This is a genomic window from Sulfitobacter sp. 1A13679 (assembly GCF_043557115.1).
GTDB lineage: Bacteria > Pseudomonadota > Alphaproteobacteria > Rhodobacterales > Rhodobacteraceae > Sulfitobacter > Sulfitobacter faviae.
Genome location: NZ_JBIFFO010000009.1, coordinates 1 through 57,671, shown reverse-complemented (window position 1 = coordinate 57,671; position 57,671 = coordinate 1). Strand labels below are relative to the sequence as shown.

Annotated in this window: 50 protein-coding genes (1 of these 50 running past the window's edge); 39 read left to right on the top strand and 11 right to left on the bottom strand. The window is 63.2% G+C overall.

The features are described 5' to 3' along the window. Positions 1-1,376, top strand: the 3' portion of a protein-coding gene (locus ACGYLA_RS08940) for a sodium:alanine symporter family protein (RefSeq protein WP_067266940.1). 79 nt of this gene lie to the left of the window's left edge; 1,376 of the gene's 1,455 nt are visible here — the last part of the coding sequence; its start codon lies off the left edge, out of view; it ends in the stop codon at positions 1,374-1,376. A 58-nt stretch (positions 1,377-1,434) separates the two neighbouring features. On the opposite strand, the gene ACGYLA_RS08935 is transcribed toward ACGYLA_RS08940, so the two are convergent. Continuing rightward, a complete protein-coding gene (locus ACGYLA_RS08935; protein ID WP_394431963.1) occupies positions 1,435-2,817 on the bottom strand; it encodes an amidohydrolase family protein in 1,383 nt (460 codons plus the stop codon). After that, positions 2,817-3,512, bottom strand: a complete 696-nt coding sequence (locus tag ACGYLA_RS08930; RefSeq protein ID WP_168613037.1) for a GntR family transcriptional regulator — start codon at positions 3,510-3,512, stop codon at positions 2,817-2,819. Before ACGYLA_RS08930 ends, ACGYLA_RS08935 begins: the two co-directional genes overlap by 1 nt. A 200-nt stretch (positions 3,513-3,712) precedes the next feature. Here ACGYLA_RS08930 and ACGYLA_RS08925 point away from each other — a divergent pair, with 200 nt between their 5' ends. The 9 genes from ACGYLA_RS08925 (at position 3,713) to ACGYLA_RS08885 (ending at position 13,333) form a co-directional block, all read left to right on the top strand. Further along, the gene (locus ACGYLA_RS08925; RefSeq protein WP_394431960.1) at positions 3,713-5,278 is read left to right on the top strand and encodes an ABC transporter substrate-binding protein; all 1,566 of its coding nucleotides are present in this window, start codon (positions 3,713-3,715) and stop codon (positions 5,276-5,278) included. A gap of 65 nt (positions 5,279-5,343) precedes the next feature. Continuing rightward, positions 5,344-6,330 (top strand): ABC transporter permease, encoded by a 987-nt coding sequence (locus tag ACGYLA_RS08920; RefSeq protein WP_394431958.1) that lies wholly within the window; start codon positions 5,344-5,346, stop codon positions 6,328-6,330. Positions 6,331-6,342: 12 nt separating this feature from the next. Further along, positions 6,343-7,266, top strand: coding sequence for an ABC transporter permease (locus ACGYLA_RS08915; RefSeq protein ID WP_168613040.1), 924 nt, complete (start codon positions 6,343-6,345; stop codon positions 7,264-7,266). Positions 7,267-7,275: 9 nt separating this feature from the next. Beyond that, a complete protein-coding gene (locus ACGYLA_RS08910) occupies positions 7,276-8,241 on the top strand; it encodes an ABC transporter ATP-binding protein (protein WP_209217103.1) in 966 nt (321 codons plus the stop codon). Further along, positions 8,238-9,275 (top strand): ABC transporter ATP-binding protein, encoded by a 1,038-nt coding sequence (locus ACGYLA_RS08905; RefSeq protein ID WP_271688997.1) that lies wholly within the window; start codon positions 8,238-8,240, stop codon positions 9,273-9,275. Before ACGYLA_RS08910 ends, ACGYLA_RS08905 begins: the two co-directional genes overlap by 4 nt. 4 nt (positions 9,276-9,279) lie before the next feature. Next, positions 9,280-9,912: a flavin reductase family protein gene (locus ACGYLA_RS08900; protein WP_394431955.1), complete on the top strand. Its 633-nt coding sequence runs from the start codon at positions 9,280-9,282 to the stop codon at positions 9,910-9,912. After that, positions 9,912-10,652 carry an aspartate/glutamate racemase family protein gene (locus ACGYLA_RS08895; RefSeq protein ID WP_168613627.1) on the top strand — a complete coding sequence of 247 codons (741 nt, stop codon included), beginning with the start codon at positions 9,912-9,914 and terminating at the stop codon, positions 10,650-10,652. Before ACGYLA_RS08900 ends, ACGYLA_RS08895 begins: the two co-directional genes overlap by 1 nt. A 12-nt stretch (positions 10,653-10,664) precedes the next feature. After that, complete coding sequence (locus ACGYLA_RS08890; RefSeq protein ID WP_394431953.1) at positions 10,665-11,870, top strand: amidohydrolase family protein; 1,206 nt, start codon at positions 10,665-10,667, stop codon at positions 11,868-11,870. Continuing rightward, positions 11,855-13,333, top strand: coding sequence for a chlorohydrolase family protein (locus ACGYLA_RS08885; RefSeq protein ID WP_394431951.1), 1,479 nt, complete (start codon positions 11,855-11,857; stop codon positions 13,331-13,333). Before ACGYLA_RS08890 ends, ACGYLA_RS08885 begins: the two co-directional genes overlap by 16 nt. A gap of 97 nt (positions 13,334-13,430) precedes the next feature. On the opposite strand, the gene ACGYLA_RS08880 is transcribed toward ACGYLA_RS08885, so the two are convergent. Together ACGYLA_RS08880 and ACGYLA_RS08875 are read right to left on the bottom strand one after the other, a co-directional pair. After that, on the bottom strand, positions 13,431-14,849 hold the full coding sequence (locus ACGYLA_RS08880) for an amidase (RefSeq protein ID WP_394431949.1): 1,419 nt from the start codon (positions 14,847-14,849) through the stop codon (positions 13,431-13,433). A 148-nt stretch (positions 14,850-14,997) separates the two neighbouring features. Continuing rightward, positions 14,998-15,804 (bottom strand): IclR family transcriptional regulator, encoded by an 807-nt coding sequence (locus ACGYLA_RS08875; protein WP_394431947.1) that lies wholly within the window; start codon positions 15,802-15,804, stop codon positions 14,998-15,000. Positions 15,805-15,951: 147 nt separating this feature from the next. Between ACGYLA_RS08875 and ACGYLA_RS08870 the strand changes: the two genes are divergently transcribed. From ACGYLA_RS08870 to ACGYLA_RS08840, 7 genes are all read left to right on the top strand, one after another. Continuing rightward, positions 15,952-17,508, top strand: coding sequence for a M81 family metallopeptidase (locus ACGYLA_RS08870; RefSeq protein ID WP_394431945.1), 1,557 nt, complete (start codon positions 15,952-15,954; stop codon positions 17,506-17,508). A 33-nt stretch (positions 17,509-17,541) separates the two neighbouring features. Beyond that, entirely contained in the window at positions 17,542-19,152 is a 1,611-nt protein-coding gene (locus ACGYLA_RS08865) for an ABC transporter substrate-binding protein (RefSeq protein WP_067266946.1), read from the top strand. A gap of 112 nt (positions 19,153-19,264) precedes the next feature. Continuing rightward, on the top strand, positions 19,265-20,206 hold the full coding sequence (locus ACGYLA_RS08860) for an ABC transporter permease (RefSeq protein WP_067266948.1): 942 nt from the start codon (positions 19,265-19,267) through the stop codon (positions 20,204-20,206). Between the two features lies 1 nt (position 20,207). Beyond that, positions 20,208-21,095: an ABC transporter permease gene (locus tag ACGYLA_RS08855; RefSeq protein ID WP_067266950.1), complete on the top strand. Its 888-nt coding sequence runs from the start codon at positions 20,208-20,210 to the stop codon at positions 21,093-21,095. A gap of 3 nt (positions 21,096-21,098) precedes the next feature. Beyond that, on the top strand, positions 21,099-22,784 hold the full coding sequence (locus tag ACGYLA_RS08850; RefSeq protein ID WP_394431943.1) for an ABC transporter ATP-binding protein: 1,686 nt from the start codon (positions 21,099-21,101) through the stop codon (positions 22,782-22,784). After that, on the top strand, positions 22,781-23,953 hold the full coding sequence (locus ACGYLA_RS08845; RefSeq protein ID WP_394431941.1) for a M20 aminoacylase family protein: 1,173 nt from the start codon (positions 22,781-22,783) through the stop codon (positions 23,951-23,953). The genes ACGYLA_RS08850 and ACGYLA_RS08845 overlap by 4 nt, the downstream gene beginning before the upstream one ends. Positions 23,954-24,022: 69 nt before the next feature. Next, the gene (locus ACGYLA_RS08840; protein WP_394431939.1) at positions 24,023-25,162 is read left to right on the top strand and encodes a M20/M25/M40 family metallo-hydrolase; all 1,140 of its coding nucleotides are present in this window, start codon (positions 24,023-24,025) and stop codon (positions 25,160-25,162) included. Between the two features lie 24 nt (positions 25,163-25,186). Here ACGYLA_RS08840 and ACGYLA_RS08835 read toward each other — a convergent pair whose 3' ends face one another. Continuing rightward, a complete protein-coding gene (locus tag ACGYLA_RS08835; RefSeq protein WP_394431937.1) occupies positions 25,187-26,080 on the bottom strand; it encodes an AraC family transcriptional regulator N-terminal domain-containing protein in 894 nt (297 codons plus the stop codon). A 154-nt stretch (positions 26,081-26,234) separates the two neighbouring features. Here ACGYLA_RS08835 and ACGYLA_RS08830 point away from each other — a divergent pair, with 154 nt between their 5' ends. The 7 genes from ACGYLA_RS08830 to ACGYLA_RS08800 all read left to right on the top strand — a co-directional run bounded on the left by ACGYLA_RS08830 (position 26,235) and on the right by ACGYLA_RS08800 (position 33,098). Next, a complete protein-coding gene (locus ACGYLA_RS08830; protein WP_394431935.1) occupies positions 26,235-27,182 on the top strand; it encodes an SDR family oxidoreductase in 948 nt (315 codons plus the stop codon). A gap of 230 nt (positions 27,183-27,412) precedes the next feature. Then, on the top strand, positions 27,413-28,543 hold the full coding sequence (locus ACGYLA_RS08825) for a TRAP transporter substrate-binding protein (RefSeq protein WP_067266961.1): 1,131 nt from the start codon (positions 27,413-27,415) through the stop codon (positions 28,541-28,543). 75 nt (positions 28,544-28,618) lie between these two features. Then, positions 28,619-29,203 carry a TRAP transporter small permease subunit gene (locus ACGYLA_RS08820; protein ID WP_067266971.1) on the top strand — a complete coding sequence of 195 codons (585 nt, stop codon included), beginning with the start codon at positions 28,619-28,621 and terminating at the stop codon, positions 29,201-29,203. After that, positions 29,200-30,618 carry a TRAP transporter large permease subunit gene (locus ACGYLA_RS08815; RefSeq protein WP_394431933.1) on the top strand — a complete coding sequence of 473 codons (1,419 nt, stop codon included), beginning with the start codon at positions 29,200-29,202 and terminating at the stop codon, positions 30,616-30,618. The genes ACGYLA_RS08820 and ACGYLA_RS08815 overlap by 4 nt, the downstream gene beginning before the upstream one ends. A 7-nt stretch (positions 30,619-30,625) precedes the next feature. After that, positions 30,626-31,963: an amidase gene (locus ACGYLA_RS08810; protein ID WP_394431931.1), complete on the top strand. Its 1,338-nt coding sequence runs from the start codon at positions 30,626-30,628 to the stop codon at positions 31,961-31,963. A gap of 10 nt (positions 31,964-31,973) precedes the next feature. Beyond that, positions 31,974-32,135 (top strand): hypothetical protein, encoded by a 162-nt coding sequence (locus ACGYLA_RS08805; RefSeq protein WP_209217120.1) that lies wholly within the window; start codon positions 31,974-31,976, stop codon positions 32,133-32,135. A 3-nt stretch (positions 32,136-32,138) separates the two neighbouring features. Beyond that, positions 32,139-33,098, top strand: coding sequence for a 2-hydroxyacid dehydrogenase (locus tag ACGYLA_RS08800; RefSeq protein ID WP_394431928.1), 960 nt, complete (start codon positions 32,139-32,141; stop codon positions 33,096-33,098). Between the two features lie 13 nt (positions 33,099-33,111). Here ACGYLA_RS08800 and ACGYLA_RS08795 read toward each other — a convergent pair whose 3' ends face one another. Beyond that, on the bottom strand, positions 33,112-34,044 hold the full coding sequence (locus ACGYLA_RS08795) for a DMT family transporter (protein WP_394431926.1): 933 nt from the start codon (positions 34,042-34,044) through the stop codon (positions 33,112-33,114). Between the two features lie 21 nt (positions 34,045-34,065). Continuing rightward, a complete protein-coding gene (locus tag ACGYLA_RS08790) occupies positions 34,066-34,599 on the bottom strand; it encodes a TetR/AcrR family transcriptional regulator (protein WP_394431924.1) in 534 nt (177 codons plus the stop codon). 87 nt (positions 34,600-34,686) lie between these two features. On the opposite strand from ACGYLA_RS08790, the gene ACGYLA_RS08785 reads away from it, so the two are divergent. The 12 genes from ACGYLA_RS08785 (at position 34,687) to ACGYLA_RS08730 (ending at position 49,114) form a co-directional block, all read left to right on the top strand. Beyond that, positions 34,687-35,757, top strand: coding sequence for an alcohol dehydrogenase family protein (locus tag ACGYLA_RS08785; protein WP_394431922.1), 1,071 nt, complete (start codon positions 34,687-34,689; stop codon positions 35,755-35,757). Positions 35,758-35,955: 198 nt separating this feature from the next. Continuing rightward, on the top strand, positions 35,956-37,083 hold the full coding sequence (locus tag ACGYLA_RS08780) for an ROK family protein (RefSeq protein WP_394432090.1): 1,128 nt from the start codon (positions 35,956-35,958) through the stop codon (positions 37,081-37,083). A gap of 3 nt (positions 37,084-37,086) precedes the next feature. Then, positions 37,087-38,013, top strand: a complete 927-nt coding sequence (locus tag ACGYLA_RS08775; protein ID WP_394431920.1) for a carbohydrate kinase — start codon at positions 37,087-37,089, stop codon at positions 38,011-38,013. 149 nt (positions 38,014-38,162) lie between these two features. Next, positions 38,163-39,626, top strand: a complete 1,464-nt coding sequence (gene zwf, locus ACGYLA_RS08770; protein WP_394431918.1) for a glucose-6-phosphate dehydrogenase — start codon at positions 38,163-38,165, stop codon at positions 39,624-39,626. Next, complete coding sequence (gene edd / locus ACGYLA_RS08765) at positions 39,623-41,431, top strand: phosphogluconate dehydratase (RefSeq protein ID WP_394431916.1); 1,809 nt, start codon at positions 39,623-39,625, stop codon at positions 41,429-41,431. The genes zwf and edd overlap by 4 nt, the downstream gene beginning before the upstream one ends. A gap of 3 nt (positions 41,432-41,434) precedes the next feature. Then, positions 41,435-42,088, top strand: coding sequence for a bifunctional 4-hydroxy-2-oxoglutarate aldolase/2-dehydro-3-deoxy-phosphogluconate aldolase (gene eda, locus ACGYLA_RS08760; RefSeq protein ID WP_394412395.1), 654 nt, complete (start codon positions 41,435-41,437; stop codon positions 42,086-42,088). 148 nt (positions 42,089-42,236) lie between these two features. Next, entirely contained in the window at positions 42,237-43,268 is a 1,032-nt protein-coding gene (locus ACGYLA_RS08755; RefSeq protein ID WP_394431914.1) for a LacI family DNA-binding transcriptional regulator, read from the top strand. A gap of 115 nt (positions 43,269-43,383) precedes the next feature. After that, on the top strand, positions 43,384-44,688 hold the full coding sequence (locus ACGYLA_RS08750) for a sugar ABC transporter substrate-binding protein (RefSeq protein ID WP_136720473.1): 1,305 nt from the start codon (positions 43,384-43,386) through the stop codon (positions 44,686-44,688). A 118-nt stretch (positions 44,689-44,806) separates the two neighbouring features. Then, on the top strand, positions 44,807-45,673 hold the full coding sequence (locus tag ACGYLA_RS08745; protein WP_394431912.1) for a carbohydrate ABC transporter permease: 867 nt from the start codon (positions 44,807-44,809) through the stop codon (positions 45,671-45,673). Between the two features lie 12 nt (positions 45,674-45,685). Then, positions 45,686-46,516, top strand: a complete 831-nt coding sequence (locus tag ACGYLA_RS08740) for a carbohydrate ABC transporter permease (protein ID WP_136720471.1) — start codon at positions 45,686-45,688, stop codon at positions 46,514-46,516. 15 nt (positions 46,517-46,531) lie between these two features. Beyond that, positions 46,532-47,536 (top strand): ABC transporter ATP-binding protein, encoded by a 1,005-nt coding sequence (locus tag ACGYLA_RS08735; protein WP_394431910.1) that lies wholly within the window; start codon positions 46,532-46,534, stop codon positions 47,534-47,536. A 72-nt stretch (positions 47,537-47,608) separates the two neighbouring features. Further along, on the top strand, positions 47,609-49,114 hold the full coding sequence (locus ACGYLA_RS08730; RefSeq protein WP_394431908.1) for a mannitol dehydrogenase family protein: 1,506 nt from the start codon (positions 47,609-47,611) through the stop codon (positions 49,112-49,114). Positions 49,115-49,117: 3 nt separating this feature from the next. Here the strand turns inward: ACGYLA_RS08730 and arsJ are convergent, their stop codons facing one another. Genes arsJ through ACGYLA_RS08715 form a run of 3 tightly spaced genes read right to left on the bottom strand, consistent with a single transcriptional unit; the run spans position 49,118 to position 52,214 of the window. Next, the gene (arsJ, locus tag ACGYLA_RS08725; RefSeq protein WP_394431906.1) at positions 49,118-50,380 is read right to left on the bottom strand and encodes an organoarsenical effux MFS transporter ArsJ; all 1,263 of its coding nucleotides are present in this window, start codon (positions 50,378-50,380) and stop codon (positions 49,118-49,120) included. Continuing rightward, on the bottom strand, positions 50,377-51,375 hold the full coding sequence (locus ACGYLA_RS08720; RefSeq protein WP_394431904.1) for an ArsJ-associated glyceraldehyde-3-phosphate dehydrogenase: 999 nt from the start codon (positions 51,373-51,375) through the stop codon (positions 50,377-50,379). Before ACGYLA_RS08720 ends, arsJ begins: the two co-directional genes overlap by 4 nt. Then, entirely contained in the window at positions 51,372-52,214 is an 843-nt protein-coding gene (locus ACGYLA_RS08715; protein ID WP_067264678.1) for a helix-turn-helix domain-containing protein, read from the bottom strand. The genes ACGYLA_RS08720 and ACGYLA_RS08715 overlap by 4 nt, the downstream gene beginning before the upstream one ends. Positions 52,215-52,813: 599 nt before the next feature. Here ACGYLA_RS08715 and ACGYLA_RS08710 point away from each other — a divergent pair. Continuing rightward, positions 52,814-53,554, top strand: a complete 741-nt coding sequence (locus ACGYLA_RS08710; RefSeq protein WP_394431902.1) for a LuxR family transcriptional regulator — start codon at positions 52,814-52,816, stop codon at positions 53,552-53,554. Positions 53,555-53,620: 66 nt separating this feature from the next. Further along, positions 53,621-54,328: an SDR family oxidoreductase gene (locus ACGYLA_RS08705; protein WP_394431900.1), complete on the top strand. Its 708-nt coding sequence runs from the start codon at positions 53,621-53,623 to the stop codon at positions 54,326-54,328. A 15-nt stretch (positions 54,329-54,343) separates the two neighbouring features. Here the strand turns inward: ACGYLA_RS08705 and ACGYLA_RS08700 are convergent, their stop codons facing one another. Beyond that, positions 54,344-56,149: a histidine kinase N-terminal 7TM domain-containing protein gene (locus tag ACGYLA_RS08700; protein WP_394431898.1), complete on the bottom strand. Its 1,806-nt coding sequence runs from the start codon at positions 56,147-56,149 to the stop codon at positions 54,344-54,346. A 420-nt stretch (positions 56,150-56,569) separates the two neighbouring features. On the opposite strand from ACGYLA_RS08700, the gene ACGYLA_RS08695 reads away from it, so the two are divergent. Continuing rightward, on the top strand, positions 56,570-57,671 hold a 1,102-nt coding region (locus ACGYLA_RS08695; protein WP_394431896.1), incomplete at its 3' end, for an MHYT domain-containing protein.

Genomic DNA, 57,671 nt, shown 5'->3' with positions numbered 1-57,671 from the left:
ACTTCACTTGGCGCACTGGTTTCCTGCAATTCCGGCATTTCGCCGAATTCTTTCGCGTGGTCAGATCCTCGCGTGACACTTCCGCCGCGGGCATTTCGCCATTTCAAGCGCTGACGATCTCTCTGGCCAGCCGGGTCGGTACGGGCAACCTTGCCGGGGTGGCCGTGGCGATCTATCTCGGCGGGCCGGGGGCTGTGTTCTGGATGTGGGTTGTGGCACTCGTCGGCATGGCGACGGCCTATGCGGAATCGACCTTGGCGCAGCTTTACAAGGTTCGGAACGCGGATGGGCAATACCGTGGTGGGCCGGCCTTCTACATGTCCCGGGGCATCGGGTCGAACGCCATGGGCTATGTCTTTTCGGTCTGCCTCATCATCAGCTTCGGCCTGATTTTCTCGGCAGTACAGGCAAACTCGATCTCCGTCGCGATGGAGGAAGCCTTTGCCATTCCCAAGCTCGTCACCGGCCTTGTCGTCGGCGGTTTTGCGGGCATCGTCATCTTCGGCGGGATCAAATCCATCGCGCGGGTCGCGGAAAAGATCGTTCCTGCCATGGCCGGGCTCTATATCGTCGTGGCGTTGCTCGTCGTGGTTCTGAACATCGCCGATGTGCCCGCCATGCTGGCCTTGATCGTCAAATCGGCCTTTGGTTTCGAAGCGGCGGCAGGCGGCTTTACGGGGGGCTTCATGGTGGCCCTGCTCAACGGCGTGAAGCGCGGTCTGTTCTCGAATGAGGCGGGCATGGGCTCGGCCCCGAACATCGCCGCCGTCGCGGTGCCCGATCCGCACCATCCGTCCAGTCAAGGGCTGGTGCAGGGGCTTGGCGTCTTTATAGATACGCTGGTGATCTGCACGGCCACGGCGCTGATGATCCTGCTCTCGGGCGTGGTCGACTATTCCGAAGGTGCGGCGACCGGCATGGCGCTGACCCAGATCGCTTTGGAACAGCATATCGGCGCATTCGGCCCGATCTTCATCGGGATCGCCATCCTGTTCTTCGCCTTTACCTCGATCATCGGGAATTATTCCTATGCCGAGAACGCGATGGAGTTCCTTGGGATGGGCAAGCGTATCCCGCTTCTCGTGCTGAAGGCGCTGGTGATCGCGATGGTGGTCTGGGGCTCGTTGCAGGCGGTCACGACCGTGTTCAACTTCGCCGATGCCTCCATGGCACTAATGGCGACGGTCAACCTGATCGCCATCCTGATCCTGTCCAAGACCGTCGCCAAACTCACGCGGGACTATTTCGCGCAGCGCAAGGCGGGGAAGGAGCCGATGTTCAGGATCGCCGAATATGCCGAGCTTGGCGATGGCGTCGATCACACGATCTGGAACAGCAATGTTGCCCGTGAAACGGAAGGCGCCAAGCCCGACTGAACGCGACAGAAGGCGAGGGGGTGGCCCCTCGCCTTTACTGTTCCGCGCGTGATGTTCGTTATTCTACGAGAAGATGCGACAGGTCGCAGCGGGCGAGGGCCGCATTCAGTTCTCCCGCAGCTGCGTCGAGTATGCCGCCTTCGTCCAGTGCCGTTTTGCGGTCTCTCATGCCGACTTCCCCGTTTACGATGACCGTATGCACATCCGCTGCATTGGCAAATTGCGCGACCGTGGTCAGCGGCATCATCGGCGGGTAGAGATGCGGTTTGCGGCGATCGAGCATGACGATATCCGCCTTCTTGCCCGGTTCGAGTGAGCCAAGGTCCGCCTCCATCCCAATCGCCTTGGCGGCGTCGATGGTGCACATTTCCAGCACATCACGCGGCATCATCACCTCCGGGTCGCGGAAGTGGCGGCGGTGGTAGTGCAGGCATTGGGCCATGTGGCGGAACATGTCATAGCCCCGGTCCGGCGCCGCGGCGTCCGAGCCGATCGCCACGTTCACCCCCATTTCGCGCAGTTCGGGCGCGGGGCAGCGGCCCAGAACCGACATGATGGCCGAGGGGTTGTGAACGATCGACGCGCCGCTGCGTTTGGCCGCGTCCATATCCTCGGGGGTGAGGTCGACCGAATGGGACAGATAGGCCCATGGGCCGAGAATGCCGAGGTTTTCGGCCAGCGCGATGGAGCCGGACCGGTGCCCATCCTGAGTGAACAGTAGCCCATGTTTTTCGCGCAGGTCCATCGCGGCGCGGCACATCGCGCGGATGTCATCGGGGGCCTGCGCAAAGTCCTCGGGCGAATAGACCGGCATGATGAGGCAGACCCCCGCGCCATCGTTCAAGAAATCCCCGTTGGTTTGCGCGAGTTCAGCGCAGACCTCTAACTGATCCTCGAAGGACAGGCTGACCTCCCGGGCAAGGTCCAGACTGCGGTAGGGCTTGGGGAAGGGGCGGCGGTTCAGGCCCGCGGCCAGCATCGTTCGGATGCCGACCTCGCGCGTGGCCTCAGAATGGAGATTGCCCGCTTCGACCGTATCGGTGCGGTAATGATCCGCCCCGCCGCCAAGCAGCATCGTGCAGGTGGTGATCCCCGCCTTCAGCCGCTCAAGCCCCGAAAGCCGGGCTTCGGCCTGCCAGAACGCGGGGGTGGAGCCGCGGGTGTAGATCGTCTCGCAGGCCTGAAACCACGCATCGCCATCGCCGCCGCCTAGGTTGCGCGTCAGCCCGTGGCCCGCATGGGCATGGCTGTCGATCAGCCCCGGCAGGGTGATCATATCGCGCCCGTCGATCACCTCGGCGGTCTCGGGGAGGGGCACTTCGCCCGCGGGGCCGACGGCGGTGATGCGGTCGTTTTCGAACAGCACGGTGGCATCGTCGATGACACGTCGCTCCGCGTCCATCGTGATCGCGGTGGTGTGGATGATCGCATGGCTGGTCATTACAGGTCCTCGCTCAACGCGGCCCCGAGGACATCGTCCTGCGCCGCAGCGCCGTCTTGCGAGGCTTCAAGTTTCAAAGTGCGCTCCGCTTCCAGAAGATGGGCCTCCATCTCTGTCATCGCGGTGTCGAAATCCCCGGCGGCGAGGGCCGCGACGATGGCGGCATGTTCGTCCGGGCCGCATTGCGTATCGCATTTCGGTTTGAACACAGCCGTGACCAAGGTGCTTTTTGAGACGAGGTCGCGCAGGATATCGGCCAAAAGGGGAGAGGCGGCGAGTTCGGCCAGCAGCATATGAAAGGCGCCCGAGAGCCGGATTATGCGCGCCGTATCCCCCGCCGCCAGCGCTTCGCGTTCTTCGGCGATATGGGCTTCCAAGGCGGCCAGCTTCTCTTGCGCGCCGTGTTTCTTCAGCGCTTCGATCACGCCGCGTTCCACGACGCGGCGGGTGAAAAAGACATCGCGGGCTTCGTCGACCGATGGTGTGGTGACAAAAGCGCCGCGGTTCGGGATGTGGCTGACCAGCCCGTCATGGGTCAGTTGGTCCAATGCCCGCCGAATGCGCGGACGGCTGGCGCCAAAGATTTCGCACAGCCGTTCCTCTTTCAATCGCGTGCCGGGCGGCAGGCGACGTTCGGCGATGGATTTCCAGATCCGTTCATAGATCTGCTTCTCCGTGAGCTTTGCTCCTGTCACCTACCGGCCCCCCTCAAATCTTTATTTACTAAATTTGCCTCAATAGTCGTCGAAACGCCCGATAAAGTGCAAGCAATTAATGTCAGCACAGATTGTTAACAATAATTGTAGACAGAAAAATGGAATCGTGCCAGCCTAGCTTTAGTCGCTGTGATGCAGGTCCGCTGTGCTCGCAGGGCGGCACGAACAGGGAGATAACAATGACACCGCGCAAATTTCTATTCACCTCGGCTCTGGCGCTCAGCTGTGCCAGCATGGCGCAGGGCGAGACCTTCCGCCTAGGCACCAATGGCGACCTCTACGGTCTCGACCCGCATTCGATGACCGACAGTTTCACCGTCTCTTTCTTGAATCACGTCTATGAGGCGCTGGTCCGCTATGACGCCGATCTCAAGATCGAACCGGCGCTCGCCACCAGTTGGGAGCAGATCGACGAGACCACCGTGCGCTACAAACTGCGCGAGGGGATCAAGTTCCACGACGGGCAGGATTTCTCAGCCGAAGATGTGGTGGCCTCGGTCAAACGGGCGGCGCATGAAGATTCCCCCATTCGCGGCAATATCGCCGGTCTGGTCGATGCCAAGATGGTCGATGAGATGACCGTCGATCTCATGCTCGACGGCCCGAACCCCCTTTTGAATAACTTCCTGACCAATGTGCTGATCTTCGACAGCGGCTGGCTTGAGGAACATGATGCGCTTGACCCGATCGACGCGCAGAAGGGCGAGGAAGGCTACACCACCTCCAACGCCAATGGCACCGGCCCCTTCCGCTTTGAATCCCGTACCCCGGACGCGCAGACCGTGCTGACCGTGAACGAGGATTGGTGGGACGAGCCGCAGCACAACCTGACCCGGATCGAGTTGAACCCGATCAACTCCGATGCGACCCGCGTGGCGGCGATGCTCTCGGGCGAGCTGGACATGATCGTGCCCTCGCCCTTGCAGGACGCCAAGCGGATCGAGGCGACCGAAGGCATGCATGTGCTCGAAGCGCCGGGCCTGCGCGCGATCATGATGGGCATCAACATGTCCGACACGTCGAACAACCCCAACCAAGACGACAACCCGCTGCAAAAGGTCGAGGTCCGTCAGGCGCTGGTTCATGCCATCAGCTATGACCTGCTGCGCGACAAGATCATGCGCGGCAAATCCCGCAACCTCGGCGGTCTGGTGGCCCCCCAGGTGCCGGGCTTTGACGAAGGGGTCGATGAAATCCCCGCCTATGATCCCGAAAAGGCCAAGCAGATGCTGGCCGATGCCGGATACCCCGAAGGCTTCAGCCTGAACATGAACTGCCCCAATGACCGCTACGTCAACGACGCGGCGATCTGTCAGGCGCTGGCGGCGATGTTTGCCCGCGTCGGCGTCAAGGCGGACCTCACGGCAGAGACCAAGGCGATTCATTTTGAGCGCGCCCGCGCCAATGAGACCGACATGTTCATGCTGGGCTGGGCCACGCTGCCGATGCTCGACGGGTATTCGGTGCTCTCGGCGATGCTGCACACGCCCGAAGGGCAGATGGGCACATGGAACCCCGGCGGCTACTCCAACCCCGAGGTTGACCGTCTGACCAAGGCCGTGGCGACCGAGCTGGATGCCGAAAAGCGGATGGAGATGATGGTCGAAGCCTTCCGCATCGCCGATCAAGAGGTGGCATGGTTGCCGCTGCACGCCCAGCCCCTGTCGTGGGCCGCGCGTGATGCGGTGAAGATCCCCCAGACCGCGGATGACAAACCGCGCCTCTGGCTCGCCCGGATCGAGTAACCTGCCCCCGGGCGGGCGCCCTCCCCACGCCCGCCCACCGATAACCTTGCCAGCCGGAGGCCAGCATGTTCGCCTTTCTTATCCGCCGCATCATACAGGCCGCGCTGGTGATGCTCGTCGTCGCCTCGATCGCCTTTCTGATGTTCCGCTTTCTGGGTGACCCGATTTCCAATCTTCTGCCCGAAGACGCCACCGTGCAGGACCGCGCCGAGATGCGCGAGAAACTGGGGCTCAACGACCCCGTTCTGGTGCAATACGGGCGTTTCATCGCAGATGCGGCGCAGGGTGACTTTGGTCAGTCCTATCGCAACAACCGCCCCGTCTCGGACCTTTTGGCCGAACGCTTTCCCGCCACTGCCGAGCTGGTGCTGGTCGCCGCCGGTCTGGCGCTGGCACTTGGGGTGCCCTTGGGCATCTACACCGCCCTCAACCCGCGCGGCTGGCTGAGCCAAGGGTTGCAGGTGATCTCGCTCCTAGGGATCTCGGTGCCCACCTTCGTCACCGGCATTCTGCTGATCCTCGTCTTCTCGGTCACGCTGGGATGGTTGCCAAGCTTCGGGCGCGGCAAGGTGGTCGATCTGGGCTGGTGGACCACGGGGTTCCTGACGGTATCCGGCCTTAAGGCGCTGATCCTGCCCGCGATCATGCTGGCGCTGTTCCAGATGACGCTGATCATGCGGCTGGTGCGGGCCGAGATGCTGGAGGTACTGCGCGCGGATTACATCAAGTTCGCCAAGGCCCGCGGCATCCCGAACCGCATGCTGCATTTCAAATATGCGCTGAAGAACACGCTCATCCCGGTGATGACGATCTTTGGTCTGCAACTGGGCGGGCTCATCGCCTTTGCCATCATCACCGAGACGGTCTTTCAATGGCCGGGGATGGGCTTCCTGTTCATCCAAGCGGTGAACTTCACCGATGTGCCCGTGATGGCCGCCTATCTGGTGCTGGTGTCCTTCATCTTCGTCGTCATCAACACGCTGGTCGACCTTTTGTACAACGTCGCCGACCCGCGCCTGCGGGCCGAAAGAACGCCCGCGCGCGGCGTCTGAGGAGGTTTCCCTATGTCAAACTTCATGCCCATGCTCTATGCCTTCTGGGACAGCGATATCACCTACAGCTTCCGCAAGTCGCGGGTGGCGGTGATCTCGGCGCTGGTGCTGCTGGCGATGTTCCTCACGGCGATCTTCGCCCCGAGCCTTGCGCCGCAGGACCCGTTCAACATCGCTGAACTGGACCTCTTTGACAGCGAGTTGCCCCCGGCCTGGGCCGAGGGTGGCAGCGCCGCCTACCTGCTTGGCACCGACACGCAGGCCCGCGACGTGCTCTCGTCGATCATGTACGGGATGCGGATTTCACTGCTGGTCGGTTTCGCCAGCGTGATCCTTGCCGCCGTGATGGGCGTGGCGCTTGGCCTTTTGGGCGGCTTTCTTGGCGGGATCGTCGATGCGGTGCTGATGCGGATCGCCGATGTGCTGCTAAGCTTTCCGCCGATCCTCGTGGCGCTTTTGATCAACGGTATTCTGCGCGGTGCGCTGCCAAGTTCGGCGCAGGCCGAGTCGGCGCTCATTGTGTTGATCCTGTCGATCGGGCTGACCAATTGGGTGCAATATGCCCGCACCGTGCGCGGCTCGACCATGGTGGAACGCCGCAAGGAATATATCGAGGCGGCGCGCACCCTCGGCACCGGCAAGCTGGCAATCATGATCAAACATATCCTGCCCAATGTCCTCGGCCCCGTGCTGGTCATCGCCACGATCAACCTCGGCATGGCGGTGCTGACCGAGGCGACCCTGAGCTTTCTCGGTGTCGGCATGCCGCCCACCCAGCCCTCGCTCGGCACGTTGATCCAGATCGGCAACGAATTCCTGTTCTCGGGCATCTGGTGGGTCGTCGTCTTTCCCGCCGCGGCGCTGGCGATCCTTGTGCTGGCGGTCAACTTGCTGGGCGACTGGCTGCGCGATGCGCTCAACCCCAAACTGCGCTGAGGTAATCCCATGTCACTTCTCGAACTGGACAACATCGTTGTCGAATTCCCCACCCGGCGCGGCCCGCTGGAGGCCGTCAAGGGGCTGAGCCTCGACCTCGACGAAGGCGAGATCCTCGGGCTGGTGGGTGAATCCGGCGCAGGCAAGTCGATCACGGGGGCCGCGATCACCGGGCTGATCGAACCGCCCGGCCTGATCCGCTCGGGCGAGGTGCGGCTGCGCGGCGCACGGATCGACAACCTGCCCGCCGACAAGATGCGCCGCATCCGCGGCAAGGAGATCGGCGCGATCTTTCAAGACCCGCTGACCAGCCTCAACCCGGTCTATACCGTGGGCGAGCAACTCATCGACACGATGCGTGTGCATCTCGGCCTCGACCAGAAAACCGCCCGCCAGCGGGCCATCGACTGGCTGGCCGAAGTCGGCATCCCGGCCCCTGAGGCGCGGCTTGACCAATACCCGCACCAGTTCTCAGGCGGGATGCGGCAGCGGGTGGTGATCGCGCTGGCGCTTTGTGCCGAGCCCAAGCTCATCATCGCGGATGAGCCGACCACGGCGCTTGACGTCAGCGTGCAGGCGCAGATCCTTTCCCTGCTCAAGCGGCTCTGCCGCGAGAACGGCACGGCGGTGGTGCTGGTGACCCACGACATGGGCGTGATCGCCGAGACGGCGGACCGCGTTGCGGTTATGTATGCCGGGCGGCTGGTTGAGATCGGCGATGTGAAACAGGTCATCGAAGAACCGCTGCACCCCTATACCCGCGGCCTCATGGCCTCTATCCCGCAGATCGGCATTCGCGACCGGCGCCTCACGCAGATCGAAGGCGCCATGCCCGGGTTGCGCAACCCCGCGCCCGGCTGCGCCTTTGCGCCGCGCTGCCCCCGGGCGATGGACCATTGCCACAGCATCCGCCCCGCGCCGCAGGATGCCGGCACCGGCCAAGTCGCCTGCCACCTTTACGGAGAGACGTCATGACCCCCCAGATCACCCCCGACGACATCCTCAGCGTGCAGAACATCTCGAAACGCTTCGACGTGTCCGAACCCTTCCTCAACCGGCTGCTGGAACGCCGCCCGCGCCGTATCCTGACGGCGGTGAACGACATCAGCTTTGAGGTGCCGCGCGGCAAGACCTTTGCCGTGGTGGGCGAGTCGGGCTGCGGCAAATCCACCGTGGCGCGGCTTCTGATGGGGTTGCACAGCCCGAGCGGCGGCACGATCCGCTTTGAGGGGGACGACATCACCCATATGCCCCCCGGCAAACCCGCCGCCCTGCGCCGCCGAATGCAGATGATCTTTCAAGACCCCTATGCCTCGCTCAACCCGCGCTGGCGGGTGCGCGACATCATCGGCGAGCCGCTCAAGAACTTCGGCATCTGCAAGACCCGGGCCGAGGTCACCCGCGAGGTCGAGAAACTGCTGAGCCAGGTCGGTCTGAACCCCGCCGATGCCAAGAAATTCCCGCATGAGTTCTCCGGCGGCCAACGCCAGCGCCTGTCCATCGCGCGGGCGCTTACGACACGCCCCGAACTGCTGATCTGCGACGAGCCGACCTCGGCGTTGGATGTGAGTGTGCAAAGCCAGATCCTCAACCTGATGAAGGACCTGCAGGACGAGTTCAACATGAGCTACATCTTCATCAGCCACGATCTGGCGGTGGTCTGGTACATGGCCGACGTGCTGGCGGTGATGTATTTGGGCAAGATCGTCGAGGTCGGCCCGAAGGAAGAGATCTTCGGCAACCCGCAGCACCCCTACACGCGCCTGTTGATGGAAACGGTGCCGAAGCTGACCGTGGGCGGCGCCGAACGCGCGCCCGTGGCAGGAGAGGTGCCGAATCCGATCTCACCGCCGCCCGGTTGCGCCTTTCACCCGCGCTGCCCGATGGCGAATGATACCTGCCGGAGCGTGGCCCCCGCGCTCAACCTGCGCGAGGGCGGTCAGAAGTCAGCTTGCCACGCGGCGGATGAGGGGCGGTTGAAGCCGTGGCTTCGGTTGGCGGCGGAGTAGGGGGATGGAGTTCGATTTCACCACCCTGCCAGAACGCGACCGCTACCGGCTGTTGTCGAGCTTCGTGGCGCCGCGCCCCATCGCGCTGGTCACCACGTTGAGCGCCGATGGTGTGCCCAATGCCGCGCCGATGAGCTTTTTCAACGTCTTCTCGCAGGAGCCGCCGATCGTGATCCTCGGCATCCAGTGCCGTCCCGACGGCAGTATCAAGGACACGGTCACCAACATCGACCGGCGTCAGAGCTTTTGCGTCAATATGGTCGACATGGCCTTGGCCGAGGCGATGATCACCTGCGGGATCAGCTACGCGCCCGACGTGGATGAGATCGCGACCGCCGGGCTGACCATGACCCCCGCCAGCCAGATCGACGGCGGCTGGATCGCGGAAAGCCCCTGCGCCATGGAGTGCGTGGTCGAAGAGACCATCCGCTATGCCCGGCGCGAGATCATTCTGGGCCGTGTCGTGCAGATGCATGTGCGCGACAACTGCCTTGACGAGGCGGGCCGCTATGTCCGGCCCGAAAATTATCAGCCCATCGCGCGGCTGCATGCCGACAATTACATCAGCTCCGACCGGCAGTTCGAGCTCAAGGTTCCCGAGACGCCGCCGGTTGGCGTGACACAGAAAGCCAATTGATGAAAATTCACCTGATCAATCCAAACTCGACCGCGGGCATGACCGAGGCCATCGCCCGCACCGCCCGCGCCCAAGCCGGGCCGGGGGTCGAGGTTGTTGCCGCCACCGCGCGGGCGACACCGCCCAGCATCGAAGGCTATGCCGATGAGGCCCGCGCCGTGCCCGCCATGCTCGACGCCATTCTTGAGGCCGAAGCGGCAGGGGCCGCGGCCCATGTGATCGCCTGTTTCGACGATCCCGGTCTCGACGCCGCCCGGGCCGTGGCCAAGGGGCCGGTGATTGGTCTGTGCGAAGCCGCGCTCATTGCAGCCGGGCGGATCGCCAAACGCTTTTCGGTCGTCACCACCTTGCCCCGGGCCGTGCCGATCATCGAAGACCTTGGCGACCGTTACGGCTGTGGCCGTGCGCTCTGCGCCGTACATGCCGCCGACATCCCGGTGCTCGACCTCGAATATGCGCCGGTGCAGACCCTGCCGCTGATCGCCCGCAAGATCCGCCAGACGGTCGAGGAAGACCGGGCCGAGGCCGTGGTGCTGGGCTGCGCAGGCATGAGCGCGCATCTAGAGCAATTGGGCCGCGACGCGGGCGTGCCGGTGATCGACGGTGTAGGCTTTGCCATCCGCATGGCCGCTGGCCTTGCCGCGACCGGGCTGGTGACCGCCAAGACCGGCGCCTATGCCCTGCCGCGCGTCAAGCAAGCCGCCGCCCCGCAAGCGCGCGTCGCCCCTCTGACACGATAGACAGGACAAGACATGACCAAGCCTTTGCTGCTTAAGAACCTCCGCCTCATGGGGGCGGATGCCGCCGATGTGCTAATCGAAGGCGGGCGCATCGCGCAGATCGCGCCTGAGATCACGCCGATGGGGGAGGTCACCGTTGAGGATTGCGGCGGCGCGCTGGCGCTGCCGGGCCTCGTCGATGCGCATGCACATCTCGACAAGACGCTCTGGGGCATGCCCTGGCACCCGCATCAGCAGGGCAAAAGCCTGCAACAGATGATCGACACGGAGCGCAAGCTGCGTCACGAGTTGGACATGGACGCAGAGCGGCAATCGGCACGGCAGGTGGCCCTGGCGCTGTCGAAGGGCACCACGGCGATCCGCAGCCATATCGATATCGACACGGAACATGGGTTGAGCCTGCACCGGGGCGTGGCCGCCACCCGTGCGCGCTATGCGGATGTCATGCAGATCGAGACCGTCGCCTTTCCGCAATCGGGCTTGATGATCCGCCCCGGCACGATGGAGCTGATGGACCAAGCACTGCGCGAGGGCGCCGACATCGTCGGCGGGTTGGACCCCTGCGGCATTGACCGTGACCCCAAAGGGCAGCTTGATGCGGTCTTCGGTTTAGCTGAAAGACATGGCAAAAAGATCGACCTCCACCTGCACGAGCCGGGCGAGATGGGCGCATTCAGCCTTGAGATGATCCTCGATCGGACCGAGGCGCTTGCCATGCAGGGCAAAGTGACGGTCAGCCATGCCTTTTGCCTTGGCATGAACGATCAAGCACGGGTGGCGGGATTGCTCGACCGGATCGCGGCGCTGGAGGTCTCGCTGGCTACCACCGCGCCCGCTGCGCGTCCGGTGCCCTCAGTCGCCGCGTGCCGCGAGCGCGGCATCGCGATCTGCGCCGGCAACGACGGCATCCGCGACACTTGGACCCCTTACGGCAACGCCTGCATGTTGGAGCGCGCGATGCTCGTCGGCCTGCGCAACAATTTTCGCGCGGATGTTGAGGTTGGCTGGGCGCTCGACACCTGCACCACCGAAGGCGCGAAGGTGATGGGGCTTGAGGGCTACGGCCTTGCCGAAGGCTGCCGCGCCGATCTGGTGTTGGTGGATGTCGAAGCGGTCTCGGAGGCCATCACCCTACGCCCGCCGCGCCGCTTGGTCCTGTCGGGCGGTCAGATCGTGGCCCGCAACGGCGAGACGGAGGCGACATGGCAGAGCGTTTGAAACGCAGCGCCCTGACCGCCGCTTGGGTCGTGGGGCATGAGGACGGGCAACATTGCCTTTACCGCAATGGCACTGTGGTCGTAGAAGGCGAAAAGGTGCTGCACGTCGGCCATGACTTCGCAGGCGACGTGGCCGAGACCATCGACTTTGGCGAGGCGCTGATTGGGCCGGGCTTCATCGACCTCGACGCGCTGGCCGATCTCGACACCACTGTACTTGGCTATGACAACCATCCGCCTGAGTTAAAGGGCCGGGTTTGGCCCGAGAGTTACATGGCCGCTGGCCCGCGTGAGATGTACACGCCCGAGGAACTGGCCTTTCAGAAACGCTATGCCTTCACCCGGCTGATCCGCAACGGCATCACCACGGCGCTGCCCATTGCCTCGCTCTTTTACCGAGCTTGGGGCGAGACGGCAGAGGAATTCGACGCCGCGGCAGAGGCGGCGGCGGACCTCGGGCTGCGGGTCTACCTTGGCCCCGCCTATCGCAGCGGCAATCTGGTGGTGAATGAAGATCGGCAAATCGGTTTTCACTATGATGAACCGCGCGGCTTTGCGGGGCTGGCCGAGGCCGAAGCCTTTGTCGCGCGGCACGAAAATAGCCACGGCGGGCTGATCCGCACCATGTTGGCCCCCGACCGGATTGAGACCTGCACGCCCGCGCTTCTGCGCCGCAGCGGGGCGGCTGCCCGCAATCTGGGCGTGCCGATCCGCCTCCATTGCTGCCAGTCGCGTCTGGAATATGATCTGGTGCTGCAACAGCATGGCAAGAGCCCGTTGGAACTGCTGCGCGATACCGAGTTTTTCGCCCCATCTACGATCCTGCCACATGGGCTGTTCCTGTCGGGCCTCAACGGCATCACCCATGCCGCACCTGATCTCGAAATCCTGACGGCCTCCGGTGCCGCCCTTGCCCATTGCCCGCTGGTGATGGCCCGTAGCGGCAAGATCATGCAGTCCTTCGCACGGTTCCGCGACCTTGGCGTCCCCATCGGTATGGGCACCGACACGCATCCCGCCGACATGATCCAGAACATGGCTCTGGGCGTGATGACCGCCCGTATCGCGGAGGGTGATCCGACCGCCGTCCGCGCCGCCGATTTCTATGATGCCGCCACCCTCGGCAGCGCAGCGGCGCTGAACCGTCCTGATCTGGGCCGGCTGGCCCCGGGGTCCGCCGCCGACCTGAACGTCATCCGGCTGGACAGCCCCGACATCGGGCAGCGCATCGACCCCATTCAGACGATCCTGCTTAACGGCTCAGGCCGCGACGTATCGGATGTGATGATCGCGGGGCGGTTCGTCATGCGCGATGGTGTCATCCCCGGCGTCGACGACATGGCCTATCACGCCAAAGCGCAGGCGCAGTTCGATCGGATGGTCGCGCAATATCCTGACAGGACGCTGTTTCATCCCCCGGTGGAGGAGATTTTCGCGGGCAGCTACGGGGTCAAAGGCCCATAGCCGCTGTGGACGAAGCCCGCGACCGCCTGAGCTATCGCTAGCCGATGGCCCGCCTCACAGTAGATGCGGGCCACCGGCGTCACGCTTTGAGGCTAGCTCACGCCCCCCACAACCGCCTGCAAACCGGGGCAATCTCACCTTCGATCGCCGTCATCGCGTCAACGACCAGGTCCTCGCGCCAGCGGCGGCCTGCGATTTGCACGCCGATGGGCTGCGGGCCTTGGGGCAGTTCCGCGATATGCGTGGGGATGTTGCCCGCGGGCAGGCCGGTGAAGTTCATGACGAAGGACCAAAGCCCCTTGCCCAAGACTTCGCGCACGCCCTCCGGGCCTTCGGTGTCGCGCCCGGCGGTGAAGAAGGGGGCGAACATGAAGGGGGTCAGCACGAGGGGGTAGTCCTCAAGAAACAGCGACCATTCGCGCGCGTAATGGGTGCGTTTGGCCAGCATGGCGAGCTGTTCGGTGCCTTTGAAGGGCGGGTATTCGGCGTAGTAATCTTCAAAGATCTCCTTCAGATCGTCGGAGCCGTGGGTACGGATGTCCTCGCCCATCAGCGCTTCGACTTCGCCCATGAGGGCGCGATAGCCGTTTTTGCCAGCTTCATAGGCAAGGGGCGGTTCCACCTCTTCGACGGCGTAGCCTGCGTTGGACAGGGCAGAGGCGGCTTTGTCGAGCGCGGTGGCCACATCCGGATGCAGGCCAAAGCCGAAATCATCGCGGGTGAAGGCCACGCGGATCGGGCCTTCGATGGCGTCGCCGCGCCAGGGCAGCGGCACATGGAAGGGGTCGCGCGCATCTGCGGCGATCAGGCTGGGCATCGACAGATGCAGGTCCGCCGCCTTGCGCACGATCAGCCCCTGCACCGACATGGATTGCGCCAAGAGACCGCGCTCGGCCTTTTGGCTGGGATTGAAGGCGGGCACGCGGCCTAGGCCCGGCTTGACCGTCACCGCGCCATTGGCCGAGGCCGGGAAACGCAGCGAGCCGCCGATGTCGTTGCCATGGGCCAGCGCGCCGATCCCGGCCATGACAGCCGCCCCCGCCCCACCGGACGACCCGCCCGCCGAAAGGTGCTGCCCCCAAGGGTTATGGGTGCGCCCGTAGAGCGGGTTGTCGGTATCGGCGCGAAAGGAAAACTCCGGCGTGTTGGTGCGCCCGATGACGATGGCACCTGCCTGTTTGAGGTTGCGCACCACCGGCGCATCTTCGGGCGCGATGATGTCTTTGAAGGCAGGCACGCCGTTGCTTGTGGCATGGCCCTTTTGATCGACGTTGATCTTGATCGTGACCGGAACACCATGCAGCGGCCCTTTGGGCGCGTCGCTTTTGTCGAGGGCGGCAGCCTCGGCGCGGGCCTCATCGGCGAGGGTCTCAACCACAGCGTTCAAAGCCGGATTGACCTTTTCCATGCGGGCAATCGCCGCCTCGGTCGCTTCAACCGCCGAGAGTTTTCCTGCGCGGGTCGCGCTTGCGATTTCCTGCGCGTCCCATTGCCAAAGCGGTTTACTGTCGGTCATTCCGGTTCCTTTCGTTCAGTCGTTTTTCAAAGCGCGCATCCGCGCCCTGATGTCGCGAACTTCGGAGAAAGAATTTAGCAACGCAAGTAAATTCGCGGCGAAACCCTTTGCCGAAGGCGGGGGTGGCTATATTCGAGGCTTTGGGCGGTCACCCGGCCATGATGGCACTGGCGGCCTCTATGGCGAGGGGGGCAGCCTTGGCGACAAATTCCTCCGGCGTGTATTCCGAGAGGGAGCCTGCGAGATGTATCGCGCTGAGCGGCGCGCCGTTCCGGCCGGTGATGGCGACGCCCACCGCGACCTCGCCCAAGGCATATTCATCACAGACCACGGCAAAGCGGTTTTCGCGGGCGATGCTAAGCTCGGCCATGATCGCTTCGGGGTCGGTCTTGGTGCTGGCGGTGAAGGGGTGCAAGGGCGCGCGGGTAAGGATTTCGCGCGCCGCGTCATCGGGAAGCTGTGCCAGCGCGGCGCGCCCGCCCGCGGTGCAAAAGGTCGGCACGCTGTGGCCCACGAGGGTGGCGAAAAAGGTCTCGCGTTTGCTTTGCATGCGCAGGGCATAGATCAGGCGCGTCTCGTCATAGAGGCTGAGATCGACCCGCTCGCGCAGGGATTTGCGCAGTTCCAGCAAGACGGGCGTGGCTTTCTGCACCACGGGGTCGAGCCGCAGCAGGTCAAGCGTGTGATCGAGCAGGCGGATCCCCGGCAGGTAGCCCCGGTCATCCCCGCTGCGCCGGATATAGCCGAGTTTGGTGAGCGTATGAACCAGCCGTTGCGCCGCGGATCGGTCGATGCCTGCGGTCTTGGCGATGTCGGAAAGGGTCATCGGCCCGGTCGCGTTGTGAAAGGCGCCCAGCACCTGCATTGCGCGATCTGCCGCCCGGACGAACAAACGGTCGTCCTCTGCCTGATTCTGCGCCGCCTGCGGGGCGTCTTCACGGAAAAATCTACTCATAAATGGCCTGTAGTTGACGAATCGTTAAAGCGCCGCTTACGCTTGCTGTGCACTATAGCTGTATTGCAATGCGATACACAATGGGCGTGGCCCGCGGATGCCGGGGCCGAGAAGGCGAAGGAGACAGGTTTGGAAAGTGGTTCTGGAATGCGCGTGGCTGTTGCGGGCTTTCTGCACGAGACAAACACATTCGCCCCCAACCCGGCGGATATGCAGGCTTTCCAACTGGGCGGTGGCTATGTCCCCATGGTGCGCGGCGCGGCGATGTTGCCCGCCTTCGAAGAGGTCAACCTTGGCATGGCGGGCGCGCTGCGGGTGGGCCAAGCGCAGGGTTGGGACATCGTGCCGATCCTTTGGGCGGGGGCGATCCCTTCGGCCCATGTAAGCCGCGATGCCTATGAGACGATTGCGGGTGAGATCATCGAAGGCATTCGGCAAGCCGGGCCGCTCGACGGGGTCTTTCTGGACCTGCACGGCGCCATGGTGGCGGAGCATCTGGACGACGGGGAAGGCGAGTTGGTTCGCCGCCTGCGTGCGGTCGTGGGGCCGGATGTGCCCATCGCCACGGCGCTTGATCTGCACGGAAATATCTCTGAAGATTTCGTTGCGAATGTCGATATGCTCGTCGGTTTTCGCACCTATCCGCATGTGGACATGGCCGATACCGGTGCTGCCGCGGCCCGCCAACTCGACCGGATCATGACCACCGGCCAGCGTCCGGCCAAAGCCTTTCGCCAGATGTCATATTTGGTGCCGATCCCGTTTCAATCGACCGAAATGTCGCCGGGACGTGAGCTTTATGAGGGGGTCGCCGCCTGCGAAGCCGCGGGGGCGCTTTCGGCCAGCCTGTTCATGGGTTTCCCGGCGGCGGATATTCCCGATTGCGGCCCCGTGGCCGTCGCCTATGGCGAGACGCAGACTGCAGCAGACGCCGCCGCCGACAGGCTTGCCGCAGCCTATGAGGCGGCAGCGCCCGCCTTTTTGGAAAATGAGGCCTATGATCCCGACAGGGCGGTGGCCGAAGCGCTGTCGCGTGCCGCCGGGCCGGGGCGCGGGCCTGTGGTCATCGCTGACACTCAAGACAACCCCGGCGCGGGCGGCGTATCGGCCACCACGGGCATGTTGCGCGCGCTCCTCAAGGCCGAGGCCCAGAACGCGGCCATCGGGTTGATCGTCGACCCCGCCGCTGCCGAGGCGGCGCATCAGGCCGGGGTCGGTGCCGAGGTTAACCTGCGCCTTGGCGGCCACGCCGACATCACGGATGACGCGCCGTTTGAAACGGTGGCGACGGTCCAGCATCTTTGCGACGGAACGCTGCGCGCGAGCGGCCCCTATTATGGCGGCACGGCGCTGGACCTCGGCCCTTCGGCCTGCCTGCGCATCGGCGGGGTCCATGTCGTCGTGACCAGCCGCATCGCCCAGATGGCCGACCGCGAGATGTTCCGCTTTGTCGGTATCCAACCCGAAGAGATGGATCTTTTGGTGGTCAAAAGCTCCACCCATTTCCGCGCAGACTTTGCCCCCATCGCACGCGACATCCTTGTCGCCTGTGCGCCGGGGCCGATGCCGCTCAATCCAGCCGATTTGCCCTTCACGCGTCTGCGTGCGGGGCTTCGGCTGTCCCCGAATGGCCCCCGTTTCGGGGCCAATGGTGCCCAAAGCGCACCACCCGACCAGGGCGGCAAGACCGCCGTGGCCCAATAAAAACCAAAAGATCACTCAACAAGGGAAAACCACATGATACCTCTACGATCGGCACTGAAACAGTCGCGCGGACTCGCCGCCGCCTTTGCCGCGACCACGGCGCTTTTGGCACCCGGCTCTCTGGCGGCGCAGGATGGCGAAACGACCATCACCGCGGTCATGCACTCGGGCCTGCGGGTTCTCGATCCGGTCATCACCACCGCGCATATCACCCGCAACCACGGTTATATGGTCTATGACGTGCTGACCGCCGTGGACGAAAACTTTGAGCCGCAGCCCCAGATGGCCAGCTGGGACGTCTCGGATGACGGGCTCGTCTATACCTTCACCCTGCGCGATGGGCTGATGTTCCATGACGGCGCGCCGGTGACTGGCGAAGATGTCGTGGCCTCGCTCAAACGCTGGGGCAAGCGTGACGGCGGCGGGCAGTTGATCTTTGACGTGACCGAGAGCCTTGAGGCCAGCGACGAAAAGACCGTCGTCTGGACCCTGACCGAGCCTTTCGGCCCGCTTTTGTCGGTGATCTCCAAACAATCGGCCGTACCGCCCTTCATCATGCCCAAGCGGGTGGCCGAAACCTCGGCGGATGAGACGATCACGGAATATATCGGCTCCGGCCCCTTCGTCTTTAACCAAGATGAATACGAGCCCGGCGTGAACGTCACCTATGAGAAGTTCGACGACTACGTCCCGCGTGACGAGGAAGCCTCGTGGATGGCGGGTGGCAAGGTGGTCAATGTCGACCGTGTGGTCTGGACCACGATGCCCGACGCGCTCACTGCGATCAACGCGCTTTCGGCGGGGGAGATTGACTATCTCGAACAGGTGCAGATCGACCTGCTGCCGATCCTCGACGCCAGCCCCGAGGTCACGGTCGAGACCCGCGATGACCTTGGCTATGTCACCATCGGTCGGCCCAACCACCTGCACCCGCCCTTTGACAACAAGCTGGTCCGTCAGGCGGCGATGGCGGCGCTGGACCAAGAATCCATGCTGCAAACGATGCAGGGCGACCCGGCCTATTACAACGTCTGCGGCGCGATCTTTGGCTGTTCGACCCCTCTGGGCGACGAAGCGGATGCTGAGATCGTGACCGGCGGCGCGGATCCGGAAAAGGCCAAGGCCCTGCTTGAAGAGGCGGGCTATGATGGCACGCCCATCGTGCTGATGGCGCCGACGGATGTGATCAGCCTGATCAACCAGCCGGTGGTGGCCGCCCAAGCCCTGCGCGAGGCGGGTTTCGAAGTCGACATGCAGTCGATGGACTGGCAATCGGTCGTGCAGCGCCGCGCCCAGCAAAGCCCGGTGTCTGAGGGCGGCTGGAACATGTTCTTCACCAACTGGATGGTGCCCGAGATTTCGGACCCGTTGACCAACGTGATGGTCAGTGGCCGTGGCGACGAGGCGTGGTTCGGATGGCCCGATGACCCCAAGGTCGAAGAGCTGCGCGCGAAGTTCATGAAGGCCGAAGGGCCCGAGGCGCAAAAGGAAGTGGCCGTCGAGATCCAGAAACACGTCATGGATAACGTCAACTACATCATGATGGGTGAATATCTGATCCCGCAGGCGCGTCGCAACACGATCCAGAACATGCTGCCATCGCCCGTGCCGGTGTTTTGGAACATGACCAAAGAGGCGGAGTAATCCAGCCTCTCGGAGAGCGCGGCCGCCGCGCTCTCCACCGTCATCTCTGCCCGCAGGCAGCGCCCCCGCTTCCGGGCCTGCCTTCTTTCCGCCGAAAGGGACCTTCCGGAAAATGCTCGTCTATATCCTGAAGCGCGTCTTGGCCACGATCCCGGTCATGCTGATCGTCGCCATCTTCGTCTTCCTCCTGCTGCGTCTCACCCCTGGTGATCCGGCAGCCATTCTCGCCGGCGATGCCGCCACCCCTGCACAGCTTGAACGGATCCGTGACCGTCTGGGTCTGAACGATCCGCTGCTGACACAGTTCTTCACATGGATCGGGCAATTGCTGCGCGGCGATCTGGGCGTCTCGCTTTTGTCGAACACCTCTGTGGCGGGCATGTTGGGCGACCGGCTGGGGCCGACCATCAACATCGCGCTGATGACCATCACCATCTCTGTCCTGCTGGCGGTGCCGATGGGCGTGATCGCCGCATGGCGTCACCGCACTTGGGTCGACTTTCTGGTGATGTCCTTCTCGGTGCTGGGCTTTTCGGTGCCGGTCTTCGTGATCGGCTATATCCTGATCCAAATCTTCGCGATCGAACTGCGTTGGGTGCCGGTGCAGGGCTACAAGGCGCCCTCGGAGGGCATCGGGCCGTTCTTCTCGCGCGCCATTCTGCCCTCGCTCACGCTGGCCACCATCTATGTGGCGCTTATCGCGCGGATGACGCGGGCCTCCATGCTTGAAGTGCTGGGCGAAGATTACATCCGCACCGCGCGGGCCAAGGGCGTGCGCGAGAATGTCGTGCTCTTCCGCCATGCGCTGCGCAATGCCGCCGTGCCGATCCTGACCATCATCGGCACCGGTTTCGCGCTGCTGATCTCGGGCGTGGTGGTCACGGAAAGCGTCTTTAACATCCCCGGCATCGGGCGGCTTACGGTCGATGCGATCCTCGCGCGCGACTACCCCGTCATTCAGGCGATGATCCTGCTGACGGCGGGCATCTACGTCTTCGTGAACCTCTTGGTTGACGTCTCCTATTCATTCTTCGACCCAAGGATCCGGTACTGACATGATCGAGCAACCCCAATCCCGTCACAGCGCCTTTCAGGTGCTGACCGGACTGCTTTCCCTGCCTGCGGGCGCAAGGGTCGGTATCGGCCCGCTGCTGGCGGCGCTTATCCTCCTGGCCATCGTGCTGGCGTCGATCTTGGCGCCGCTCTACGTGCCCTATGATCCGCTGGCGATGAACTCTGCCGCGCGGCTCAAGCCGCCTTCCGAAGAGTATCTTCTGGGCACCGACCCCTATGGCCGCGACACCTTCTCGCGGGTGATGACCGGCGGGCGGGTGTCGCTGCTGATCGGGGTCGGGGCGGCTTTGGTCAGCGTCGCCATCGGCTTGGCCATCGGCCTTGTCGCTGGTTTCTTTCGGGTGGCGGATGGCATCATCATGCGGATCATGGACAGCCTGATGGCGATCCCCGCGATCCTGCTGGCGATTGCGCTGGTGGCGCTGAACGGGCCATCGCTCGGCTCGGTCATCATCGCCATTACGGTGCCAGAGGTGCCCCGCGTGGTGCGGCTGGTGCGTTCGGTCGTGCTCTCGGCACGGGAGGAACCCTATGTCGAGGCCGCCATCGCGCTCGGCTCGTCGATGCCCAAGATCCTGATCCAGCACCTGATGCCCAACACCATGGCACCGCTGATCGTCCAAGGCACTTATATCTGCGCCTCGGCGATCCTGATCGAGGCGATCCTGAGCTTCCTCGGCGCGGGCGTCAGCACCGAAATCCCCACTTGGGGCAACATCATGGCCGAGGGGCGGACCTATTTCCAAATCAAGCCGGGGCTGATCTTTTGGCCGGGGCTGCTGCTGTCGCTTTGCATCCTGTCGATCAACCTTTTGGGCGACACCGCGCGCGATCTGCTCGACCCGCGCATGAAGAAACGGGAGGGCTGAGAGATGCAGTTCAAGACCAAAGACTTCTCCGACGCGCGTGAGGTGCTCAAAGTGCGTGATCTGCGCATCGGGCTTGCCGGGCGGCCACAGGCCAAGCCGGTGATCGACGGGATCGACCTTACCATCCGCGCGGGCGAGACGCATTGCTTGGTGGGTGAATCTGGCTCAGGCAAATCCGTAACCTCGCTCGCGGCTATGGGACTGCTCCCGAAATCGGCGCTGGAGGTGCAAAGCGGCAGCATCACGCTGGATGATTTCGAGATCACCAGCGCCAGCCATGCGCAAATGCGCCAGCTGCGCGCGCGGCGGATCGCGATGATCTTCCAAGAGCCGATGACCGCGCTGAACCCGGTGCTGCGGGTGGGCGAGCAGATCATGGAAGTGCTTAACATGCACAGCGATCTGAGCCAATCCGAGGCCAAGAAACGCACGCTCGACATGATGGATCAGGTGCATCTGCCGGATGTGAATCGCATCTTTAGCGCCTTCCCGCACCAGCTTTCCGGCGGGCAGCGCCAGCGCATCATGATCGCCATGGCGCTGATCCTCGACCCCGATCTGCTGATCGCGGATGAGCCGACGACGGCGCTGGACGTGACCACGCAGTTGCAGATCCTCAAGCTCATCGCCGAGATGCAGGAGCGCCACGGCACCGCCGTGCTTTTCATCACCCATGACATGGGCGTGGTGGCCGAGATCGCGGATACCGTGACGGTGATGCAGCAGGGCAAGATCGTCGAACGCGCGCCGATTGAAAAGCTGCTGACCAAGCCGGAGAAGGAATATACCCGCACTCTGCTGACCGCCGTGCCCAACCTCACCCCGCGGCCCGCAAGGGCGGCGGCTTCGCAAAGCGAAGTGGTGCGTGTGGCCGGGCTCGACATGACCTATGGCGGCGGCGGTTTCCTGCGCCGCAGCGAGGGCGTGAAAGCCGCGCAGGATGTCAGCTTTACCATCAAACCGGGGCGGACGCTGGGCATCGTGGGGGAGTCCGGTTCGGGCAAATCCACCGTGGCGCGGGCCATCATGCGGCTGATCGACCCGACAGCGGGGAGCGTGAGTGTCGCGGGGACCGAGATCGCCAAACTCTCGCGCCGTCAGCTGCGCGATCACCGCAAACATCTGCAAATCGTGTTCCAAGACCCTTACCGTTCGCTCAACCCGCGTTGGACCGTGGCGCGCAGCCTTTGCGAAGGGCCGATCAACTTCGGCACCCCGCGCGAAGAGGCGATGCGCCATGCCGCTGAGCTGATGGAACTGGTGGACCTGCCGCGCGATGCGCTTGACCGCTATCCGCATCAATTCTCGGGCGGGCAACGCCAGCGTATCGCCATTGCGCGTGCGGTGGCGATGAAGCCTGATCTGCTGGTCGCGGATGAGGCTGTCTCGGCCCTTGATGTGAGCGTGCAGGCGCAGGTGCTCGATCTTTTGGATGACATTCAGGAGAAGTTCGGCGTCGCCATGCTCTTCATCACCCATGATCTGCGCGTCGCCGCGCAGATTTGTGACGAGGTCTTGGTCATGCAACGCGGGCAGGTCGTGGAATACGGCCCCGCGGGCGATGTGCTGGCCAACCCGCATCACGACTACACACGCAACCTGATCGAAGCGGCACCGGGCCGCCATTGGGATTTTGCCAACTATCGCGCGCTCGGCAGCGCCACCATGACGACAGGAGCCACCGCATGACCGTCCTTCCCAAGATCGAAGCCTTCGCCGCCGATCTCACCGCCATCCGTCAAGACATCCACGCCCATCCCGAACTGGGGTTCGAAGAGGTCCGCACGGCGGGCATCGTGGCCGAAAAGCTGCGCGCCTATGGCGTGGACGAGGTGCACGAAGGGCTGGGCGGCACGGGTGTTGTCGGCATCATCAAGGGCGCGGGCGGCGGCAACCGCCGTGTGGGGCTGCGCGCAGATATGGACGCCCTGCCGATTGTGGAGGATTCCGGCGTGCCCTATGCCTCGACCAACCCCGGGCGGATGCATGCCTGCGGCCATGACGGCCACACCACCATGCTCTTGGGGGCCGCGCGCTATCTGGCGGAAACGCGGGATTTCGACGGCACCGTGGTGCTGATCTTTCAACCCGCAGAGGAAGGTTTGGGCGGCGCGCGCCGGATGCTGGAAGAGGGGCTTTTTGAGAAATTCCCCTGTGACGAGATCTACGGCATGCACAACGATCCGAATTCAGAGCCGGGCGTGGTCAATGTCACCCCCGGTGCGGCCATGGCGGGCGCGGCGTTCTTTGACATCACCGTCAAAGGCACCGGCAGCCACGCCGCGATGCCGCATCAGTCGCGCGATCCCATCGTCATCGGCACGGCGCTGGTGCAGCAGTTGCAGTCCGTCGTCAGCCGCAACACGCCGCCGACCAAGCCGATCGTGCTCTCGGTGACCAAGTTCAACGCGGGCTCGGCCTATAACGTGGTGCCGGATACCGCCAGCATTGCGGGCACGATCCGTTATTTCCATGAGGATGTGATCGAAATGGCCGAGGCCCGGATGCGCGAACTCTGCGCCGGTATGGCCAGCGCCTATGGGATCGAGATCGAAGTCGACATCCGTAACGTCTTTGACGTGTTGATGAACGACCCCGAACTGACCACCGCCTATGTCGAAGCGGCGGCCAGCGTGGTGGGCGGCGAGAACGCCCATGTCTCGACCGAACAGGCCAGCGGGTCGGAGGATTTCGCCGATATGCTGAAAGTGGTGCCGGGCGCCTATTGCCGGGTGGGCCACGCGGGTAGCGTGCCTTTGCACAACCCCGGCTTCGTGCTGGACGACGCCATTTTGCCTGTCGGTGCCTCGATCTATGCGCGGATTGTCGAGACGCGCCTGCCAAAGGTCGGCGGCTAGGCCCTTGCGCCATTCTTTTAATTTAAGCCAACCGCCCGCTGTCGCGCGGCGGAGGAAAGGATATTGAACATGACCAACCCGCTCGATCTGCCTTTTGATACCGAAGAGATGCTCACCGGGCTGCGCCCATGGATCGAAACTGAAAGCCCCACATTCGACGGGGCGGCAGTGAACCGGATGATGGATGTGGCGCAGCACGATCTGGCGGTCTTGGGTGCGCGGACAGAGCGTATTCCAAGCCCGATGGGGCTGGGCGACAGCCTCCGCGCGGAGATGCCTCATCCCCGCGCGGGCGAGGGGGGCATTCTGCTTTTGGGTCATATGGACACGGTTCACCCCCTCGGCACTTTGGCGAGCCTGCCTTACAAACGCGAAGGCGATATCTGCTACGGCCCCGGTCTGATGGACATGAAGGGCGGCAATTACGTCTACCTCGATGCGCTGCGCAAGCTACAGGCCGCCGGGGTCGAGACGCCGCTGCCCGTGACGGTGCTTTTCACCCCGGATGAGGAAATCGGCACCCCCGCCACTCGTCGCCTGATCGAAGAAGAGGCGAAGCGCCATAAATACATCCTCGTCCCCGAACCCGCCCGCCCCGACGGCGGCGCGGTGATCGGGCGCTACGCCATCGCGCGGTTCAACCTCCAGACCCGGGGCCGCCCTAGCCACGCGGGCTGGGCGCTCTCCGAAGGCCGCTCGGCCATCGCGGAGATGGCAAAGGCCGTGGGCACGATCGAAGGCATGACCACCGAGGATTGCACCTTCTCGCTTGGGGTCTTTCACGCGGGCCAATGGGTCAACTGCGTCTCCTCGGTCTGCGATGCCGAAGTGCTCACCATGGCGAAAACGCAAGAGCAGCTCGACGCGGGCGTGGAAAAGATGATGGCGCTGAACTCGGACGAAGGCGACGTGATCATGGAAATCCGCCGCGGCGTCACCCGCCCAGTTTGGGAACCCGACCAGCCCGGCACGATGGCGATGCTGAAGCTCGCGCAGGAGATTGGGGGCGAACTGGGGATCGAGATCACCGGAAGCTCTGCCGGGGGCGGATCGGACGGTAATTTCACCGGCTTTCTTGGCCTGCCGACGCTGGATTCCATCGGCGTGCGCGGCAAGGGTCTGCATACGTTGCAGGAGCATATCTATGTCAACAGTCTCACCGAACGTGCGAAACTGGCGGCGGGGTTGTTCTGTCGGCTGACGGCTTGAGAGGGGGAGGGGCGGAGACCCCCTCTAAACCACCCCCGCTGCTAGCTGCTGCGCGTCGCTCCATTCGCGGGGGGATTGGCCGTACATGCGTTTGAACTCTCGGCTGAATTGCGAGGCGCTGACATAGCCCACTGCCATTGCCGCTTCGCTGACCGTGGCGCCGCCTGCGATCTTTATGGCGGCATTGTTCAGGCGCATGGATTTGACGAATTGTATCGGCGACATCGTCGTTACCTGTTTGAACTTGCGGTGAAATACCGCGCGGCTCATGCCCGCGCGTTGGGCCATCGCGTCGATGGAGATGGGCGCGTCGAGATGGGCCGCGACATGCGAGATGGCCCGCGCCACGGCATTGCCCGCCCCGAAGGCCCGCCGCGCGAAGAGCCCTGCCTCTCCTTTCAAGATGGCGTAGTAAAGTTCGCGCAGGCGCGCTTCGGCCAGCACGGCGCGATCGGTTTCGCTCTCGCTCAGTTGGAGCAGGCGCAGCAGGGCGTCGGAGAAGGCCCCGTCCCATGCCGCGATTTTAATTCCCTCGGCGCGCAGGTCGGCGGGGGCAGGGGGCAGCAGGCTCCCCGCGCTTTCCATTTCAAGCGAAAGCTCCGCCATAAGTCGCGCGTCCAGAGCGATGTAGACGCCGAATAGCGGGGTCTGGGGCGAGGCGCTTGGCGTGCCCGCTTTGACCGGCATCGACATGGGGCAGCACATATAGCGGCTGTCGTCATAGACATAGCGCTGACCGTCGAGCACCGCCTCTTTCGCGCCGCTGACGATGGCGATGACAGAGGGTTCATAGACCGCAGGCGCGCAGGGGATCGCGCTGGTCGCCCGGAAATACTGCACGCCCTTGATGCCGGTTTCGGTCAGCCCGTCGGTATGGCTGTGCCGTTCGATGATATGGCGGATTTGGTCTTTGCTCATGCGTGCAGACTAGGGCCGCATGAGTGTTTAATGCAATGGCTGTGAGAGGATCAGGCAAGTAATCGCGACGATTCGGTCTATTTCCGTAGGGGGATGAGATTTATCTGCAGGGTCAACGGGGCGCGATGCCTCAGTAAAGCTAAGGAACGAGACCATGACAGATAAGACTTTCGGCGCGCACGGCTGGACCCCTGAGCGGATTGACGGGATAGAGGGGAAGACCTTCGTGATCACCGGGGCCAATGCGGGGGCCGGATTTCAGGCGGCGCGGACCTTGCTGCGCAAAGGTGCCGCGGTGGTGATGCTGAACCGCAGCGCGGAACGGTCGGCGGAGGCGGTGGCCAAGCTGAAAGACGAATTTGGCGCGGCGGCGCGGGTGCGTTTCGTGCAGATGGACCTTGCCGATTTGCCGTCGGTGCGCCGCGCGGCGGCAGAGGTTCTGCGCGACATTCCCCGCATTGATGCGCTGATCTGCAACGCCGCCATCGCGCAGGTGCCAAACCGCCAGTTGACCAAGGCGGGCCACGAAAGCCAGCTCGGCACCAATCACTACGGCCACTTCCTGCTCTGCGGCTTGCTCTTCGACCGGATCGACGAAAGCAATGGGCGGATCGTGGTGGTGGCCAGCCTCGGCTACAAGATGGGCCTGCGCACTATCCAGTTCGACGACATGAACTGGGACAAGAATTACCGCGCCAACCCGGCCTATAGCCAAAGCAAGTTGGCGCAGATGATGTTTGCCTATGAGTTGCAGGACCGCGTCGCGCGGGCGGGGAGGAACGTGGCGGTCTATGTCTGTCACCCCGGTGCCTCGGCCACCTCTTTGATCCGCACCAGCGGCGGGCTGATGACCCGGTTCACTTGGTGGCTGATGTCGAAATTGCCGATCGTTCAAACGGCGGAGCGTGGTGCCTATCCCGAGGTCATGTGCGCCACCGAGGACGGGCTGGAGCAGCGCGCGCTTTACGGCCCCACAGGCCGGATGGAGATGGTCGGCCCGGTCGGGCGCGGCAGGTTGGAGCCCTATGCCTATGACAAAGAGACGATGGTCAGGCTCTGGGAGCGGTCCGAGGCGGAAACAGGCTTTCGATGGGCGGTTTGAGGGGCGGGGCCTGTCTCCGCCCTGCTCAGAACGCGCGATATCCGCGGGCCATCAGTATCGAAGGAGAGTGTCGATTTTTGAAGCATTTGCACAATAAAGTTGCACTTGAAGAGTCCCTTGCGGACAATTCTTGCCAAATGAGATCATTTGGTTAGTCTCTGATCTCGGGTCGCCCGACCAATAGCGTATTTCGAGTAAGCAAAGGGGCGGCCACTCTGGGAGGAGGAAACATGACTGAGACTAAAAAGTTCAATCGACGTTCGTTCCTGACGAAGTCCGCACTTGCTGGGGGGGCGGCGACGGGGAGCATGCTGGCCGCACCGGCGGTGCTGGCCCAAGCGCCGATCGTCATCAAGATGCAGACGTCGTGGAACGACGCGAACATCTGGCAAGACTTTGCCCGCGATTATGCGACGCGGGTCGAGGAGATGTCGGGCGGGCGTCTGAAGGTCGATGTGCTGCCCGCGGGCGCGGTCGTCGCGGCGTTTCAGGTGCTTGATGCGGTGAACGACGGTCTGATCGACGCGGCGCATTCGGTGCCCGTCTATTGGTACGGCAAGAACAAGGCCGCATCGCTCTTTGGCACCGGCCCGGTTTTCGGCGGCTCTGCCACCACGATGCTGTCGTGGTTCTATCAAGGCGGCGGTCAGGAACTCTATAACGAGCTGACGCAGGACATCATGGGCCTCGACGTTGTGGGCTACATGGGCTTCCCGATGTTCGCTCAGCCCTTCGGCTGGTTCAAGAATGAGGTCAATACCGTCGACGACCTGCAAGGCTTTAAATACCGCACCGTGGGTCTGGCGGCCGATCTGATGGCCAAGCTGGGCATGTCGGTGGCACAATTGCCGGGCGGTGAGATCGTGCCCGCGATGGAGCGTGGCGTGATCGACGCCTTTGAGTTCAACAACCCCTCGTCGGACAAAGACTTCGGCGCGCAGGACGTGGCTAAGAACTACTACCTGTCGTCCTATCACCAAGCCTCCGAGAGCTTTGAGTTCCTGTTCTCCAAGATGTTCCTCGAAGACCTTGACCCCGACCTTCAGGCGATCTTGAAATACGCGGTTGAGGCGGCCTCGACCGCGAACACGGCCAAGGCGATGGACCGCTATTCGGCGGACCTTCAGTTCCTGCAAAACGAGGCTGGGGTGACCGTGCGGCGCACGTCCAAGGAAATCTTGGATGCGCAGCTCAAAGCATGGGATGAACTGATCCCCGAGCTGGAATCCGATCCCTTCATGAAAAAGACCCTCGACAGCCAGCGCGAATGGGTCGACCGCGTGGCCTATTACGAGTTGATGAACTCGCCGGATTACGGGCTTGCTTATGAGCATTACTTCCCCGGCAAGATCAAACTCTGATCCCGCAAACCCATAACATCACCGCGAACTCCGGCGCATGGCGTGCCGGGGTTCGTGCGAGATACCGAGGGCATCATGATATCTTTCATTCGGTTCGCCGATAACCTTTCCGCATGGTTCGGCAAGGCTTTTGCGTGGCTCATTTTGCTGATGTCCATCGGCACGGGCTACGAAGTTTTTGTGCGCTATGTGCTGAACAATCCCACGGCTTGGGCGCTGGACGTGTCCTTCATCATGTATGGCACGCTCTTTATGATGGGCGGGGCCTATACGCTGTCGCGGGGCGGCCATGTGCGGGGGGATTTCCTCTATCGGCTGTTCCAGCCGCGCACCCAAGGCATGATCGACCTCGTGCTCTATATCATCTTCTTTTTCCCCGGCGTCACCGCGCTGATCCTCGCAGGTTGGAAATATGCCGCCCGCTCGTGGCAATACGGCGAAGTGTCGGTCAACAGCCCGGCGGGCGTGCCGATCTATCAATTCAAGGCGATCATCGTGGCGGCGGGGATACTGCTGTTCATCCAAGGCATCGCGCAGGTCTGCCGCTGTCTCATCGCCATACGTTCCAACTACTGGCTCGAAGCCGAGGAAGACGTCTTTGAGACCGAAGACCTCATGATGCGCGAAGCCAACAAGGCCGAAAAGGGCCATCTCACATGACCGATCCGCAAATCGCCCTGATGATGCTTGGGCTGTTCATCGTCTTTGTTTTCTTGGGCTTTCCGATTGCTTTCACGCTGATGGCCATGGGCATCGGCTTTGGCTACTACGCCTATTTCGACGCGCGCCGCATGTGGCGCAGTTTCGACCGGCTGGACGAGGGGGCCAGCCGATGGGAGCAATGGTCGACCTGGCTCGACGGGTTCTTCAACAACCGAATATTCGACCTTTTCGTGAACCAGACCTTCACGGTGATGTCGAACGAAGTGCTCACGGCGGTGCCGCTGTTCCTCTTCATGGGCTATATCGTGGAGCGGTCGAATATCGTTGACCGGCTGTTCACTACGCTCAACATCGCCTCCAAGAACATCCCCGGCTCCATGGGCGTGGCCGCGCTGATCACCTGCGCGCTGTTCGCCACCGCCACGGGCATCGTCGGCGCGGTGGTGACGCTGATGGGCCTGCTGGCCCTGCCCGCGATGCTGAAGGCGCGCTACAACCCGTCCTTTGCCGCCGGCATCATCTGCGCGGGGGGCACGCTGGGCATCCTGATCCCGCCCTCGATCATGCTGATCGTCTATGCGGCGGCGACCAATGTCTCCATCGTGCGGCTTTATGCGGCCGCGCTGCTGCCGGGGCTGACGCTGGTGGGGCTTTACCTGATCTACATCATCGGACGGTCGCTGCTTCAACCTTCATCGGCCCCGCGCCCCACGGCAGATGAGGTGCCAGACATGCCGATGGGCAAGCTGTTGCTGATGATCGCCACCTCCTTCCTGCCGCTGGCCTTCCTCATTTTCGCGGTGCTGGGCTCGATCCTCTTCGGCCTCGCCACCCCGACAGAGGCGGCCTCGATCGGCGCGCTTGGCGGCATCTTCCTTGCCTTCATTTACCGTGCGATGACATGGCAGCGGATGCGCGAGAGCGTCTACCTCACGGTGCGCACCACGGCGATGGTCTGCTGGCTTTTCGTCGGCTCCTACACCTTCTCGGCGGTGTTCTCCTACCTCGGCGGGGAGCATGTGATCTCGGAGTTCGTGCAGTCGCTGAACCTGTCGCCGATCATGTTCCTGATCCTCGCGCAGCTCATCATCTTCCTGCTGGGCTGGCCGCTGGAATGGTCCGAGATCATCATCATCTTCGTGCCGATCTTCTTGCCACTGCTGGCCGTCTTTGAGATCGACCCGCTGTTCTTCGGCATCCTCGTAGCGCTGAACTTGCAGACCTCGTTCCTGACGCCACCGATGGCGATGTCGGCCTATTACCTCAAGGGGATCGCCCCGCCCGAGTTGCGGCTGACGCAGATCTTCGCGGGCGTCATGCCCTTCCTGTTCTGCGTGATCCTGTCGATGATCCTGATGTATGTCTTCCCGCAGATCGTCTTCTACCTGCCGGAGGTGTTCTATGGGCGCTGAGCCAAGGATGACCGCCGCAGCAGCGCTTGGCGTGGTTGAGCTGCGGGACCGTTTGGCGACCGGCGCATTGGATGCGCTGGCGCTGGTGGAAAGCTACATCGCGCGGATCGAAGCGCGCGAGGAGGTCGTGGGCGCTTGGGCGTGGTTCGACCCCGAGTTTGCCCGTGCGCAGGCCCGAACGCTCGACAATCATCGCCGGGCGGGCAGGCCGCTGGGGCGGCTGCACGGGCTGCCGGTGGGGCTGAAAGACGTGATCGACACGCGCAGCATCCCCACCGAAAACGGCGCGGCGCAGGACAAGGGGCGCGTGCCGCTGCGCGATGCTTTCATTGTCGAGCGGCTCAAGGCCGAAGGCGCGATCATCATGGGCAAGACGGTCACCACCGAACTGGCCTTCATGCATCCGAACAAGACCACCAATCCGCATAATCCGGCGCATAGCCCCGGCGGTTCGTCCCAAGGGTCGGCGGCGGCGGTGGCGGATGGGATGGTGCCCTTGGCCATTGGCACGCAAACCGGCGGGTCGGTGATCCGACCTGCGTCCTATTGCGGGGTCACCGGGTTCAAACCAACCTTCGGCGCGATCCCGCGCCGGGGGGTGCTGACGCAATCGCCCTCGCTCGACACCATTGGCGTCTTTGCCAGCGATCCCGCCGGGGCCGCGCTGCTGGCCGAGGTGCTGTTTGGCCATGACCCCGAAGACCGCGCGACCGAGCTTGCCCCGACCCCCGCGCTTTTGGCCGAGGCGAGCAGCGCGCCGCCGATCCCGCCGGTTTTCGGCTTTGTCCGCCCGCCGGGGTGGGAGGATGCCGATCCGCAGCTTCACGCCGCCTTCGAGGAATTGGTTGCGGCCCTTGGCGATCAGGCTTTCGAGATGCCCCTGCCGCCGGTCTTTAGCGAGGCCGCCGAGGCGCGCAAACGCATCAACTTTGCGGAGATGGCCTATCACTTCTACCACTATCTGCGCGACGGGGCCGAGCTGCTCTCACCCGTGGCGCGGGAGGCGATGGAGGCGGGCAACAAGGTGCTGGCCCGCGATTACCAATCGGCCCGTGACCTGCCCAAAGTGCTGACCGCCGCGCTGGAAGAGCTGCTGACCCGTTGCGATGTGCTGCTTTGTCCCGCGGCCACCGGCCCCGCGCCGCGTGGGTTGGAGACCACCGGCGATCCGATTTTCAACGGTCTTTGGACGCTTTGCGGCAGCCCCTGTGTGACCCTGCCGTTGATGACCTCGGAAGAGGGCTTGCCGATGGGGGTGCAACTGGTCGGCGGTCACGGTCAAGACGGGCGTCTGATGCGCAGCGCCCAATGGCTTTTCGACTGGGCCGATGGTGCAACTGAATGAGGATGAGACCATGAACCGCCTACTTGCCCTGCTCGCCTTTACCGCGATTGCGGTGTTTTTGCTGATCCTCGCCGTAGAGGTGCCCAGCATCGACCTGATCATCATCGTCGCGGTGACGCTGGCCTTCGTGGCCTATGACTTTTTCACCTCCAGCCGGAAAGATCGGGACTGAGCCATGGGTAAACCCGTCATCTGGATCACACGGCAACTGTCAGAAGCCGCGCTCGACCGCGCCCGGCGGGATTACGAAGTGATCTGGAACCCCGCCGACAAGCCCGGCAGCGCCGAGGACATCATCGCGATGAGCGCGCGGGTCGATGGGATGATCCCCTGTCATTCCGAGCATTTCAGCGCCGATGTGGTGGCCCGGCTCGACCCGCGGCTCAAGATCATCGCGAACCATTCCGTGGGCGTCGATCACTGCGATCTGCCCAGCCTCAAGGCGCGGGGGATCGTGGTGACGAACACGCCCGGTGTTTTGTCGGATGCCACGGCGGAACTGGCGCTGATGTTGATGCTGGGGGCGGCCCGTCACGCGGTTGCCGGGGACCAGCTGGTGCGCAGCGGGCAGTGGCAGTCGTGGTCGCCTGCGATGCTGGTGGGAAAACAGCTTTCCGGCGCGCGGCTTGGCATCATCGGGATGGGCGGCGTGGGCCGGGCCTTTGCCCGCAAGGCGCGGGGGCTGGACATGGAAATACATTACCACAACCGCCGCCGTCTGGACCCGGAGGCGGAGGTGGGCGCGACCTATCACGCCGAGTTGGACGACTTGCTGGCGGTCTCTGACTTTCTCTCGCTGCACTGCCCCGCCACGTCTGAGACGGTGGGCCTCATGAACGCCGCGCGCTTGGCGCGGTTGCCCAAGGGCTGCGTGATCGTGAATACCGCGCGGGGCAATCTGGTGGATGAGGCGGCGCTGCTCGACGCGCTCACCTCGGGCCATGTCGGCGCGGCGGGGTTGGATTGCTTCGTGACCGAGCCGGGCGGCAACCCGGCCTTTGCGGCCCATGATAACGTGATGATGATGCCCCATGTCGGCAGCGCCACCGTGGCCACCCGTGATGCGATGGGTTTCAAGGCGCTGGACAATCTCGACCATTTTTTCCGGGGCGAGACGCCGCCGGATCAGCTTTAGCGGCAGCGGCCCTTTAGGTGGCGCGTGGCGGCGGGGCAGGTGTGTGCCGCCGCAGCCGTCGGGGGGCGGGCAGGGTGATGATGGCCAAACAGCCGATCACCAGCGCCACGCCGACCCAGCCCTGCGGGGGCAGGCGTTCGCCCACGATGACCACGGCCAGCACCGCCGCAACGACCGGCTCGAACAAGGTGATCACGGTGGCCGTGCTCGCCTCCACCCGGGCGAGGCCGTAGCCGAAGGCGATATAGCCCAAAAACATCGGCACGGCGGCCATATAGAGCCCCACCGCGGCGTTGGTCCAAGAGGCCAGAAACGCCCCGCCCGAGACCGCCAGCACCGGCATCAGCAACAGCCCGCCCAGCCCAAAGGTCGCCCCCATGGCCACGGAAGAGCGGGTGCCTTGCAGCATCATCCGGCGCGCGCTCCACGAATAGAGCGCGTAGGTGAAGCCGCCGATCAGCCCCAGCAAAACGCCCAGAGGGACGGAAGGCGCGCTTACCGCGCTGCCATGGGCATCGCCTTCGGCTAGGCAAATCAGCCCCATGCCGATCAGCCCGACCGCCGCGCCGAAGGACCAGCGCAGGGTCAGGCGTCGGCCATCCAACAGGTATTCGATCAGCGCCGAGAGCAGCGGGGCGGAGCCGATGGTGATGACCGTGCCCACCGTTACCCCCGCCAGCCGCATCGCGCCGTAAAAGGCCAGCGGATAGACCGCCACGGCAAGCGCCCCGATGACCAGCAGGCGACGCTGTTGCCAGAGCCGCCGCCGTTGGTTCAGGATGCCCCGCCCGGCCCAGAGGGCCTGTGCGATCCCGCCCAGCCCCATGGCCGCAGCACCAATGGCGGCAGCGCTGACCCCGGGGGCGAAGGTCGCGGCGGTGCCGGTGGTGCCCCAGACCACGGCGGCGAAAAGGATAGCGATCACGCCCCAGCGGTGGCCCTGCATCTTGAAAACGTCCCTAGCATGTCATTGGTGCTGGTGCGCATCGCGCAGCAGCGTTTTGGCCAAATGCTGCGCGGCGGTCACGGCCTGCGCCCCGCGCAGCGGCCAAGTCTGAGTGAGCCCTTCGAGGATCAACAGCAACTCGGTCTCCGCACCCGGCAGATCGGCGGCTGCGGCGGCCTTGGCCGCGACCTCGGCCTTATGGCGTGAGAGCAAGGCGTGCAGTTTTTCGCTGCCGGGGTCGGCGGCGACGGCGGCGTGGAACAGGCAGCCGTGCGAGGTTTCCGTTTCCATCCACTGCCCGACGCGGGCCAGAATTGTCTCAAGCGCCTCGGTCGGGGTTTCGGGCAGATTGCCGAAGACCAGCGCCAGATAGCGTTGTTGCCGGTTCTCTAGTGCCGCCAGCACCATTTCGGCGCGCGAGGGGGTGTATTTGTAGAGCGTGCGCAGGCTCACCCCGGCCGCATCGCGCAGGTCTTCGACGCTGGGTTCGGCAAAGCCGCGCGTGGCAAAGGCGCGTTCCAGCCCGGCGGCGATCTTGCTTTTGGTATCTATCATGCTTGACGATGTAGAGGGATCGCTCTACCTACGCAAGTAGAGCAGTCATTCTACATTTGACAATCCTACCCTGAAGGAGCCCGCGCGATGACACTACCAGAGACCATGAAAGCCATGCTGCTGACCGGCCACGGCGGCTTGGACAAGCTAGAATGGCGCGAAGATGTCGCGGTGCCAAAGCCCGCCGCCGGAGAGGTTCTGGTCCGCGTCGGCGCGGCGGCGGTGAACAACACGGATGTGAACACGCGCACGGGCTGGTATTCCAAAGCGGTGCGCGGCGACACTGGTTCGGCGGCGAGCGAAGGCTACGACGGCGCGTCGGACGCCGATGGCGGCTGGGCTGGTGCCTTGAGCTTCCCGCGCATCCAAGGGGCCGATTGCTGCGGAGAGGTCGTGGCCGTGGGCGCGGGTGTCGATCAAGGCCGCATCGGCGAGCGGGTTTTGATCCGGCCCATGTACAGCCCGGCGGGCGCGGGGCCGGACGATCTGGTCACCTTCGGATCGGAGCGGGACGGCGGTTTTGCGGAATATGCAACCGCCGAGGCCAGCAATGCCCTGCGGGTCGACAGCCCCCTCACGGACCTCGAACTCGCTTCCTTTCCCTGCGCCTTTTCGACCGCCGAAGGCATGATCCAGCGCGCGGGTTTGGGGGCAGAGCGTGTGTTGATCACCGGTGCCTCTGGCGGTGTCGGCTCGGCGGCGGTGCAACTGGCGAAACGGCGCGGCGCGCATGTGACGGCGGTGACCAGCCCTAGCAAGATGGAGGCGCTCAAGGCACTTGGCGCGGATGAAACGCTGGGTCGAGATGCCGAGTTGCCGCAGGACGCTTATGATGTGGTGCTCGACCTCGTGGGCGGGGCGCGTTGGCCCAAGCTGCTCGACGCGCTTGTGACGCGCGGACGCTATGTGACCTCGGGCGCGATTGCCGGGCCGATCGTAGAGTTGGACCTGCGCACGCTCTACCTCAAGGACCTGACCCTGATGGGCAGCACGCGGCAAGAGCCAAGCGTTTTTGCCGATCTGGTGGGCTATATCGAACGCGGGGAAATCCGGCCTGTCGTGGCGGAAACCTATGCGCTGCGCGATCTGAAGCAGGCGCAGGAGGCCTTCATCGAAAAGTCCCATATGGGGAAAATTGGGATCACTGTCGCAGATTAACCGCAAAAGCGGGCCGCTTGCCTTTGGGCGGTCGGCCCTTCAGCGCGCAATAAGTCAATCAGATTGATTTAAGCGTTGACTCACCTCCTCCCATCTGGGATTTCTCCGGTGAAACGCCGCATGAACCGGGGGGAGGCCAGTTTGCAGCAGCTACAGACCGTCGCCGACCGCGCCGCGCGCGGCTCGAACCAGAGCGGGATGCGGGCTTATAACGAACGGCTGGTCCTGTCGCTCATCCGGCGCAGCGGGCCGACGTCCAAGGCAGAGGTTGCCCGGCTCACGGGCCTCTCGGCGCAGACCGTATCCGTCATCATGCGCGCCCTCGAAGCCGAGGGTCTGCTGAAGAAAGGCGCGCGGGTGCGGGGCCGGGTGGGGCAGCCATCGGTGCCGATCAGCCTGAACGCCGAGGGCGCGTTTTTTCTGGGGCTAAAGGTCGGGCGGCGCAGCGTCGAATTGATCCTGACCGATTTCGAAGGGCAGGTGACCCGCCACAGCAGCGAGACCTACGCCCATCCCACGCCCGATGCGGTCATGGCCTTTGCCGCGCGCGCTTTGCGGGACGCGCTTGCCTCCCTCTCCGTCGAGCAGCAGGCGCGGGTGGCCGGGCTGGGCGTGGCCCTGCCGTTTGGCATCTGGGAATGGGAAGTCGCGGGCGGCGATCTGAGCGCGTGGCAGACCTTTGATATCGGAGTGGCTTTGGCGGAACTGGTCGATCTGCCGATCTATATCTGCAATGACACCTCTGCTGCCTGCGGCGCGGAACTGGTCTTTGGCGCGCAGGACAAGCCGCGTGATTTCCTCTATTTCTACATCGGCTATTTCGTCGGCGGCGGGCTGGTGCTGGACAGCAAGCTCTACACCGGCAAAAGCGGCAATGCCGGGGCGCTCGGCTCCATGCCGTTGGCCGGGGATGCGGCGCGGCAATTGGTCAATGTGGCCTCTTTGGCGACTTTGGAGGGCGCCTTGCAAAAGGCCGGAGAGACCCGCCGCACCCCTTGGAGCGATCCGGCGGCCTGGGGCTTTGGCGACGACATCTTGCACCCATGGCTCGACAGCACGACCGAGGCATTGGCGCAGGCGATCCGGGCCGCCACATGTTTGATTGATTTCGACACAGTGATGATCGACGGGTCGGTGCCCGCAGAGGTTCGTGCCGAATTGGTCGCCCGCACCCGCCGCCACCTCGCCGCCCGGCCCCTCCCGGGCGTCACCCTTCCCGAATTGCGCGAAGGCACCGTCGGCAGCGACGCCCGCGCGCTCGGCGCGGCGAGCCTGCCGCTTTCGGACCGTTTCCTCGTCGACCGTGACGCATTTTTGAAAGGCTGACAGATGATCCTTTGCTGCGGAGAAGCCCTGATCGATATGATCCCGACCCCGACCAAGGCAGGCCCCGATGGCTTTGTGCCCCATGCGGGCGGGGCGGTGTTCAACACGGCCATCGCATTGGGGCGGCTCGGCGCGCAGGTGGGGATGCTCTCGGGCCTGTCGTCGGACATGTTCGGGCGGCAGTTGGTCGACGGGTTGAAGGTAAGCCATGTGGATGTGTCGCATGTTGTCCTGTCCGACCGTCCGACGACGCTGGCCTTCGTGCGGCTGGTGGGCGGCCATGCGACTTATGATTTCTACGACGAAAACTCGGCGGGTCGCATGATCACGCCGGAGGATATGCCTGCGCTTTCGAGCGAGGTTTCGGCGCTGTATTTTGGCGGGATCAGTTTGGCCTGCGAGCCGGGAGCGGACGCCTATGCCGATCTGCTGGCGCGCAACGCCGAGGGCCGCGCGGTGATGATCGACCCCAACATCCGCCCCGGTTTCATCAAGGATATCGAACGTTATCGCCAAAGGCTCGACCGGATGCTGGCGCTGTCGGATATCGTGAAAGTGTCGGATGAGGATCTGAACTGGATCAACCCCGCGCCGCTGTCGCTGCGTGACAAGGTGGGCGAGTTGCTAAAGAAGGGCCCATCGGTTGTCATTCTGACCCGCGGGGGCGAGGGGGCGACGGGCTATCTGGCGAATGGCGAAGAGGTGCAAGTGCCCGCCGTCAAAGCCGAAATCGTCGATACGGTCGGCGCGGGCGACACGTTCAATGCAGGCGTTCTGGCCAAGATGTCCGAGCTTGGGCAATTGCATAAATCTGCGCTTGCCACCCTTGCGCCAGAGGTGCTTTCCGAAGCGCTGGCCTATGGCGCGCGGGTTGCCGCCGTGACCGTTTCGCGGGCCGGGGCGAACCCGCCTTGGGTAGAGGAAATATGAAATGTTGAAGAACCGCCTATCTTTTTCGCTCAAATATGTTAGCGCTACCAGTGGCCGCCCGGAGGAGGGCGCGAAGGGGGTGGTGATGGCTTTGGGCAATCGAAAACAGGGTGCCATAGCGCACCTGCGCAGGCAGGAGGGCTGACCCCATGGTATCGCGCGTAATCCCCGTTGATCCTTTCGACCTCGTTATTTTCGGCGCGACCGGCGATCTTGCCCGGCGCAAGATTCTGCCCGGTCTGTTCCACCGCTTCACCGTCGGCCAGATGCCGGAAGCCGCGCGGATTGTCGGCGCGGCCCGTTCCGAGCTTGATGCCGACACTTTTCGAAAGTTGATCCGCGACAGCCTGCTGGAGTTCGCCCCCAAGCTGGCCCAAGAGGGTGCCGCTTTGGAGCGGTTCCTTGGCATGGTGCATTACGTGCGCGTGGATGCCTCTGGCGATGCCGGCTGGGCGGATCTCAAAGACCTGATGCGTGATGATGTCGTGCGGGCCTTCTACCTCTCGGTCTCGCCGTCGCTCTTCGGCACGATTGGTGGCAAGCTGCATGACCACGGCATCGCCACAGCCGAGAGCCGCATCGTCGTCGAAAAGCCCTTTGGCCATGATCTGGAAACCGCGCAGGCGCTGAACGCCGACTTGCGTGCCAACTTCGACGAAAGCCAGATTTACCGGATCGACCATTACCTTGGCAAAGAGACGGTGCAGAACCTCATGGCGCTGCGTTTCGCCAATGCGCTTTGGGAGCCGCTGTGGAATTCCACCCATATCGACCATGTGCAGATCACCGTGTCCGAGAGCCTCGGTGTCGAAGGGCGGGGCGAATACTACGATAAATCGGGTGCCATGCGCGACATGGTGCAGAACCACCTGATGCAACTGCTGTGTCTGACGGCGATGGAGCCGCCCTCGCGCTTTGATCCCAACGCGGTGCGCGATGAGAAGGTGAAGGTGATTGAGGCGCTGGAGCCTGTGGCGCAGAAGGATATCGCCCGGGGCCAGTACCGCGCCGCCAATGGCGCGGGCAGCTATCGCGACCATGCGGGCGACCCCGACAGCCGCACCGAAAGCTTTGTCGCGATGAAGGTGAGGATCGCCAATTGGCGGTGGGCGGGCACACCCTTCTACCTGCGCACGGGCAAAAAGCTGCGCGGGCGCAGTTCCGAGATCGCGGTGATCTTCCGCGACCCGCCGCATATGATCTTCCCCGCGACGGAAGGCCACAAGGGCAACGCGCTGATCATCCGGTTGCAACCGGATGAGGGCATCACCCTGCGCAACACCATCAAAGACCCCGGCCCCGGCGGCATGCGTCTGGCCGAAGTGGCGCTGGATATGACCTTTGCCGATGCCTTGGGCGAGCAGGGCACCCCGCAGGACGCCTATGAGCGGCTGATCATGGATGTGATCCGAGGCGATCAAACGCTCTTCATGCGCGGGGACGAGGTCGAAGCCGCTTGGGCTTGGGCCGATCCGATCATTCACGGCTGGGAAGAGACCCGGCAACCCCCGTACCCCTATGACCCCGGCAGCTCCGGCCCCGAAGAGGCGCTGATGCTGATGCACCGCGACGGCCGCCGCTGGCGCGAGATCACACGAAAGGACGAGACATGACCCTGCATTCCACGATTGACCGCGTCACCGACCGTATCATCGCCCGCAGCGAGGCGACCCGGCGGCCCTACCTCGACCGGATGGAAGCCGCCCGCGCCAAGGGTCCGGCCCGCGCGCATCTGTCTTGTAGCGGGCAGGCCCATGCCTATGCCGCCTCTGGCGCGGATAAGGACCGGCTGGCGACCACCAGCGCGGGCAACCTCGGGATCGTGACGACCTATAATGACATGCTCTCGGCCCACCAGCCGTTCGAGCGCTACCCCGATCTGATCCGCGACGCCGTGCGTGCGGCGGGCGGCACTGCGCAAGTGGCGGGCGGGGTGCCCGCCATGTGCGACGGGGTGACCCAAGGCGAGGCGGGGATGGAACTGTCGCTTTTCTCGCGCGATGTGATCGCCTTGGCGGCGTCGGTCGCACTTAGCCACAACACCTTCGACGCGGCGGTTTTCCTTGGGGTTTGCGACAAGATCGTGCCGGGGCTGGTGATCGCGGCGCAGGCGTTCGGGCATCTGCCTGCCGTCTTCCTGCCCGCCGGGCCGATGGAAAGCGGGCTGTCGAACGACGAGAAAGCCAAGGTACGCCAGCAGTTCGCCGCGGGCGAAGTCGGGCGCGACGCGCTGATGGCCGCCGAAATGGCCGCCTATCACGGGCCGGGCACTTGCACCTTTTACGGCACCGCCAACACCAATCAGATGCTGATGGAGTTCATGGGGCTACACCTGCCGGGGGCGAGCTTCGTGCCGCCGAACGGGTCTTTGCGCGATGCGCTGACCCAAGAAGGCGCGAAACGCGCGCTGGCGCTGAGCGCTTTGGGCAATGATTATACCCCCGTCGCCTCGGTTCTGGATGAAAAGGCCTTTGTGAACGGGATCGTCGGGCTCAACGCCACGGGCGGGTCGACCAACCTGCTGATCCACCTCATCGCCATGGCGCGGGCCGGGGGGATTATTCTGGATTGGGAGGATTTCTCGGACATCTCCGATGTCACGCCGCTGCTGGCGCGAGTCTATCCCAACGGTCTGGCGGATGTGAACCATTTCCACGCCGCCGGGGGCTTGGGCTATATGATCGGCGAATTGCTCAACTCCGGCCATCTGCACCCCGACACCCAGACCGTCGCCGGACAGGGGTTGGAGCATTACACCGCCGAGCCGAAGCTGAAGGCCGAGGGGCTGGTTTGGGAGACGGGCGCAGGCGAGAGCCTGAACGAGAAAATCCTCCGCCCCGCCAGCGATCCATTCCAGCTCACGGGCGGGCTGCGCCGCATGGCCGGGTCGCTCGGCACCGCCTGTATGAAGGTCTCTGCCGTGGCGCCCGAACATCACGTTATCGAAGCCCCGGCGCGAGTCTTTGCGGATCAGAACGAGGTGAAGGCGGCCTTCAAGGCGGGCGAATTGACCGGCGATCTGGTCGTCGTCGTCCGCTTCCAAGGGCCCAAGGCCAACGGCATGCCCGAGTTGCACAGCCTGACGCCGCTTCTGTCGATCTTGCAGGGGCGCGGACAGAAAGTGGCGCTGGTCACCGATGGGCGCATGTCGGGGGCTTCGGGCAAGGTGCCTGCGGCGATCCACGTCAGCCCCGAGGCGGTCGACGGTGGCCCCATCGCGCGGGTGCAGGATGGCGATTTGCTGCGGGTTGATGCCGTGGCAGGGACGCTCGACGTGCTGGCCGAAGGGTTCGATGACCGTCCCAACGTCACCGCTGATCTTTCTGCTTATCATGCCGGGACGGGGCGCGAGTTGTTCGCTATGTTCCGCGACACCGTCGGTTCTGCTACCACCGGCGCAACCATTTTTGGAGGCTGATCCATGACCCTTACTGCAAAAGACGCCAGCCGTCGCACCCGCGAAATCTGTGCGCTTGCCCCGATCGTGCCCGTGTTGGTGATCGAAGATGTCGCCGACGCCCGGCCCTTGGCCGAGGCACTGATCGCCGGGGGGCTGCCTGCGTTGGAGGTGACTCTGCGCACCCCTGCCGCACTCGACGCGATTGCCGCCATGGCTGAGGTCGCGGGCGGCCATGTGGGGGCGGGCACGCTGGTCACCCCCGAAGATGTGCGTGCAGCGAAACGGGCGGGGGCGACCTTTGGCGTCTCGCCCGGTGCCACCGATGCGTTGATCGCGGCCTGCGAAGAGGAAGAGCTTCCCCTCTTGCCCGGCGCCGCCACGGCGAGCGAGGCGATGCAGTTGTTCGCGCGCGGCTATGACATGCTGAAGTTCTTCCCCGCCGAAGCTTCGGGTGGCGCGCCTGCGCTCAAGGCCATTGGCGCGCCCCTGCCGCAGATCACCTTCTGCCCGACAGGCGGTGTCAGCCCCGACAATGCGGAAAGCTACTTGAGCCTGCCCAACGTGCTTTGCGCAGGCGGCAGTTGGGTCGCGCCGAAGAAGCTGATCGATGCCGGAGACTGGGCCGGGATCGAAGCGCTGGCCCGCGCCGCAGCGCAATTGGGCAAGGCCGGTTAACCCCGGAAGAGGGCCAGGCGCGGGCTTTCCGTTGCACCCCAGAGGGCCGCGGAAAGCCTGACGCCACCAAACCCTTGCTGGCTGGGCGAACTTATCTCTATATTGACTTTAGTTTACGCGCGCAGCGTTTCGTCAAGGGAGGGTTAAGATGGGCCAGCAGAAGATCCGCAATATGGAGGAGTTTGCCGCTGTGAGCGGCATTTCGCGGCCCACCCTGTCGAAATACTTCAATGATGCCGACAGCGTGCGGCGCTCGACCCGCGAACGGATCGAGGCGGCACTGAGCCAGTATGACTATCGCCCCAATGTCTATGCGGTGAACCAGAACCGCCGCAAAACCCGCAACATCGGCGTGGTCGTGCCCAACCTCGCCGACCCGTTCTTTTCCGAGATCGGCCGCGAGGTGGAACTGGCCTGTCTGGCCGAGGGCTATAGCCCGATCTTGCTCAGCTCGCATGGCAACCCGGCGCAGGAGCGCGCCAATCTCGACTCGCTTCGGGCGCTGAAACCGGCGGGCGTGCTGCTGGCGCCCTTCGGCAAAGCCTCGGACCGTGACGAGATCGCGCGCTTTTGCAAGGACGTGCCCGTGGTGGCCTTTGACGCCAATGTCGAAGGGGTTTGCGAGGCTTTCGTCGGCACCGACAACTTCCAAAGCGTTGATTTGATCGTCGAATACCTCTGCCGCAGTGGCGAGCCGCCCTGTTTTTTCGAGATGAAGACGCCGAGCAATCCCAACGCCAACAAGCGCCGCCAAGCCTATCTGGAGGCGATGGAGCGGCACGGCTTTGCGCCGCATATCCATCAGGTGCCGGGGGAGGGCTGGAATTTCGAAGAGATCGGCGCGACCGAGGGTGGCAAGCTGATCTCGGCGGGGGCGTTCGAGACGGATACGGTGCTTTGCTCGAACGACCGTCTGGCCATCGGGATGCTCTCGGCGGCCTATGGGATGGGGCTGCGGGTAGGGCATGGCAAGGATTGCGCCATGCGGATCGCGGGGCAGGACGACCACCCGTTTTCGCGCTATACCTGCCCGCCGCTGACCACCATCGCGCAGGATTACGAGGCCATCGCGAATCGTGCCGCCAGTACCCTGTTTCGCATCATCGAAAGCGAAACCCGCCTGGCCGAGCGCGAAGAGACGCTATTTGACGGCAAGCTGGTGATGCGTGCCTCTGCCTAAGCCATTGAGTTCGCAAGTTGCTCAGAAAATAGTTATCGCGCGTAAAATTTAATTTGACTGCGCGTTGCGTAGGTCGTTAGTCTCGGTTCATCATCTATAGAGGGAGGAACTATCGATGTTCTGCGATAAATCACTTTACGCCGCGACGGCCTTGGGCCTGATCATGGCGGGCGGCGCGGTTGCCGAGACGATCACCATCGCCACCGTCAACAACGGCGACATGATCCGCATGCAAGGCTACACCGACAAATTCACCGAAGAGACCGGCCACGAAGTGGAGTGGGTCACCTTGGAAGAGAACGTCCTGCGCCAGCGCGTCACCACCGACATCTCGACCAAGGGTGGCTCTTTCGACATCATGACCATCGGCATGTATGAGACGCCGATCTGGGGTGCGAACGGCTGGCTGGTGCCGCTGGACGACCTCAGCGAAGAATACGACGCAGACGATATCCTGCCCGCTATGGCCGGTGGCCTGAGCCACGACGGCACGCTTTATGCGGCACCGTTCTACGGCGAAAGCTCCATGATCATGTACCGCACCGATCTGATGGAAAAAGCCGGCATGGAAATGCCGAAAGACCCGACATGGGAATTCATCCGCGAAGCCGCCGCCGCCATGACCGATCGTGAGAACGACATCAACGGCATCTGCCTGCGCGGCAAGGCCGGTTGGGGCGAGGGCGGTGCGCTGATCACGGCGATGTCCAACTCCTTTGGCGCACGCTGGTTCGACGAAGACTGGAACGCCCAGTTCGACACCGAGGCATGGGCCAACACGATTAACTTCTACAAAGACCTGATGGATGAAAGCGGCCCGGCGGGCTATGCCTCCAACGGCTTCAACGAGAACCTCTCGCTGTTCCAGCAGGGCAAATGCGGCATGTGGATCGACGCCACCGTGGCGGCCTCTTTCGTGACCAACCCCGAGGATTCCACCGTGGCCGACAAGGTGGGCTTTGCGCTGGCGCCGGACACGGGCCTTGGCAAACGCTCCAACTGGCTCTGGGCATGGGCGCTGGCAATCCCGGCGGGCACTCAGAAAGAAGATGCCGCGAAAGAGTTCATCGAATGGGCCACTTCGAAAGACTATATCGAAATGGTCGCCGAGAACGAAGGCTGGGCGAACGTCCCTCCCGGTGCGCGCAAGTCGCTTTACGAGAACCCCGAGTACCAGAAAGTGCCCTTCGCGCAGATGACGCTCGACTCGATCCTTTCGGCCGATCCTGAGAACTCCACCGTCGATCCGACTCCTTATGTCGGTGTGCAATTCGCCGCGATCCCCGAGTTTGCAGGCATCGCGACCGACGTGAGCCAAGAGTTCTCTGCCGCCTATGCCGGTCAGCAGACCGTCGAAGAGGCGCTTGAGAAGGCCCAAGACCTGACCAACGACGCAATGGAAGCCGCAGGCTACCGTTAAGCCGCCGCTTCCACGGCTCAAAGGGCGGCGACCACCGCCGCCCTTTTCCGCCCCACCACCCGATATGATACCCTTCACCTAAACGCGGCATTCGCCGCCGGCAGAGGAGATGTGCCCGATGGCTACCCAACATTCCCGATCAGCGGCACGCCTGATGATGGCCCCGGCGGTGGTCTTGCTGCTTGGATGGATGCTCATCCCGCTGACCATGACGCTCTACTTCTCTTTCAAGAAATACCTGCCGATGCGCGGCGGTGATCTGGGTTGGGTCGGCTTCGACAACTATGTGCGCTTCGTCACCTCCAGCTCTTTCTGGCCCTCGGTGATGACCACGCTGATCATCGTCGGCGGCGTGCTGGCGATCACGGTCTGCCTTGGCATCCTACTTGCCCTTCTGCTGAACCAGCCGATGTGGGGGCAGGGCTTTGTCCGCATCCTTGTCATCGCGCCCTTCTTCGTCATGCCCACCGTGTCGGCTTTGGTATGGAAGAACATGTTCATGGACCCGAACTATGGCCTGTTCGCGCATCTGTGGGAGTTTTTTGGCGCCACCCCAGTGCAATGGATGAGCCAGGCCTCGCTGTCGTCGATCATCATCATCGTATCCTGGCAATGGCTGCCCTTCGCGACGCTGATCCTGCTCACCGCGATCCAGTCGCTCGACCGCGAGCAGCTTGACGCCGCCGAGATGGACGGCGCCCCCGCCACCAAACGTTTCGCCTATATCACCCTGCCGCATCTGGGCCGCGCGATCACCGTGGTGATCCTGATCCAGACGATCTTTCTCTTGTCGATCTTCGCGGAGATTTTCGTGACCACGGGCGGGGCCTTTGGCACCAAAACACTGACCTATCTCATCTTCCAGCGCGTGCTGGAAAGCCAAAACATCGGCCTCGGATCGGCGGGCGGTGTCTATGCAATCATTCTCGCCAATATCGTCGCCATCTTCCTGATGCGCATCGTCGGCAAGAACCTGGACGCCTGAGGAGGAGACATCATGGCACGCGCAGTCACAAGGCAACGCAAGATCGTCAACACGGCCCTCGCTTGGGGCATCGGTTTCCTGATCTTCTTCCCCATCCTTTGGACCATCCTCACCAGCTTCAAGACCGAAGCACAGGCCATCGCCGATCCGCCGATCTTCCTCGGCTTCGATTGGACGCTGGCGAATTACGAGGCGGTTCTGGAGCGGTCGAACTACGGGCGCTTCCTGTGGAACTCCATCGTCATCGCGGGCGGCTCGACCATCCTTGGCATCATGATCGCGGTGCCTGCCGCATGGTCGATGGCCTTCGTCCCCGGCAAGCGGACCAAGGATATCCTGCTCTGGATGCTTTCGACCAAGATGCTCCCCGCGGTGGGCGTGCTCTACCCGATCTATCTGCTCTGCATCCAGTTTGGCGTGCTCGACAGCAAGATCGCACTGGTCATCATCCTGATGCTTATCAACCTGCCGATCATCGTCTGGATGCTCTACACCTACTTCCGCGAAATCCCCGGTGAGATTTTGGAAGCGGCACGGATGGATGGGGCAAGTCTGCGCGAAGAGGTGCTTTACGTCCTCACGCCTATGGCGGTGCCGGGCATTGCCTCCACCCTGCTGTTGAACTTCATCCTCGCATGGAACGAAGCCTTCTGGACGCTCAACCTCACTGCGGCCAAGGCCGCGCCGCTCACCGCCTTCATCGCGAGCTATTCCAGCCCCGAGGGCCTCTTCTACGCCAAGCTCAGCGCGGCCTCCACCATGGCCATCGCGCCAATCCTCATCCTCGGCTGGTTCAGCCAGAAACAACTCGTCAGCGGCCTGACTTTCGGCGCGGTCAAGTAAGCAAGGGACAGTCACATGGGACAAATCAAACTCAATCAGGTTTCCAAAAGCTTCGGCGATGTGGAAGTCATTCCGCCCCTTGATCTGACCATCGAAGATGGCGAGTTCACGGTCTTTGTCGGCCCCTCGGGCTGCGGTAAATCGACCCTGCTGCGGCTGATCGCCGGGCTGGAGGACATCACCTCGGGCCATATCGAGATCGACGGCACCGATGCGACTAACGTGCCACCCGCGAAACGGGGTCTGGCGATGGTGTTCCAATCCTACGCGCTTTATCCGCATATGTCGGTGCGCAAGAACATCGCCTTTCCGATGAAAATGGCGGGCGTTCCGGCGGAGGAACAGCAGCGTCGGATCGAAGCCGCCGCCAAGGCGCTGAACCTCACCGACTACCTTGACCGGCGTCCGGGACAACTCTCTGGCGGTCAGCGCCAGCGGGTCGCGATTGGCCGTGCCATCGTGCGCGAACCTTCGGCTTTCCTTTTTGACGAGCCGCTGTCGAACCTCGACGCCGCGCTGCGGGTCGGCATGCGTCTTGAGATCAGCGAGTTGCACAAGCGGTTGGCCACGACGATGATCTACGTCACCCACGATCAGGTCGAAGCGATGACCATGGCCGACAAGATTGTCGTGCTGCGGGCGGGCCATATCGAACAGGTCGGCTCCCCGCTTGAGCTTTACTACAAGCCGCGCAACGAATTCGTCGCGGGTTTCATCGGCTCGCCCAAGATGAACCTGATCAAGGGCGCCGAAGCCGAAGCGCGTGGCGCGCCGACCATCGGCATCCGGCCCGAGCATTTCGACGTCTCCACCAGCGAAGGCGCATGGGAGGGCACCATCGGCGTGGCCGAGCATCTGGGCTCCGACACCTTCTTGCACGTCCATGGCGTAGCGGGCTGCGACCCGATGACCGTGCGCGTGGATGGCGAATTGTCGGTCCGACATGGGGACCGGATTTTCCTGACCCCACAGGCGGACAAGCTGCACCGGTTCGACGCGCAGGGCCTTCGGGTCGAGTAATGCAAGCGGCAGGAATGACAGGCCGACCCCCGTACCCTTGCCCCGGTGCGCGGCCCTTTAAGGATGTGGATCATGGATAAACTGGTAGACCTCTCGAACGCGACGCTGGGTGATCTTGACATCGCCCACCCCAGCTATGACCGCAGCGCCCTGACCCCCGGCATCGTGCATATCGGCGTGGGCAATTTCCACCGCGCGCATCAGGCGTGGTATCTGCATCGTTTGATGCAGAGCGGCCAAGCGCATGACTGGGCGATCCTCGGCGCGGGCGTGCGCCCCTATGATGCGGCCATGCGCGAGAAGCTCTTGGCGCAGGACTGTTTGACGACGTTGATCGAACTCGACCCCGCGCAGACCTCGGCCGAGGTTGTGGGGTCGATGATCGACTACCTGCCGATCGAAGAAGGCAACGGTGCCCTGATCCGCGCCATGGCCGATCCGGCCATTCGCATCGTCGGGCTGACGGTCACGGAAAGCGGCTATTACATCGACCCAGTCAGCAAGGGGTTCGACGCGGCCCACGCGGATATCGTCCATGACGCGGCCCATCCCGAAACCCCGCGCACCGCCTTTGGGGCCATCGTCGCGGCCCTGCGGCTGCGCCGCGATGCGGGGCAGGGGCCGTTCACGGGGCTGAGCTGTGACAATCTGCAAGGCAATGGCGATATCCTGCGCCAAGCGGTCGTGTCGCTGGCGCGCATGTCCGACCCGGCGCTGGCCGATTGGATCGAGGCAAACGCCAGTTTCCCCAACTCCATGGTCGATTGCATCGCCCCGGCCACCGGCCCCGCCGAGATCGCACAGGCGCGGGAGTTCGGCGTGAACGACGCGGCCCCCGTCACCCATGAAGCCTTCCGCCAATGGGTGATCGAGGACGACTTCTGCGCGGGCCGCCCGGATTGGGATCAGGTAGGGGCGACCTTCTCGGACGAGGTGCACGCCTATGAGAAGATGAAGATCCGCATCCTCAACGCGGGCCATCAGGTCTTGGCCAATGTCGGTGAGGTGCTGGGGATTGAGACGATTTCCGGCACTATGGCGCATCCGGCGATCCGCGCGATGTTCCACCGCGTGCAGGCCGAAGAGATCACCCAGACGGTCGCCCCGGTGCCCGGCATGACACCGCTGGCCTATCTCGATCTGATCGAACAGCGCTTCTCGAACCCGCGCATCGTCGACACCACCCGCCGCGTCGCCTTTGACGGCTCGGCGCGGCACACCGGTTTCGTGCTGCCGATCCTGCGGGATCAACTGGCGGCGGGGCGTTCAGTCAGTGGTTTGGCCTTGGTCGAAGCGCTTTGGGCGCGGATGTGTGCGGGCACGCGGGAAGATGGCAGCGAAATCGTGGCCAACGATCCGATCTGGGACGAGTTGAAAACCGTGGCGCAGGCCGCGCGGGAACGGCCCGAAGCATGGCTTGAGCAAGAGCGCCTCTACGGTGATCTGGCGCAGGCCGAGGCGTTCCGCGATGCTTTTGTCGCTTGGCTCTCGCTCATCTGGGACGCAGGCGCAGTCGCGGCGATGAGCGCCTATACGCAGGCTGATGAGAACAACGGTCGCGCCAGCAAGGTGGGCTAAGGGTTAACTCTGGTCGGGTTTCAAGAACCCGACCAGCAGCGCCGACAGGGCCACCATGATCGCCGCCGCGCCCAGCATCAGGGGCAAGCCGCCGATCTGATAGCTCAGCCCCGACATCAGCGTGCCCAAGAGCCGCCCGGCGGCATTGGCCATGTAGTAAAACCCCACATCCATCGTCACCCGCTCAGCCTTGGTGAAAGAGAGGATGAGGTAGGAATGCAGCGATGAGTTTACCGCAAAGACCGCGCCAAAGGCCAAGAGGCCGATCACAAGCGTCACGGTGAGCCAGCCCTGCGGCCCGTCGCTGAACAGCGCCGCCAGCGTCAGCGCCGCGGGCACGGCGGCAAGCGACCATGCCCAGCCCTTCGCGGCTGAGATCAGGTCTCCTGCCGGGCGGGATTTCGCGCGGAGCAGGCGTGGGGCGTAGATTTGCACCAACCCGTAGAGGATCACCCAGACCGCCATAAAGGTGCCGATCATGAAAAAGGCCGCGCGGTTGCTTTCCTCCGTGCCGTCCGAAAGGACCGCGTAGAAATAGATCGGGATGCCGACCACGAACCACACATCCCGCGCGCCGAAAAGAAACACCCGCGCCGCGCTGAGCCAGTTCACATTGGCGGATTTAGAGAAGACTTCCGAGAACTTTGCCCCCTTGCGGCCCTTGGGCAGGCCGGGCGGCATGGCGGTCAGCACGGCGAGCAAGATCAGCGCAAGGATCGCGGCCATCCCGAGCACCGCCCAGACAAAGCCAAGCGTCGCCAGCAAAGCCGCGCCGAGCAGAAAGCCCAAGCCCTTGACCATGTTCTTGGAGCCGGTCAGCAGCGCCACCCAGCGAAACAGCCCGCCATCCTCAGCCGGGGCGAGCAGTTTGACAGCGGATTTCGACGACATCTTGGCCAAATCCTTGGCCACGCCGCTGGCACCTTGCACCAGCATGACGAAAACGACCGAGGCGCCAACCGCCCATGTGGGGTCAAGCTGTGCCAGCGCCAGCAGCGCCACGATCTGCAACCCCAGCCCTGCATAGAGCGTGGAGGCCAGCCCGAAGCGCGCCGCGATCCAGCCCGCGCAGAGGTTGGTAATGACGCCCGCGATCTCATACAGCACAAAGAGATAGGCCAGTTGCACCGGCGAAAAGCCCAGCCGGTGGAAATGCAGCAACACCAACATGCGCAACGCGCCATCGGTCAGCATGAAGGCCCAATAGGCCGCCGTGACCGCGATATAGGCCGAAAGCCCCTCGGGGCGGGTCGCGCTCTGGCTCACAGGCTTGCCCCGACCATCAACGCCACATCGACCAGACGGTGGGCATAGCCCATCTCATTGTCGTACCACGCGTAGATTTTCACCTGCGTCCCGTTCACCACCATGGTGGAGGGCGCATCGACGATGCTGGACCGCGTATCATTGGTGTAATCGGTCGAGACCAGCGGGCGCTCCTCATAGCCGAGGATGTTTTTCAACTCTCCTTCGGCGGCGGCTTTGAACAGGGCGTTCACCTCTTCCACGGTCGTCTCCCGCTCCACCTCAAAGACACAGTCGGTCAGCGAGGCGTTCAGCAGCGGCACCCGCACCGCATGGCCGTTCAGCCGGCCTTTAAGCTCGGGGTAGATCAGGGTGATCGCCGTGGCGCTGCCCGTGGTCGTCGGGATCAGGGAGTTCAGGGCCGAACGGGCGCGGCGCAGGTCCTTGGCGGGGCGGTCGACGATGGTTTGTGTGTTGGTCACATCATGGATCGTGGTGATGGAGCCGTGTTTGATCCGCAGCGCCTCATGGATGACCTTCACCACCGGGGCGAGGCAGTTGGTCGTGCAGCTTGCCGCCGTGACGATCCAGTGCCGTGCGGGATCATAGACATCGTCATTGACGCCATAGACGATATTGGCCGCATCACCGTCCTTTACGGGGGCCGAGATCACCACTTTCTTCACCCCCGCTTCGAAATAGGGGGCGAGTTTCGCCTCGGTCTTGAAGACGCCGGTGCAATCGATCACCACATCCACCCCGTCAAGCGGCAGCGCGCTGAGGTCACGCGTGCCGATGAAGGGCAGGCGGGTGCCGTTGATCGTCACGCTGTCGGCGTCATGGGCGAAATCGGCCTGCCAGCGTCCGTGCACCGTGTCAAATTCCAGCAGATGCGCGTGCATTTCCGGGTCGCCCACCGCATCGTTGATCCATGCAATCTCGGCCCCTTGGTCCAGCAGCGGTTTCAGGGCGAGCTTGCCGATACGGCCAAGGCCGTTGATCGCGTAGGTGGTCATGCGGAAGTTCCTTCTTTGTCGGTTTGGCCAGCGTCATCCAGCGCCTTTTGCAGCGAGATGCGGTCGAGCGAGGTAAGCGGCAGGCTGGTAAAGCCCAGCATCCGGTTGCGCAGGGTGCCATAGGCCTGCTGGAAGGCGAGGCTCTTTTCCGCGTCGGAGCCTTCGACCTTGACCGGGTCGGGCAGCCCCCAATGCGCCGTGATCGGCTGGCCCGGCCATGTGGGGCATTCCTCATTGGCGGCCTGATTGCAGACGGTAAAGACGAAGTCGAAGGCCGGCGCATCCGCGGCCTGAAACTCAGAGATATGTTTTGACCTGAGGTGGGTCACGTCATGGCCCTTTTGTTCAAGCACTTCGACGGCGAATGGGTTCAGCTCAGACTGCGGGCGGGTGCCTGCCGAATAGACGTTGAACCGGTCCCCCGCGAGGTCGCGCAGGATGCTTTCGGCAAAGATCGACCGGGCGGAATTGCCGGTGCAGATGAACAGGACGTTGAACTTGTCGTCGGTCATGGGGGCGTTTCCATCTGAAGAGGTGAGGGGGAGGCAAATTTCGGGCCGGCCACGGCAGCAGTCGTTCAGTAGGTAGCCGATGGTGTCCCGGGCGGCCTCGATATCGATCGCATAGCGCAGGGATGTGCCCTGCCGTTCTTGGCTCACCAACCCCGCCTGCATCAGCGCGCCGATATAGGTCGAGAGGGTGTTGGGCTTGAGGCCGAGCGCCTGCGCCAGTTCGGTCGCGGGCACCCTGTCAGGGTAGCGGCGCATGAGCAGCCGAAACAGCGCGAGGCGCTGCGGATGGCCGAGGGTGGCAAGGCGGTTGGGGATCACTTGTTCCATAATTCATGAATTACAGAATTAATAAGCTTTGTGCCAGTGAAGTTTTTGTAACAGCGTCAAATCGCCTGCGCCCGTATCGCCCCTATCCACCGCGATTCATCGAAACCTATAAATATTACCAGCTTTACAGATGCGCCCCGGCGCGCGCAGTCAAGATGCGCCGGAAAGTTAATCAAACTATAACAAATGCTTGAAGATCGACGGCGCGAATCTTGCTATCCGAGTTTGCGGCTGTGCTGAATGGCCGTCAGACATAAGATGCGCGCTCAGGCTGACGCGACCTTTTGACAGGGCCTGCCATTTGGCTCTGTTTCGGTCCCCGCTTTCGGAAGCCGCGCCCCTGTCCGCTGTGTTGGACGACCGTGTTTTTGTAAGGGGCGCATTGGTTTGCGGGCGGGGGCCGCTTTATGCTCTGCACCGCTTCGCGGGCAGGCGGACGTGCCGACCTTTCGTCGGGCGGCTCTTTCGCTTGACCCTTGGTCATCGGGACAAAATTGCAACGTTTTGGCCCGTTTCCCCTATTCCGAGAAATCATTCGACGGCGGGCATGTTCCCTCACTGGTTGAGGTGCCCTAACTGAATGCTCAGTTTTTAATCGCATGAGCTTTGAACGCCGCCCTATGGTGACACCGCTTTCCGACCGCTACCTCCTATTGAAAGAACAGCGCCCCGACATCAAACCCGCCGAGATGTTGCAGGTTTTGGCGCAGGATATGGGGCTGAACAACCTGTCCTATCTGGGGTTTCACAAGACTGGCGCCAGTGGCAGTGATCCGGTCATTCACTCGACCTATGATCCCGCTTGGCTGACACGCTACCAAGAGGAAAGCTACCATCTGATCGACCCGGTGGTCGACAAATCCCTCGAAGGTACCCTGCCGGTGGATTGGAGCGAGCTGCCCAAGGTCGACCGGACCACGCGCAATTTCTTTGGCGAGGCGATGGAGTTCGGCGTGCGACAGAACGGTGTGTCGATCCCCATTCGGGACCACGCACATGGCAAAGCGGTGCTGACGCTGAACTCTGACCTGCGCATTCACGAATGGCGCAAGTACAAGCGCGGGATCATCGCCGATGCGATCTATCTGGGCTGTCTGATCCAAAGCGATATGGTAGCGGATATCGCCCCCGCCGCGCCGGGGCCACGGCTGAGCAACCGTGAAAAGGAAGTGCTGAAATGGGCCGCGGTGGGCAAAACGGCATGGGAGACGGCGCAGATCATGACGGTGGCGGCCAGCACGGTGAACCATCATCTGTATAACGCCTGCGCCAAGCTGGACGTGACCAACAAGACCCATGCGGTGGCCAAGGCGATCCGGGCGCAGATCATCACGATCTGATCGGGCGGGCAGGGCTTGGCGCCGGCTTCGCTGCGCGGTAAGCCGCCCGCAACATAGGAGAGCGATATGGAACTGCGCGACAAACGTATTTTGGTCACCGGCGGCAGCGACGGGATCGGGCGGCACATCTGTCTGAAACTGGCGGAGACGGGCGCGCGGCTGGCCATTCTGGGCCGGGATGAGACACGCCTTCAGGCCGTGGCCGAAGCCTGCCAAGCCGCCGGCGCGGCAGAGGCGGTGGGGCTGACCTGCGATCTGCAAAACCCTTCGGCGATCGACCAGACCGCCGCGCAGGTGGTGGACCGTTTTGGCGGCTTGGACATCCTGATCAACAACGCAGGGATTTGGCACAAGGCAGGCCCGCTCGACACGATCGCGCCCGAAATGCTGCAGGCGACGGTGCAGACCAATTTGACCGGCCTCATGCAGATGACGCAGGCCACGCTGCCCGCGTTACGCGACAATGACGAGGCGATCATCCTCAATGTCGTCTCCAAATCCGGTGTCGTGGCGCAGGCGGGGCAGTCGGTCTATACGGCCACGAAATACGGCGTGCGCGGCTTTACCGAGGTGCTGAAAGCGGATGAGGAGAGCACCGGCGTGCGGGTGGGCGGGCTGTATCAGTCGGGCACCAATACCGGCATGTTCGCCAAGGCCGGAGAGGACGTGCCGAACCATATCTTTACCGAGCCGGATGATCTGGCCGATGTGGTGGTCTTTGTCCTGTCCCGCCCGCCGAAGCTTTGGATTCACGACATCCGTATCGAACTCTAAGCGCGGGCGCGGCGCTCAGTCGGTGCTTTGCAGCGCGCTTGGGGCGGCTTGCGGGGTGGTCTCTGCCCCGGCGCCGATGCCGAATTCGACATGGAAGGTCGATCCGACGCCGACTTCGCTTTCGTAAAACAGATCCCCCGCCATCTGCCGTGCCAGTTGGCGGGAGATATGCAGGCCGAGGCCGGAGCCTTGGGTTGATTTCTGCCCGTCGTCGTCAAGCTGCCCGAAACGGCCAAAGACCTTTTCCTCCATCCCCTCGGGAATGCCGCGCCCATGATCGCGGATCGAGACCCGCACGCGCCCGTTGTTGGTGGTCAGCGTGCCCTCCACCGTGTCCCCCACATTCGAGAATTTCACCGCGTTCGAGATCAGGTTGTCGACCACCTGCCGGATGGCAAAGGCATCGCCCAAGACAACGGCGGGCTGGCCGACGCTGCCGATATCCAGCCGCACGCCGCGCTCATGGGCATACATGCGGTTTTCTTCGATGCTTTCGCGCAGCAGGGCGGGAAGATCGACGGGCAGCCATTCAAGCGACAGCGCCTGCACCTCAAGTTTCTGCACCAGCAGGATATTGTCGACCAGCCGCGACAGGCGCACCCCATTGCGGTGGGCAATGTCGAGCGAGGAGCGCAGCGGGCCTTTGATCTCGCCCAGCTTGCCGCTGAGGGCCAGAGCCAAGCCGCCTTTCAGAGAGGTCAGCGGCGTGCGCAGCTCATGGCTGACGACCGAGATGAATTCATCTTTGGCACGGTTCGCCTCATCCGCCTCTCTCAGCGCCCGCTCTAGGGCCGTGGTGGTGGCGATCCGCTCGGTGACATCGACGAAAGTAACGCTCCAGCCGATGGCGGGGCCAGCGGGGGCGAGGGGGTTTTCGATGGGTTGAACGCGCGGCTCATACAGCCGTTCGCTACAGGTGATATGGGCCGAGCCGTTCTGCGCCATTTGTGCTTCGATCCCCGCGATCAGATCGTGGCTCAATGTTGGATCGGACAGAAGCCCGCTGCGCTTGGCCGCGGCGTTCGAGCGGATGACGTGGCGCCGCGCGTCCAAAAGGATCAGCGGTTCGCTCATCGTGTCAAACAGGGTCGATTGCCCGACCGAGGGCATGTCCATCGTCTTGTTCGTGACCAGCAACCACGAAAAGGCGAAGATGCCCAAGGTGAACATGAAGGCGGTCGGATCAAGGCCGACGACAGTAAAACCAAGCAGCGCATAGGCCGCGTTCGCACCCAATGGGATCAGCGTGATCACCACCAGCATCGTCAGCAGCGGCCAAGCGGCCCGTTTCGCGCGAAAGAACGCCCGGCCCAGCCAGATGAGCGTCGCCATCACAAAGCAATAGAGCACGGCAAGAACGAGGAAATACCCCGGCCCATGTTCAAAGGTGATCTGATCGTCGCCCGGCTGAAGTGCGGTTTCGGTGGTATAGATCAGGTGGTGCCAATCGTTCGTCGCGGCAAGGCCGAAGGCCGCAAGCGGCACGGCAATCAGGGCCAGAAGGCTCACCCACCCGCGCGACCGGCTGGAGGGGCCGACATATTCGAAGATAAAGAAAGACCACGCCACCGGCACCAGCCCATGCCCCAGCCACGCAAGCTGCGCCTGTTGCATCTGGCAGGCGTAGGCGGGCGTTGCAGCTTCGGCCCCGACCATCATCAGGGTCCAGATCATCCCCAAAAAGGTGAGCGCATAGTAAATTTTGCCATGGAACTCTTGGAACTTGAGCGTCCAGAAGGCGACAGCCGCGGCGATCGTACTAACGGCGAGCACGGTCCAATAGACCGGGTCCAGCATCAGCCCTTGAAAACACGTTAGCATGGCGGAAGTACCTATGATCAAAAATGAATGTGCGCAGACCAGCATTAAAATGCGGCGCAAGTTTGGCGCTGTAGTGGCGTATTATGGCCAGCAAGTGCAACCCTTGGATGTGATTTGGGGCCGCAAGTACCGTTGATCATGCGTGCAAGGCGGCCCGGTTGCCTCTGCGAAAGGGGGGGGCGAAGGGCGCTGAGAACAGGGTTCGCGGTACAGTCGAAGGCAGCAGCGCGTAGCGGCATTTCGCCGGATGCTTGTTCAAAGACGGTATGGGGGCATCCGGCGCAATCAGGTCCCGCCCGCGGTTTTGCCAGAGGGAATTACCGCCAAAAAGAACGCACTCGAACACTGTTTCGACGCAATCCTTGCGCAACACTTGCCTCATTATCTTGAGGTTTAATAATGCTGACAGTGGCTCATTCTATGCACTCTGACCATGATATGATGCTGGTCTTGCTTGCCGCGCTCTTGTGCGTATTCGGCAGCTGGGTAATCGCAAACCTTTACCGGCATGCGCTCAAACAGAAGCCGCGGCAGGCGTTACTTTGGTATTTCCTGACCGCCGTGACCTCGGGCATCGCCATCTGGTGCACGCATTTCATCGCTATGTTGGCCTATCAGCCTGACGCGCCGGTAAGCTTTGATTTCGGGCTAACCTTCGTGTCGCTGTTGATCGCGATTATCGGCTCTACGGTCGGCATTTTGATCGCGGGGATGTTCCGCAGGCGGGTCACCACCGTGATTGGCGGGGTGATCTTGGGGCTATCGATCTCGGCCATGCATTACACCGGGATGGTCGCCTATCGGATCGAGGGGGTCATCTTTTGGGACAAGACCTATCTCGTCGCATCGGTCCTGCTGGCCATGGTGCTATCGACCGTGGCTCTGTTCTTTGGTGCGCAAAACGGGAAATACGCCACGGGCAAGATGACGGGCAGCTTTGCGCTGGCGATCATCGGGCTGCATTTCACCGGCATGGCCGCCTTTCATGTGACGCCGACCTGTTTGACCGGCCATAGCAACCCGGATGAGTTCAGGTTGCTGGCGATGGTCATCGCGGGAACGGCTGCGATGATCGTGATGGGTGGGCTGTTCACCTATTTCATCGAAAACCGCACCCGGATGGAGAATATCGTCGAGCTGCGCCAAGCGCGGGATGAGGCCCGCGATGCCAGCCGCGCCAAGTCGGAGTTCATGAGTGTGCTGAGCCATGAACTGCGCACGCCGCTGACCATCATCAACGGCTATGCCAGCTTCCTGACCAACCTCAAAGGCCATACCATGGCCAAGCTGAAGCCGAACGAGCCGATCTCAAAGGTGCATTTCGATGAGTTGGGCGACCAGACAGAGCGCTACGGCGGGCGTATCAAATCCGCGGGCGACCATCTGTTGACCATTATCAACGAACTTCTCGACTATACGAGCATTGAATTGAATTCCGTGAAGCTCAACAGATGGAGTGGTTGCCGCCCTCCCCAGACGGCATCGCAATGTGCCAAGGTCGTGGTGTTGAAAGCCACACAAA

Bases quoted from the DNA above. Each gene is read 5' to 3' on its own strand.
- ACGYLA_RS08885 (WP_394431951.1), top strand. From the start codon at position 11,855: ATGGCAGAGCGTTTGAAACGCAGCGCCCTGACCGCCGCTTGGGTCGTG.
- ACGYLA_RS08755 (WP_394431914.1), top strand. From the start codon at position 42,237: ATGGGCCAGCAGAAGATCCGCAATATGGAGGAGTTTGCCGCTGTGAGC.
- ACGYLA_RS08840 (WP_394431939.1), top strand. From the start codon at position 24,023: ATGACCAACCCGCTCGATCTGCCTTTTGATACCGAAGAGATGCTCACC.
- ACGYLA_RS08895 (WP_168613627.1), top strand. From the start codon at position 9,912: ATGAAAATTCACCTGATCAATCCAAACTCGACCGCGGGCATGACCGAG.
- ACGYLA_RS08730 (WP_394431908.1), top strand. From the start codon at position 47,609: ATGGATAAACTGGTAGACCTCTCGAACGCGACGCTGGGTGATCTTGAC.
- ACGYLA_RS08915 (WP_168613040.1), top strand. From the start codon at position 6,343: ATGTCAAACTTCATGCCCATGCTCTATGCCTTCTGGGACAGCGATATC.
- ACGYLA_RS08820 (WP_067266971.1), top strand. From the start codon at position 28,619: ATGATATCTTTCATTCGGTTCGCCGATAACCTTTCCGCATGGTTCGGC.
- ACGYLA_RS08750 (WP_136720473.1), top strand. From the start codon at position 43,384: ATGTTCTGCGATAAATCACTTTACGCCGCGACGGCCTTGGGCCTGATC.
- ACGYLA_RS08920 (WP_394431958.1), top strand. From the start codon at position 5,344: ATGTTCGCCTTTCTTATCCGCCGCATCATACAGGCCGCGCTGGTGATG.
- ACGYLA_RS08935 (WP_394431963.1), bottom strand. From the start codon at position 2,817: ATGACCAGCCATGCGATCATCCACACCACCGCGATCACGATGGACGCG.
- ACGYLA_RS08815 (WP_394431933.1), top strand. From the start codon at position 29,200: ATGACCGATCCGCAAATCGCCCTGATGATGCTTGGGCTGTTCATCGTC.
- ACGYLA_RS08780 (WP_394432090.1), top strand. From the start codon at position 35,956: ATGCGGGCTTATAACGAACGGCTGGTCCTGTCGCTCATCCGGCGCAGC.
- ACGYLA_RS08800 (WP_394431928.1), top strand. From the start codon at position 32,139: ATGGGTAAACCCGTCATCTGGATCACACGGCAACTGTCAGAAGCCGCG.
- ACGYLA_RS08720 (WP_394431904.1), bottom strand. From the start codon at position 51,375: ATGACCACCTACGCGATCAACGGCCTTGGCCGTATCGGCAAGCTCGCC.
- ACGYLA_RS08745 (WP_394431912.1), top strand. From the start codon at position 44,807: ATGGCTACCCAACATTCCCGATCAGCGGCACGCCTGATGATGGCCCCG.
- ACGYLA_RS08795 (WP_394431926.1), bottom strand. From the start codon at position 34,044: ATGCAGGGCCACCGCTGGGGCGTGATCGCTATCCTTTTCGCCGCCGTG.
- ACGYLA_RS08715 (WP_067264678.1), bottom strand. From the start codon at position 52,214: ATGGAACAAGTGATCCCCAACCGCCTTGCCACCCTCGGCCATCCGCAG.
- ACGYLA_RS08905 (WP_271688997.1), top strand. From the start codon at position 8,238: ATGACCCCCCAGATCACCCCCGACGACATCCTCAGCGTGCAGAACATC.
- ACGYLA_RS08865 (WP_067266946.1), top strand. From the start codon at position 17,542: ATGATACCTCTACGATCGGCACTGAAACAGTCGCGCGGACTCGCCGCC.
- ACGYLA_RS08705 (WP_394431900.1), top strand. From the start codon at position 53,621: ATGGAACTGCGCGACAAACGTATTTTGGTCACCGGCGGCAGCGACGGG.
- ACGYLA_RS08890 (WP_394431953.1), top strand. From the start codon at position 10,665: ATGACCAAGCCTTTGCTGCTTAAGAACCTCCGCCTCATGGGGGCGGAT.
- ACGYLA_RS08870 (WP_394431945.1), top strand. From the start codon at position 15,952: ATGCGCGTGGCTGTTGCGGGCTTTCTGCACGAGACAAACACATTCGCC.
- ACGYLA_RS08785 (WP_394431922.1), top strand. From the start codon at position 34,687: ATGACACTACCAGAGACCATGAAAGCCATGCTGCTGACCGGCCACGGC.
- ACGYLA_RS08925 (WP_394431960.1), top strand. From the start codon at position 3,713: ATGACACCGCGCAAATTTCTATTCACCTCGGCTCTGGCGCTCAGCTGT.
- ACGYLA_RS08910 (WP_209217103.1), top strand. From the start codon at position 7,276: ATGTCACTTCTCGAACTGGACAACATCGTTGTCGAATTCCCCACCCGG.
- ACGYLA_RS08810 (WP_394431931.1), top strand. From the start codon at position 30,626: ATGACCGCCGCAGCAGCGCTTGGCGTGGTTGAGCTGCGGGACCGTTTG.
- ACGYLA_RS08740 (WP_136720471.1), top strand. From the start codon at position 45,686: ATGGCACGCGCAGTCACAAGGCAACGCAAGATCGTCAACACGGCCCTC.
- ACGYLA_RS08805 (WP_209217120.1), top strand. From the start codon at position 31,974: ATGAACCGCCTACTTGCCCTGCTCGCCTTTACCGCGATTGCGGTGTTT.
- ACGYLA_RS08775 (WP_394431920.1), top strand. From the start codon at position 37,087: ATGATCCTTTGCTGCGGAGAAGCCCTGATCGATATGATCCCGACCCCG.
- ACGYLA_RS08835 (WP_394431937.1), bottom strand. From the start codon at position 26,080: ATGAGCAAAGACCAAATCCGCCATATCATCGAACGGCACAGCCATACC.
- edd (WP_394431916.1), top strand. From the start codon at position 39,623: ATGACCCTGCATTCCACGATTGACCGCGTCACCGACCGTATCATCGCC.
- ACGYLA_RS08900 (WP_394431955.1), top strand. From the start codon at position 9,280: ATGGAGTTCGATTTCACCACCCTGCCAGAACGCGACCGCTACCGGCTG.
- ACGYLA_RS08710 (WP_394431902.1), top strand. From the start codon at position 52,814: ATGAGCTTTGAACGCCGCCCTATGGTGACACCGCTTTCCGACCGCTAC.
- ACGYLA_RS08875 (WP_394431947.1), bottom strand. From the start codon at position 15,804: ATGAGTAGATTTTTCCGTGAAGACGCCCCGCAGGCGGCGCAGAATCAG.
- ACGYLA_RS08825 (WP_067266961.1), top strand. From the start codon at position 27,413: ATGACTGAGACTAAAAAGTTCAATCGACGTTCGTTCCTGACGAAGTCC.
- zwf (WP_394431918.1), top strand. From the start codon at position 38,163: ATGGTATCGCGCGTAATCCCCGTTGATCCTTTCGACCTCGTTATTTTC.
- ACGYLA_RS08735 (WP_394431910.1), top strand. From the start codon at position 46,532: ATGGGACAAATCAAACTCAATCAGGTTTCCAAAAGCTTCGGCGATGTG.
- ACGYLA_RS08790 (WP_394431924.1), bottom strand. From the start codon at position 34,599: ATGATAGATACCAAAAGCAAGATCGCCGCCGGGCTGGAACGCGCCTTT.
- eda (WP_394412395.1), top strand. From the start codon at position 41,435: ATGACCCTTACTGCAAAAGACGCCAGCCGTCGCACCCGCGAAATCTGT.
- ACGYLA_RS08860 (WP_067266948.1), top strand. From the start codon at position 19,265: ATGCTCGTCTATATCCTGAAGCGCGTCTTGGCCACGATCCCGGTCATG.
- ACGYLA_RS08700 (WP_394431898.1), bottom strand. From the start codon at position 56,149: ATGCTAACGTGTTTTCAAGGGCTGATGCTGGACCCGGTCTATTGGACC.
- ACGYLA_RS08850 (WP_394431943.1), top strand. From the start codon at position 21,099: ATGCAGTTCAAGACCAAAGACTTCTCCGACGCGCGTGAGGTGCTCAAA.
- ACGYLA_RS08830 (WP_394431935.1), top strand. From the start codon at position 26,235: ATGACAGATAAGACTTTCGGCGCGCACGGCTGGACCCCTGAGCGGATT.
- ACGYLA_RS08855 (WP_067266950.1), top strand. From the start codon at position 20,208: ATGATCGAGCAACCCCAATCCCGTCACAGCGCCTTTCAGGTGCTGACC.
- ACGYLA_RS08845 (WP_394431941.1), top strand. From the start codon at position 22,781: ATGACCGTCCTTCCCAAGATCGAAGCCTTCGCCGCCGATCTCACCGCC.
- ACGYLA_RS08880 (WP_394431949.1), bottom strand. From the start codon at position 14,849: ATGACCGACAGTAAACCGCTTTGGCAATGGGACGCGCAGGAAATCGCA.